Genomic DNA, 55743 nt, shown 5'->3' on the forward strand with positions numbered 1-55743 from the left:
ATTTCACCCGCTTCGTCTCGGACCGGCTGTTCGAGGAGAAGCAGACGAGCATCCTGCCCAATCTGGTGGGCATCCTGCTGCTGGTGACCCTAGTCGCCGGTGGTCTGGGCTTCCTGCTGCTGGCGACCCTGTTCGACCAGCCCTTCGCCTACCGGCTGCTGGTACTGGCCAACTTCGTCACCCTCTGCGACCTCTGGCTGGTGATCATCTTCCTGTCGGGGATGAAGGCCTACAACCGCATCCTGGTGGTGATGACCCTGGGCTACGCCATCATGATCGCCGCCGCCTTCATGCTGCGCTTTCTCGGCATGAACGGCCTGCTGATGGCGCTGCTGCTGGGCCACGCCGCGCTGCTGTTCATGTTTCTCTACGACATCATCCGCGAGTACCCGGCCGATCGCCTGGTGGCCTTCGACTTCCTCGACCGCAAGCAGATTTTCCTCAGCCTGCTGGTCACCGGGCTGTTCTACAACCTGGGCATCTGGGTCGACAAATTCGTCTTCTGGTTCAATCCGCTGACCTCCGACGCCGTCATCGGTCCCCTGCGCGCCTCCATCCTCTACGACCTGCCGATCTTTCTCGCCTACCTCGCCATCATCCCTGGCATGGCGGTGTTCCTGGTGCGCATCGAGACCGACTTCGCCGAATGGTACGAGCGGGTGTTCAACGCCGTGCGCGGCGGCGAGACCCTGCAGCACATCAGCCAGCTCAAGGAACAGATGATCCTGGCAATCCGTCAGGGCCTGCTGGAGATCTGCAAGGTCCAGGGCCTGACCCTGGTGCTGGTGTTCCTGCTGGCGCCGCAGCTGCTGGCCTGGCTCGGCATGTCGCACTACTACCTGCCGCTGTTCTACATCGACGTGGTGGGCGTGAGCATCCAGGTGGTGTTCATGGCCCTGCTCAACGTCTTCTTCTACCTGGACCGGCGCGACACCGTGCTGATGCTCTGCACCCTGTTTCTCGGCCTCAACCTGGCGCTGACCCTGCTCAGCATCGAGCTGGGTCCGAGTTTCTTCGGCTACGGCTTCACCGTCTCCCTGGCCTGCTGCGTGCTGCTGGGTCTGCACCGCCTGGACCGGGTGCTGGACGACCTGGAATACGACACCTTCATGCTCCGGCACTGACGGCCGCCGGCACCGGACGAACGGTGTGACCCGCCCACCCGGGAGGCGTCCAACACAGCTCAGCCCTGCAGGACCCTGCCATGAATACCGCCGCCTTGCGCCTCGTGATCCAGACCACCCAGGTGCGCGCTCGGGACAGTGGCGAGGCCAGCCGTACCTTTGCCGACCAGGCGGCGCGTACGACCAGCGCCGATGCCACCCGCGGCGCGGCCCTGGAGCGCTTCGCCAGCGCCTATGTCGACAAGGTGCCCGATGCCCTCGAAGCCCTGCTGCTGCAGGCGCGGGCGGTGGCCTTCGAGGCGCCCCTGGCCGGGGTGCTCGACCGCGCCCTGGCCGGTTTCGCCCCGGCGGCACTGGCCCAGGCGCCTTCCGCCAGCCTGGCGCTGCTGGCCGCGGCCTATCGTCTCCATCGTCTGCTCGAAGGCCTCCAGCAGCGCCTGGCCGCCTGGTGGGGCGCCACTGGCGAATCGACGGCGCCCAGCCTGGGCAATCTGATCGCCCACCAGGTGCTGGGGCAGCTCACCGTGGCGGCCCTGGAAGACGCTGTGGAAGGCTGGCTCGATGACCTGGACGCCAGCGTCGAGGCGCCGTTCACCCAGCAGTGCTTCCAGCCCCGGCAACGGCGCGGCGCCCTGGCCACGGCCCGCCCGGTCCTGACCTTGAGTCGCCAACGCCAGCGCAGCGTTCGATAAAACGCACGTTTCGACGCCCTTGGCGGCTAACTGTCAAATATATTGATAACCCTTCCGGGCCGGTTTAGGGTGGCTGCTCACCGCCATTAGCGAGGAGTCACCCATGAGCTTGCCCAGCCGCGCCGAGTGGGAGCAGCGCTTCCAAGGTCTCACCCTGGAAGGTCGCGCCTTCATCGACGGCGCCTATGTCGACGCCGCCGCCGGCGCCACCTTCGATTGCCTGAGTCCGGTGGACGGACGCTTCCTCGCCAAGGTCGCCAGCTGTGACGCCGCCGACGCCGACCTGGCCGTCGCCGCCGCCCGCGCCGCCTTCCAGAAGGGCACCTGGGCGCACCTGGCGCCGGCCCAGCGCAAGCGCGTGCTGATCCGCTTCGCCGACCTGCTGCTGGCCAACGCCGAAGAGCTGGCGCTGCTGGAAACCCTGGACATGGGCAAGCCCATTGGCGACTCCCTCAGGATCGACGTACCGGCATCGGCCAATGCCATCCGCTGGAGCGCCGAGGCCATCGACAAGCTCTACGACGAGGTCGCCCCCACGCCCCATGACCAGCTCGGCCTGGTCACCCGCGAGCCGGTTGGCGTGGTCGCCGCCGTGGTGCCCTGGAATTTCCCGCTGATGATGGCCTGCTGGAAACTCGGCCCGGCGCTGGCCACCGGTAACTCGGTGGTGCTCAAGCCCTCGGAGAAGTCGCCGCTGACCGCAATCCGCGTCGCCCAGCTGGCCCAGCAGGCGGGCATCCCCGCCGGCGTGTTCAACGTGCTGCCGGGCTACGGCCATGAGGTCGGCAAGGCCCTGGGCCTGCACCCGGACGTCGACACCATCGTCTTCACCGGCTCCACCCGGGTCGCCAAGCAGCTGCTGGCCTATTCCGGCGAATCCAACATGAAGCGCGTCTGGCTGGAAGCCGGCGGCAAGAGCCCCAACATCGTCTTCGCCGATGCCCCCGACCTCAAGGACGCCGCCGCGGCGGCCGCCAGCGGCATCGCCTTCAACCAGGGCGAGGTCTGCACCGCCGGCTCGCGCCTGCTGGTGGAGCGCTCCATCAAGGAGGAATTCCTGCCGCTGGTGGTCGAGGCCCTCAAGGGCTGGAAGCCCGGCCATGCGCTGGACCCCGAGACCAACGTCGGCGCCCTGGTGGACACCACCCAGCTGGAGACCGTGCTGCGCTACATCGAGGCCGGCCATGCCGAAGGCGCCACCCTGGTGGCCGGTGGCAAGCGCACCCTGGAAGAAACCGGCGGGGTCTATGTCGAGCCGACCATCTTCGACGGCGTGAGCAACGCCATGAAGATCGCCCGCGAAGAGATCTTCGGCCCGGTGCTTTCGGTGATCACCTTCGACACCGCCGAAGAAGCCGTGCAGATCGCCAACGACACCCAATACGGCCTGGCCGCCGCGGTCTGGACCCGCGACATCTCCAAGGCCCACAAGACCGCCCGCGCCCTGCGCGCCGGCAGCGTCTGGGTCAACCAGTACGACGGCGGCGACATGACCGCGCCCTTCGGCGGCTTCAAGCAGTCCGGCAACGGTCGCGACAAGTCCCTGCACGCCTTCGACAAGTACACCGAGCTCAAGGCCACCTGGATCAAGCTGTAAGCCCCATCAGGCTGATCCCGGCCGGGATCAGCCTGCAACCCTTCAGCGCTGCTGGATCGTCGCCTGGTTACCGAAGCCGCTCTGCGTGATGCGCGCCGTGGAACCGACCTGGTCGATCACCGCCGAATGGGCGTCGCCGGTCTGGCTGATGAAGGCACTGGCGCCGCTGAAGCTGTCGGGCACCGTGTCCTGGGTGATGGACGCCAGGTTGCCATTGCCCTGCTGCTGAATCTCCGCCTCCACCCGCACGCCGCTCTGGACGAAGCTCGCCTGGTTGGCATCGCCCGCGCTGGTGCCGGTGATCCGGGCTTCCAACCCGGTCTGGGTGGCGCTCAGCTCGTTGGCGTTACCCTGCTGGCTAAAGGTGATGTCGCTGAAGCCGGCACGCTGCGACAGCGTCGCCTGGTTCGCATTGCCCGTCTGCGTCAGCGCCAGGGCACTGCGATAACGACTGGTCAGCTGATCCGCCTGCACACTGTTGTCAGCGCCTTGCTGGCGCAAGGTGGCGCTGCCGCCGGCGAAGGACACGTTCTGCGTCAGCTGCACGGCGTTGCCGTTGCCGGTCTGCACCACCTCGGCCACCCCACCGCTGCGCTGCTCCACCGTCAGCCGGTTGCCATCGCCGGTAGTGGTCGCCCGCAGGTCGTTGCCGCCGAAACCCGCCTGGCGCACGCTATGGACGTTGAGATCGCCCGCCTGGCGCAGATAGGCGGAAGCCGCATTGCCGCGTTGCTCCAGCTCCAGGCTGTTGCCCGCGCCGCCGCCGATCTGGCTGAGGTCGGCGAAGTGGTTGCCGTCTTCCAGCTGGGTCACGGCGATCTGCTGATTACTGCCTTGCTGGACGATCTGCAGGCCGTTGCCGCTGGACGTCTGCTCGATCCGCGCCTGGGCACCGAAGGCCTGGCGCTGTTCCAGCGTCGTGCGATTGCCGTCGCCGCGCTGCAGCTGCTCGACGGTGTTGGCGCGCCCGTCGCTCTGATTCAGGGTGGCCTGGTTGTCATTACCGGTCTGAGTGAGGGTGATGCTCTGCTCGACGGCGAATGCTGGCGCTGCGAGGCTAGCGAGCAGCGCCGCCAGCAAGGTAGGGGTCTTCATGACGGCGTTCCGCTCCAGTGGAATCTACCAAGGGCAGGACGACTGACCGCGACCCCGGCCAGATGGCGGAATCGACCGTACTGCAAGGAGGGCGCCGCGCACGGACGGCCCGTGCTGAGTGTGATCAGCTAGGCATTCACTGCCATCCATCCAAAGAGCGGTTTTGACGAGCGTTGGCGGCGGACGGCCTGGGTACTCGACCAGCCGCCGCTTGGACGGCCAAGGCCGGGTTGCCATGACCCGGCCTTGGCGCAGGCCTAGCGATAGACGTGGTAGGTGGCGTATCGGCTCACCTCCACGCTGCCGCTCCAGCTGCTGACCACCCGCTTGGAATCCCAGTCGTACCAGTGCATCCCGGGTGGGTTGCCGATGCCGCGCGAACAACTGCCGGTGCGGACCCAGGCACCGCGGAACTTGCCGCTCTTCCAGCGCCGTTCCACCACCTGAATGGGTTGCGCCCGATAGCCCGGTTCTATCCTCACGCCCCAGGTGAAGGCGGTACTCATCGAGCGATCCTGCTTGTAGCTGCCATCGACGCCAAGGATGCTCAGGTACTTGCCGATGAAGGGCAGCTTCTCCCCGTTGAGCTTGACCCCTACCGACCAGCCGTAGCTAGAGGTCTTGGTCTCGCCCCAGGTATAGGTACAGTCGATGGTCCCGGTGCTCGAGCAGCGGAAGATCGGTCCACGCCAGATCCAGTCCTCCCAGGTCTTGGCGGCCTGCTGGGTGGAAAAGGCCCGGGAACCGTCACCCAGGATGACGGGCTCGGTGTGATCGGTGAAACACTCGCCCGCCTGCACCAGACCGGTCGAAAGAATGAAGCCGAGCGCCCCGACCAGGGTGGATTTCACGAAGGTGTTCATGGCTTTGGTCCCTCAAAGTCCGAAGACGTTTTCGATGGTGTTGCTCGCCTGGTCCTGCTTGTTGCTCTGGGCCTTGCTCGCGGACAGGGCATCGGCGCGCGCGGGCCGATCGACGGGGGTTATCAGCAGGCCAGTGTCCTTCTCCGGCTTCTTCACCATCAGGGCATCCGCCTCGACGGTCATGCCCAGCGCCAGGGCCGCGTTCTCACTGGCGAGGTGCTGACCGGGCTGATTGTCGAAGATCACGCGCTTGCCTTGATCGAGGGCGTTGTTGATCTCCTTCTTGACGTTGCCGTCGACCTGCACATTGGGCCCGACCACCAGATAGTCGTATTCACCACCCGTGACGATCTTGGTGTCTTCCGCCTTCAATCTATTGAGGACGAATCCGGTATTGCCCAGCACCTTGAGCCGCAAGTAAGGGCCCGTACTCAAAGACTCTGCTGCTTGGGCGGTAGTCCCCAACAGCGTTGCCAACATCAGCGTAGCCACAGGTTTAAAGTTCATGTCGAACGCTCCTATTACGACAGTCATGTCACAACTGAAAGTCCTATTGAAATATCGAAATCTCCCGCGAAACCCTCAACCACGCGGCTCCGGCAGCTTGCGCGGACAGCAGGAAGCCGTTTACCGAAGTCAGCTCCGATAATTGTTTTCCTGACAGTGCTCAGGCAGCCAGACAACCGCTAGCAGCAACGACCTTGATATCCAGGTGCCCGCCATCGGCACAAGGGCAACTTCGCTAGCCGTCCAGAAAAAGCCTAGCCAAAGTTTCTTTAAACAAATAGCAACGATTGGCGATCCAGCGAAAGAGATCAGCCACAAGTAGCAGGCTGTTGTTTTAGTCTTTTTATATAGGCATATAAAAAGCGGCCTTACATTCAAGTAGAGCCAGTGATCGTCAAAGGGTGGTCAATCTTGTTTGTGTAAAACCAGATAAATAACGCGACTGCCAAAACATCGACAGCCGTCGCCGGCCCGAGGCGACGCCCAGGAAAAATGTAACCAGATATTTCACTACTGAAGGACCAGTCGAATGCCCGGTCCGGAAGCCACCCGGTGCAGCCAGGCCCACGCCCTGAGGACGTGAGCCGTAATACGGGTATCAGCCCAGCAGATCCACCAGCAGGTCATCGTGGCGGCGCTGCTGGCGATCCAGGCGCAGCTGGCGGGTGCGGAAGATCGACTTGAGGTCTTCCAGGGCGCTGGCGAAATCGTCGTTGATGATCAGGTAGTCGTATTCGACATAGTGGCTCATCTCGCTCACCGCCTCGCGCATGCGGCGTTCGATGATTTCGGCGCTGTCCTGGCCGCGATTGTCCAGGCGCTGGCGCAGGGCGGCCTGGCTCGGCGGCAGGATGAAGATCGACTGGGCGTGGGGCAGCTTGCGGCGGACCTGCTGGGCGCCCTGCCAGTCGATTTCCAGGATCAGGTCGTGACCTTCGGCGAGGTCACGTTCCAGGGCAGCCTGGGAGGTACCGTAATAGTTGCCGAATACCTCGGCGTGTTCGAGGAAGTCGCCGTGCTCGAGCAGGTTGGTAAAGGTCGCGCAATCGACGAAGTGGTAGTTCACCCCGTCGGTTTCACCCGGGCGCATGGCGCGGGTGGTGTGGGAGACCGACAAGCGGATGTCGGGCAGGGCGTCCAGCAAGGCCTTGACCAGGCTGGTCTTGCCGGCGCCGGAGGGCGCGGAAACGATGTAGAGGGTGCCGGGAAGGGCTGTCATGAAGGTCCGCCTATTCGATGTTCTGCACTTGCTCACGCATCTGTTCGATGAGCACCTTGAGATTGATGGCCGCCTGAGAGGCACGGGCGTCGATGGCCTTGGAACCCAGGGTATTGGCCTCGCGATTGAGCTCCTGCATGAGGAAATCCAGCCGCCGTCCGGCCGCGCCGCTGCCCGCGAGGACCCGCCGCACCTCGGCCACATGGGTCTCCAGCCGATCCAGCTCCTCGGCCACGTCGCTCTTCTGCGCCAGCAGTACCAGCTCCTGCTCCAGCCGTGACGGTTCGAACTCGACGCCTGCCTCGGCGCAGCGCTCGAGGATACGGCGCCGCTGCAGGGCCAGCAGTTCGGGCAGCAGCGCGCGCAGCGTCGCCATCTCCGCCAGCACCTGGGCCAGGCGCTCCTCGATCAGTCGCGCCAGTTCGCGCCCCTCGCGCTGCCGGCCGTCGAGCAATTCATCCAGCGCCGCCTCGAACAGCGCCAGGGTCTGGGCCTTGAGTTCGGCGCCATCCACCTCGGCGCCCGCCAGCACCCCGGGCCAGGCCAGCACGGCCAGGGGGTCGAGCTTGGCCGGACGCGCGATCAGCGCGGCGATGTCTTCGGCAGCGGCCACCAGCTGCGCGGCCCGGCGGGCATCGATGCGCAAAGCCACGCTCTCGTCGCGTTCCTCGCGCAGCACGCACTCCAGCTTGCCCCGCGACAGGCGCCGGCGCAGCGCCTCGCGCACGCCGGATTCCAGATCGCGAAAGGTCTCCGGCAGCCGCAGGTGGGGCTCCAGGTAGCGATGATTGACCGAGCGCAACTCCCAGCTCAGGGTGCCCTGGGGTCCTGGCCGCTCGACCCGGGCGAACGCCGTCATGCTGTGCACCATGGCAGGATCCTCGTCTGACGATGCGCGGATCTGGGGCGATCCCGAGCGACCACGCATGTAAAACGCACGATTCTAGCGCACCTGATCGGAGCGACCCAATGCATCCGTGTCGCATGAGCAGGACGCTCTCTATACTATGGGTCTGATATCTACGCCTTACAGGAAGCCCGCAATGAAGCGTCCCAGTGGCCGCGCCGCCGATCAGCTGCGCCCCATCCGCATCACCCGTCAGTACACCAAGCACGCCGAGGGTTCGGTTCTGGTGGAGTTCGGCGATACCAAGGTGATCTGCACCGCCAGCGTCGAGGCCGGGGTGCCGCGCTTTCTCAAGGGCAAGGGCCAGGGCTGGCTCACCGCCGAATACGGCATGCTGCCGCGCGCGACCGGCGAGCGGAATCAGCGTGAAGCCGCCAAGGGCAAGCAGGGCGGTCGGACCCTGGAGATCCAGCGGCTGATCGGTCGGTCGCTGCGCGCCGCCGTCGACCTGTCCAAGCTGGGCGAGAACACCATCTACATCGACTGCGACGTCATCCAGGCCGACGGCGGTACCCGCACCGCCTCGGTGACCGGTGCCTGCGTGGCCCTGGTCGACGCCCTGGGCGCACTCAAGCGCCGTGGCAGCCTCAAGGGCAATCCGCTCAAGCAGATGGTGGCCGCCATCTCCGTGGGCATCTACCAGGGCACCCCGGTGCTCGACCTGGACTACCTGGAAGACTCCGCCGCCGAGACCGATCTCAACGTGATCATGACCGATGCCGGTGGCTTCATCGAGGTGCAGGGCACCGCCGAAGGCGCGCCCTTCCAGCCGGCCGAACTCAACGCCATGCTCGAACTGGCCCAGGGTGGCCTACGCGACCTGTTCGAGCTCCAGCAAGCCGCCCTGCGCGGCGAGTAAGGAAGCCCTCATGCACGATCTCGTCCCCGCCCCCAGCGCCGAAGCCCGGCGCTGGGCCATGCTCTGCCACTACGCCGCCTTCCTGGGCTTCGTGGTGCCCTTCATCGGTAACGTGATAGGTCCGCTGGTGGTCTGGCAGTTCAAGCGCGAGGACGACCCCTTCATCGACCGGCAGGGCAAGGAGGCGCTGAACTTCCAGCTCACCGTCACCCTGCTGCACATGATCTGCTGGCTGCTGGTGTGGGTGCTGATCGGTTTTCCGCTGATGCTGCTGGTGGCCTGCGTGGCCTTCGTGCTGACGGTGATCGCCGGCATCAAGGCCAACCAGGGCCGCGACTACCGCTACCCCCTGACCTGGCGGATGGTCAATTAGCGGGCTTTTTGTGGCCTGCTTCTGATATCCGCGTTGAGGATTTCCAGTCGGCCCGGCGTCGTTTGACAGGCGCCGGAAGCCCTCCGCTATCATCCCTTCGGCTTACTTCTCACGCCCTCGCCGCGACCGGCTTCGGTAGTCGCTGGCGGTAGCGTGCCCGCCTATGCGCTTTTGCGTCAGCAGTCCGTCGATAACGCCAAGGTGGCGTGCCCCGACGGTCCTCGCTTCTTACGTCAGGACTGGTGGCCTCCGGCGCCATCGGCATCAAGACAGGGATGATCATCATGTCGGTTGCAACCGCCACCCCCTCCCCCTTCCAGCGTGTGCTCGAATGGCGCTATTCCACCCTCATGGTGTGGACGGCCATCGGTCTGCTGGTGGTCGAGACCTTTTCCGGCTTTCTGCGCTATGCCCTGGACATGGTCGGCGCCTCGGCGTTGGTCTATCTGCCCAAGATCGCCTGTCTGGCGCTGTTCGCCCTGCAGGTGGCGACGGTCAAGCTGCCCCGGGTGATCTGGGTCGGCCTGTTCGCCGGGCTGGCCTATGCCGCCCTCGCCCTGCTGCATGGCGGGACCTTCAACAACGTGCTGTTCTCGCTGTTCGTCTACAGCCCGCTGCTGTTCGGTCTGGTCTGCGGCCGCGAATTGCTCAAGCAGCGCCGCCTGCTGGGCCGCGCCATGTTCCTGCTGCTGCTCGCCAGCCTGGTCGGCATCGCTCTGGACAAGTACACCTCGGTGCCCTGGAAAGGCTACAGCTACAACCTCGGCGGCAACGACATCGCCGGCAATACCCAGTGGGTCGCCGGTGAAGAGGACCGGATCGCCGGCTTCGCCCGGGTCTCCAACGTGCTGGCGGCGCTGATCGCGGTCTACTGCCTGTTCCTCGCGCAATTCGCCCGCTCCAGGACGCTCTGGCTGGTGGTCGCCCTGGTCGGCTTCTTCGGCATCCTGCTCACCACCAGCAAGGCGCCGGCAGCGGCCTTCGCCTTTACCCTGGCGCTGATGATGACCCGCCGCTTCCAGTGGCCGACCTATGCGCTGATCCTGCTGGCGGTGGTGGGTGGCATGCTGCTGCCGGTGCTGAGCCTGATCCGCGACTTCGATCCCCTGGTGGTGATGAGCGACAGCGGCCTGGCCTCCTTCTACGATCGCCTGGTCAACACCTGGCCGAATGTCGTCGCGGAAATGAGCCGCCATGGCTGGACCGTGGAAGGTGCCGGCTTCGGCCTGTTCGGCAGCTCCATGGCCGCCTTCCCCGTGCCGGGGATCGACCTCTTCGTCACCAGCGACAGCAGCGTGGTCTATCTCTGGTGCGTGTTCGGCGTGGTCGGCATCCTCGGCTATGCCATGCAGCTGCCGGTGTTCATCCGCCTGCACACCGCGCCCGACCGCCTCAGCCACACCCTGCTGGCCATCGCCTTCTGCCTCTGCCTGATCGGCTGGACCACCGACCTCTTCGATATCGGCGTCGGCAATCTCTTCGTCGGCATCATCCTCGGCTACGTGCTGATGCGTGATCCGGAAGACGAAAACCAGCCAAGCCTGCGACCGATCAGCGGCAGCGCCCTGACCGATTGAGCCGCGCAGCGCGGCAATGAAAAAGGGCCGACCCCGCGAGGGATCGGCCCTTTTTCATTGCCGCATAGATCAGGTCACCGGAGCCGGATTGAACAGCGCCAGGTCGTTGTGCAGACGATGGCGCTCGGCCCAGGTCTGGCGGCGGCCGCTGGCCACGTCCAGATAGCACTGGAAGATCTCCCAGCCCATCTCCTCCAGCGACAGCCGCCCACTCACCACTCGACCGGCATCGATATCGATCAGGTCCGGCCAGCGCTCGGCCAGCTGGGTGCGGGTCGAGACCTTGATCACCGGCACCATGGACAGCCCGTAGGGGGTGCCGCGACCGGTGGTGAAGATGTGCAGGTTCATGCCCGCGGCCAGTTGCAGGGTGCCGCAGATGAAGTCACTGGCCGGGGTGGCAGCGAAGTACAGGCCCTTGCCGCGGATCTTCTCGCCGGGTGCGATGACCCCGGCGATGGGGCTGGTACCCGACTTGGCGATCGACCCCATGGCCTTTTCGACGATATTGTTCAGCCCGCCCTTCTTGTTACCAGGGGTGGTATTGGCACTGCGATCGGCCATGCCCCGTTCCAGGTAGCGGTCGTACCAGTCCATCTCGCGGATCAGGGCATCGGCCACCTCGGGGGTGGCGGCGCGCGGGGTCAGCAGGTGGATGCCGTCGCGCACCTCGGTGTTCTCGGAAAACATCACGGTGGCGCCGGCGCGCACCAGCAGATCGGCGGCCACGCCCAGGGCCGGGTTGGCGGTGATGCCGGAGAAGGCGTCGCTGCCGCCGCACTGCATGCCCACCACCAGCTCGGAAGCCGGCACCGTCTCGCGGCGGCGCCCATTGAGCACCTCCAGACGCGCCTCGATCAGCCCCAGGATCTGCTCGACCATGCCGGCGAAGCCGTTGGCCGAATCCTGCAGGCGGAACAGCCACTCCTCTTCGTTCTGCCCGGCGGTGAGCTCATCGCCCGGCATCAGCTGGCTGGCCTGCAGCTTCTCGCAGCCCAGGCCGATGACCAGCGCCTGGCCGCCGAAGTTGGGGTTGCGGCTGATGTTGTGCAGGGTGCGGATGGGGATCACCGCATCCGGGGCGTTGATGGCCACCCCGCAGCCATAGCTGTGGGACAGCGGCACCACGTCGTCGACGTTGGGGTAGCGCGGCAGGAGCTCCTTGCGTACCCGCTCCACGCAGTGGTCCAGCACCCCTACCACGCACTGTACGGTGGTGGTCACCGCCAGGATGTTGCGGGTGCCGACGCTGCCGTCCGGATTGCGGAAACCCTCGAAGGTGTAGCCTTCCAGGGGTTCGCCGACCTGGCCGGGCGCGGTGGCCTTGGGCAGGTTGTCCAGCGCCGGTGGCTCCGGCATGCGCAGCAGGGCTTCGGTGATCCAGCTGCCGGAGGGAACGTCCTGCAGGGCGTAGCCGATGACCTCGCCGTAGCGCACCACCTCGGCGCCCTCCGCAAGATCCACCAGGGAGACCTTGTGGCTCTGGGGAATGGCCTCGACGGTGGTCAGGCCATCGGCGAAGGCGGTGCCGGCGGCCACGCCGGGTTCGTTGACCACCACCCCGACGTTGTCCTGGGGGTGGAGCTTGATGTAGCGCGGCGAATCACGGTGATCGATCAGGTTCATATTCTTATCCTCTGCCGGGGCTCAGGCCCGGGCCGGGTCAGGCTGGGTCGCGCCCAGGATCTCGCCGTCGGCGGTCCGCAGCTCGACGCGCTGGATGCGACCGACGATGAACAGGTAGCTGAACACGGCCACCAGGGCATTGGCCCCGACATAGACCAGCGCCCACTTGAAGGAGCCGGTGGCGGCGATGAGGTAGCCGATGACGATGGGGGTGGTGATGGAAGCCAGGTTGCCGAAGGTATTGAACAGGCCACCGGAGAGCCCGGCGATCTGCTTGGGCGAGGTATCCGCCACCACCGCCCAGCCCAAGGCGCCGATGCCCTTGCCGAAGAAGGCCAGGGTCATGAAGCCCACCACCATCCAGTCGGCGTCGACATAGTTGCAGAAGATCATGCTGGTGGAGAGCAGCAGGCCGCAGACGATGGGCAGCTTGCGGGCGAAGGTCAGGGAGTGGCCGCGGCGTAGCAGGTAGTCGGAGATCACCCCGCCGAGCACCCCGCCGATGAAGCCGCAGATCGCCGGCAGCGAGGCGATGAAACCGGCCTTGAGGATGGTCATGCCGCGCTCCTGCACCAGGTACACCGGGAACCAGGTCAGGAAGAAATAGGTGATGGCGTTGATGCAGTACTGGCCGAGGTAGACGCCCAGCATCATGCGGTTGGTCAGCAACTGGGTGATGTAGTGCCACTTGGGCCCGCCATCGCGCTGGCGGGCGCTGTTGTCCATGTCCACCAGGCCGCCGTTGTCGCGGATGTGCGCCAGCTCCGCGGCGTTGATGCGCGGATGCTCCTTGGGATTGTGGATGTACTTCAGCCAGACCCCGGAGAAGAGGATGCCCAGGACGCCCATGATGACGAAGACGTGCTCCCAGCCGAAGTGAAAGACGATGCCGCCCATGATCGGCGCGAACAGCGCGGTGGCGAAATACTGCGCCGAGTTGAAGATCGCCGAGGCGGTACCGCGCTCGGCGGTGGGGAACCAGGCGGCGACGATGCGCGCGTTGCCCGGGAAGGACGGCGCCTCGGCCAGCCCGACCAGGAATCTCAGCATGAACAGGGTGGTGACCGCCCAGGCCACCGGCAGGCCGCCGACCAGCCCCTGCAACAGGGTGAAGAACGACCAGAAGAAGATGCTGCCGGCATAGACCTTCTTCGAACCGAAGCGATCCAGCAGCCAGCCGCCGGGAATCTGCCCGGCCACATAGGCCCAGCCGAAGGCGGAGAAGATATAGCCGAGGGTCACGGCGCTGATGCCGAGGTCTTTCTGCAGGCTGGAGCCGGCGATGGCGATGGTGGCGCGATCGGCGTAGTTGATGGTGGTCACGACGAACAGCATCAACAGGATCAGGTAGCGCACCCGGGTCGGTCTTGTGGCATCCATGGGGATCCCTCTTGCGTGATTGTTTTTATTGAAGGCGCGGACCCTAGGATGATTGCGCAATCATATCTTGATGCGACAATCGGTCTCAGTCCTTGCGTTTGCCCAAGACTAAGCCATGATTGCGCAACCATACAAGTACGACGTCTAACAAGATCAGGACCGGCGGTCAGGTCGTGGCGCGGTCGATGATATGGAAACCGGTGTCGATGCGCACTGCCTCCCGGCCCTGGTCGCCCTCGTTGAAACGCTGCAGCAGTGCCTCGGCCGCCAGGGTGCCCATGCGATCGCCCTCGACACTCACCGACGACAGCGCCGGGTGCATCTGGGCGGCGCTGGAAAGATTGCCGAAGCCCAGCACCGCCAGGTCCTTGGGCAGGCGCAGCCCGCGACTGGCGGCTTCCGCCATGACGCCCTGGGCGACGGTATCCGAACTGCAGACCACCACGTCGAAGGCCTCGTCACGGGCCAGCAACTGGCGCAGGCCAGCCCGCCCGGACTCCACCAGCGCGGGAGCTGGCAGGATCTCCAGCGGCGGTTCCGCCACGCCCAGCTCGGCCAGCCGTGCCACCAGGCTGCGACAGCGGCGCAGGGCGCGGGGGTCATCCACCGAGACCACGGCGAAGCGCCGATAGCCGCGGGCGTGCAGATGCTCGGCCTGGGCCCGACCAACGGCTTCATGGGAAAAGCCCACCTGCATGTCCAGCGGGTCTTCGCCCAGGTCCCAGGACTCCACCACCGGGATGCCGGCCTGGGCCAGGCGCTGGCGACTGGCGGCGGTATGCAGGGTACCGGTCAAGACGATGCCATCGGGCTTGCGCCCCAGCACCGCGGCCAGCAGCTGCTCTTCCTGTTCGGCGCTGTAGCCGGTCAGGCCCAGCAGGGTCTGGTAACCGGCCTGGGACAGCCGCGCCATCAGCGCCTGGACGGTCTCGGCGAAGATGGAGTGGACGATGGTCGGCACGAACAGCGCCACCAGGCGACTGCGATTGGAGGCCAGACCGCCGGCCAGCAGATTGGGCACGTAGCCGGTAGCCTGCACCGCCGCCAGCACCTTCTCGCGCGCCGCCTCGCTGACGATCTCCGGTCGATTCAGCGCCCGCGAGACGGTGATCGGCGACACCCCGGCGACCCGGGCCACGTCGATCAGCGTGGGGGCGGCGGGATTGACCGAGGCAGTAAGGACTTTGCTGGACTTCTTGGCCATGGATCGCTGGAGACGGGAAAGAGATCGGCCATGGTAACGGTTGGGGCGGGCGGCGTCCCCGGAGAACACCGTAGCGTGGAAAACCGCGCAGCGTTTTCCACCGCGAGCCGCCGTAGGTTGGGTTGAGCGCAGCGAAGCCCAACATGACTTCGGGGAGCCGCCCATGTCGGGCTTCGACGATAGCGCCGTCTCAACCCAACCTACGGCAAGTAGCGTGGAAAACGGCGTAGCCTTTTCCACTGGAACAGGGTGGCGAGGGACACCCTCACCCCAGCCCTCTCCCAGGGGGAGAGGGCGTCAGCCGAGCAGGCGTTCAGCGCCATCCGCCCTGGCCAGAGCGCGATCGATCGTCGGGCCCGTCCCATCGGCGCACCGCCACGGCTGCGACAATCCCCGTGCCAGAGCTGATCGCGGCCGTGGCGGTCCGCCGATGCGGCCGCTCCTACAGGCTATCTGGCTGCTGTAGGAGCGGCCGCGATACGCCCTACCCGCCCATCGCCGTCCGAATATCCGCCGCCAGCTCAAGCACCCGAGCTTCCTCGGTGTCCCAGGAGCACATGAAACGCGCCCCGCCGCTGCCGATGAAGGTGTAGAAGCGCCAACCGCGGTTGCGCAGGAATTCCAGCGCCGGTTCCGAGAGCTGCAGGAATACCGAGTTGGCTTCCACCGGGAACATGAAGTCCACGCCGGGCACGTCGCGCACGCGCTCGGCGAGCAGCTGGGCCATGGCGTTGGCATGGCGGGCGTGGCGCAGCCAGGTGTCGTTTTCCAGCACGCCGAGCCAGGGCGCGGAGAGAAATCTCATCTTGGACGCCAGCTGGCCAGCCTGCTTGCAGCGGTACTCGAAGTCCTCGGCCAGGTCGCGATTGAAGAAGAGGATGGCCTCGCCCACCGCCATGCCGCTCTTGGTACCGCCAAAGCAGAGCACGTCGACGCCGGCCTTCCAGGTCACCTCGGCCGGCGTACAGCCCAGGCCGGCCACGGCGTTGGAAAAGCGCGAGCCGTCCATGTGCAGGTGCAGGCCGAGGTCGTGGCAGGTGGCGCTGATGGCCTGCAGTTCGTTGAGGCCATAGAGGGTGCCCACCTCGGTGGCCTGGGTAACGGTCACCGCGCGCGGCTTGGGAAAGTGGATGTCGGCGCGCTTGGTGGCGATCTGCTGGATAGCGCCCGGCGTCAGCTTGCCCTGATGGGCCGGCGCCAGCAGCAGCTTGGAGCCGTTGGAAAAGAACTCCGGCGCGCCGCATTCGTCGGTCTCGACGTGGGCGGTGTCGGAGCAGATCACGCTGTGGTAGCTCTGGCACAGCGCCGCCAGGGCCAGGGAGTTGGCCGCGGTGCCGTTGAAGGCGAAGAACACCTCGCAGTCGGTCTCGAACAGCTGGCGAAAGCGATCGGCGGCGCGCGCCGTCCAGGTGTCGTTGCCGTAGGCGGTCTCGTGGCCGACGTTGGCCGCGGCCATGGCGGCCCAGGCTTCCGGGCAGATGCCGGAATAGTTGTCACTGGCGAATTGCTGGGCGTTGCTGCTCATCGGGCAGTCCTCGCGACGGGTTCGGTACGGGCCAGCAGCCAGTCGCGCGCGGCGCCCTCGACCAGCGGCAGCACGCGACGGCGGACCTCGGCGTGATAGCCATCCAGCCAGTCCAGCTCGTCGCTGCGCAGCAGCGCCAGATCCAGGCAGCGGGTGTCCAGCGGACAGAGGGTCAGGGTCTCGAAGGCCAGGAAATCGCCGAATTCGGTGGTTTCCGCGCGGGTGCACAGCAGCAGGTTTTCCAGCCGCACGCCCCACTGGCCGGGCCGATAGATGCCCGGTTCGTTGGAGGTGATCATGCCCTCGCGCAGGACATGGTGCGGGGTGACCGTGGCATAGAAGGAAATCGACTGCGGCCCCTCGTGCACATTGAGGAAATAGCCCACGCCATGCCCGGTGCCGTGGCCGTAGTCGATGCCGGCGGCCCAGATCGGCTCGCGCGCCAGGGCATCGAGCATGGGTGCGGCGACGCCGGCCGGGAAGCGCGCTCGCGACAGCGCCAGCATGCCCTTGAGCACCAGGGTGAAGTCGCGGCGCTGGGCGGCGCTGGGGGTGCCGATGGGCACCACCCGGGTGATGTCGGTGGTGCCGCCCAGGTACTGGCCGCCGCTGTCGATCAGCAGCAGGCCGTCGCCCTGGAGCTCGGCATGGGCCTCCTCGGTGGCGCGGTAATGCGGCAGGGCGCCGCCGGCATTGAAGCCGGCGATGGTGGCGAAGCTCAGGGAGACGAAATTCGGCCGGGCGGCGCGGGCTTCGCTCAGCCAGTCGTCCACGGTCAGCTCGGTGAGGCGCTCGCCGCGGGCCAGGGCCGCCTCGAAGCGGGCAAAGAAGACGCACAGCGCCGCGCCATCCTCTTCCATGGCGGTCCGCACCTGGGCCACTTCCGCGGCGGTCTTGCAGGCCTTGAGCAGGGTCGAGGGATTGATCTGCTCGCGCCGCTCGACGCCCTGGGGCGCGGCCTCGGCCAGCCCCAGGGTAACCCGCGCCGGGTCCACCAGCAGGCGACTACCAGCCGGCAGGCTGGCCAGCTCGGTGGCGGCCTGGTGGTAGTCGGCCAGGGTCACGCCGTCCGCCTCCAGGGCCGCGCGGAGCTCGGCCGGCACCTTGGCCGGATCGATGAACAGCTGGCAGCTGTCCTGACTCAGCAGCAGATGGGCGAGGAACACCGGGTTGTAGGGCACATCCGCGCCGCGCAGGTTGAGCAGCCAGGCGATGTCGTCCAGCGAAGAGATGAAATGCCAGGCGGTGTCGGCCTCGACCATTGCTTGGCGCACCTGGGCGAGCTTGGCGCTGCGCGGCTGGGGCGCATGGGGCGCCGCATGGGCGTAGATAGGCGCGGCCGGCAGCGCGGGGCGCCCGGTCCAGATCGTCGCCAGGGGATCGAGGTCGGTCCGCAGCTGGATACCCTTGGGTTCCAGTGCCCGGCGCAGGGCCGCCGCGGCGCCGAGCGACAGCACCTGGCCGTCCACCAGTACCGTGCCACCCGCGGGCACCTGCTCGGCCAGCCACTGCAGGTGGGCCTGGGGCTGGCTGGCGACCTGCTTCATAAGGTCGATGCCACTGTCCGCCAACTCCTGGGTGGCCTGCTCCCAGTAGCGGCTGTCGGTCCAGACGCCAGCGGCCTGGTGCGTCACCAGCAGCAGCCCGGCGGAGCCGGTGAAACCGGACAGCCAGGCACGGCCCTGCCAGTGTTCCGGCAGGTATTCGGACAGATGGGGATCGGCGCTGGGGATCAGGCAGGCATCGGCGCCCTGTTCGGCCAGGAAGGCCCGCAGGTCGGCAAGTCGTTGAGCGGAAATGGCGGTCATGAGCACCTCGACAAGGTCAGGGGCTCAGTGTGCCGCAGATATAAAAAAGCCGCACCCGAAGGGTGCGGCGGAGAAAGACCAAAGGAGCAAAGAGGGGTGGTCTTTCGAAAACGGAGCGGCTCAGCGACGCGCGTCGGCGGCGGGAGCGGCTTGATCACTGTAGTGCTGCATGGCGGCATGATTCTGATCGACCAGCTTGTATCTCAGGCTGGGATTGTCGTCGGCAGCGGCGAACTGGGCGGCGGTCAGGGTGGCAAGGGTCAGCACCAGGGCGGACAGAGAACGTTTCATGGCGAACTCCTAAAAGGTCGTGTTCATCGGGGTACAGGACCATTCTAGGTAAAGAACGCAGCCTAATAAATAGCATGCTAACTAAATCACTGTTACAAAACCTGCAACAAGCTCGGCCCTAGTCCTTGGCCCAGTAGCGCTGATCTTCCAGCACCCGGTTCTCCAGCTGCAGGCGCTCGGGCAATTCTTCCTTGAGGAAGTCGATCCAGGTCTTGATCTTGGCATCGAGAAAGCGCCGCGAGGGATAGAGCGCATGGATATTGCGCTCGCGCAGGCGGAAGTTGGGCAGCAGCCGTACCAGACTGCCATCGCGCAGGTAGTTGACCGCGATGTAGCTGGGCAGCAGGCAGATGCCCATGCCCTGGCGGGCCACGCTGGCCAGGGCCTCGGCGACGTTGACCTGGAAGACATAGCGCGGCGCGACCTGCTGCTCGCCGTCTTCGCCGGCGAAGACCCAGCGTTCGGAGAAGTTCGGATCCATCAGGCGCAGGCAGTCGTGCTCGGCGAGATCGGCGGGCACCTTGGGTGCCGGACGCTGCGCCAGGTAGCTGGGCGCCGCGCAGACCACGCTGTAGACACCGCCGAGACGCTGGGCGACGAAATCCGAATCGGCCAGTTCGGTGTCCAGGGTGATGGCGATGTCATGCCCATCCTCCAGCAGCGCCGGATGGTTCTGCGAGAGCGTCATGACGATCTCGACATGGGGATAGCGCGCGCAGAAGCGTGACACCAGGGGCGCCAGCAGTTGAGTGCCGAGGCCGGTCATGGAATGCAGGCGCAGATGGCCATGGGGCTTGAGATGGGCGCCGCTGGCTTCGGCCTCGGCCTCGCCGACATCCTGCAGGATGCGTCGGCAGCGTTCGAGGTAGCGTTCACCCGCCTCGGTCAGCGCCAGGCGCCGGGTGGTGCGGTGCAGCAGGCGGGTCTGCAGGTGGCTTTCCAGTTCCGCCAGCAGGCGCGACACCTGGGCGGTAGACAGAGCGAGGGTGTGAGCGGCAGCCGTGAGACTGCCCAGATCCACCACCCGGACGAAGATGCGCATGCCTTGGAAAATATCCATTATTGCCTTTTTCGCAATGGAGTTTCGTCAAGCCGTCACTTTATTGAAAAAGTCGCACGCACGATAGTGGTGCGGTGAGCCGCTGTGGATTCGACATTCTGACCGCGCGAATCCTTCCCTCCGGCAGTGGCTCCTTGGATAGCTCCTTGCGGCCTTCTGGCAGATGTCTCCTCTGGAGACCTCCGCCAGAGGGCCGTTTTTTTTTGCCCTACCGTTTCGCTCATCGTTCCTCACGCCCCGGCTCGCGAATGCGATAGCTGGCGATGTACAGCGCCGGCAGGAACAGCAGCGTCAACAGGGTCGCCGCGACGATGCCGCCGATCATGGCGTAGGCCATCGGCCCCCAGAACACCTCGCGGGCGATGGGAATCATGCCCAGGCTGGCCGCCGCGGCGGTCAGCAGGATCGGCCGGCGCCGGTGCCGGGTGGCTTCCACCACGGCGTCCCAGGGCGAGCGACCGTCACGCTCGAAGGCGTCGATCTGGGTCACCAGGATCACCGAGTTGCGGATGATGATGCCGATCAGCGCCAGTACCCCGAGGATGGCGACGAAGCCCAGCGGCTGGCCGAAGGGGATCAAGCCCAGCACCACGCCGATCAGCCCGAGGGGCGCCACGCTCGCCACCAGGAACAGCTTGCGGATACTGTGCAGCTGGATCATCAGGAAGGTGGCCATGAGGAACAGCATCAGCGGCACCACCTCGGCGATCGGGCCCTGGGCCTTGCTGCTCTCCTCCACCGTGCCGCCTACCGCCACCTGATAACGCGGCGGCAGCTTGGCGATGAAGGCATCCACGTCCGGCTGCAGCTGCTTGACCAGATCCGGCGCCTGGATCTCGCTGAGGATCGAGGCCTTGAGGGTGATGGTGGGCAGCCGATCGCGGCGCCATACCAGCGGCTGCTCCAGGGCGTAGTCGATACGGGCGAAGGCCTTGAGCGGCACCGCGACGCCCTGGGGCGTCATGATCTGCAGATTCTCCAGGGTTTCCACCGAGCGCCGCTCGGCCTCACTGGCCCGCGCCACCACGTTGACCAGGTAGATGTCGTCGCGTACCTGGGTCACCGGGGTACCGGTCACCACGCCATTGAGGATCTGCGCCACGTCCTGGGACGAGAAGCCCAGCTGCCGCGCCTTGTCCTGGTTGACCTCGACCTTGAGCATCCGCGCCGGCTCGTTCCAGTCGTAGAGGAAGTCCCCCAGCTGGGGACTCTTGCCCAGCACGCTGGCCAGCGCCAGGGCCTGGCGGCGTACCTCGGCGACGTCGGGGCCACTGATGCGGTACTGGATCGGCCGGCCCACCGGCGGACCCATCTCCAGCGGCTGGACGTAGCCGGACAGGCCGACGAAGTCCTGGCGCAGCCGCTGCTTGAGCTTGGGCAGCAGGCGATTGCGCGCCTCCAGGTCCTTGGCCACCAGGATCACCTGGCCATAGAAGGGATTCTCCAGCTGCTGGTCCAGCGGCAGATAGAAGCGCACCGCGCCCTGGCCGACATAGGAACTCCAGTGGGCCACGTCCGGATCGTCGGCCAGGGTCTTCTCGAATCTGTCCATCTGCGCGCGAGTGGCGTCGAGGGAGGCGTTCTGCGGCAGGTTGAAGTCGATCAGCAGTTCGGGTCGATCCGAGGACGGGAAGAACTGGTTCTGCACGAACTTCATCGAGAACAGCGCCGCGGCGAACAGCAGCACCGTGAGGAGGATGGTCAGCCAGCGGTGGCGCATGGCGCCCAGCAGCAGACCGTCGGACCAGCGTGCCAGGCGGCCGGGCTGGTCGTGGTCCTTCTGCTTCACCTTCTTCGGCAGGATGTGCACGCCGATCACCGGCGAAAAGAACACCGCGACGATCCAGGACAGGAGCAGCGCCACCGCGATCACCGCGAACAGAGTGAAGGTGTACTGGCCGGCGCTGCTGGAATTGAGCCCGATGGGCACGAAGCCGGCTACCGTCACCAGGGTGCCGGTGAGCATGGGAAAGGCGGTCGACTCGTAGGCGAAGGTCGCCGAGCGGTGCAGCGACTCGCCCTCCTCGCGCTTGGTCACCATCATCTCCACGGTGATCATGGCGTCGTCCACCAGCAGACCGAGGGCGATGATCAGGGCGCCCAGGGAGATTCGCTGCATGGTGATGCCGCTGTACTCCATGAAGACGAACACCAACGCCAGGGTCAGGGGGATCGACAGCGCCACCACCAGGCCGGCGCGCACGCCGAGACTGATGAAGCTCACCACCAGTACGATGATGACCGCCTCGAACAGCGCCCGGGTAAAGCCGCCGACGGCCTTTTCCACCACCTGCGCCTGGTTGGAGACCACGTGCACGCCGATGCCCACCGGCAGGTCGGCCGTCAGCTCCTGCATCTTCTCGGTAAGCGCCTTGCCAAAGGTCTGGATATTGCCGCCGCTGCTCATGGCGATGGCCAGGCCGATGGCCGGCTGGCCGTTGTAGCGAAACAGCGAACTGGGCGGATCGGCGTAGCCGCTGCGGATGTCGGCCAGGTCGGTGAGCCGATAGAAGCGGTCGTCGATGCGCAGATTGACGGCGGCCAGATCGGCGGTGGAGCGGAATTCGCCACTGGTGCGCACGCTGATGCGCTCGGCGCCGGATTCGATGGTGCCCGAGGGGGTCACCGCATTCTGCTGTTGCAGACTCTGCATCACCTGGCGCTGATCGATGCCCAGGGCCGCCAGCTTGCGGGTGGAGAAGTCCAGGTAGATGACCTCGTTCTCCGCGCCGATCAGCTGCACCTTGCCGATGCCGGGCACGCTGCGAATCTCGCGGCGCACCTGCTCCACCTGGTCGCGCAGCTGGCGCATGCTGAAGCCGTCGCCGGTGAAGGCATAGATGCTGCCGAAGACGTCGCCGAATTCGTCGTTGAAGGCCGGTCCCTGGATGCCCTGGGGGAATTCGCCCTGGATGTCCGAGACCTTCTTGCGCACCTGGTACCAGATGTCGGGAATCGCCTTGGCCGGCGTGGTGTCGCGCAGATAGACGAACACCGTGGACTGCCCCGGCCGGGTAAAGCTCTTGGTGTAGTCGAGGGAATCCAGCTCTTCGAGCTTCTTTTCCACCCGCTCGGTGACCTGGCGCAGGGTCTCTTCGGTGGTCGCCCCCGGCCAGCGGGTCTGGATGACCATGGTCTTGATGGCAAAGGACGGATCTTCCTCGCGCCCCAGCTTCATGTAGGAGAAGACGCCCATCAGCAGGGCGACGAACATCAGGTACCAGACAAAGGATTGGTGGCGCAGCGCCCAGTCCGACAGGTTGAAGCCTTTCATGGCCGAGCGCCCTCCTGATCCTTCACCCGCTGTCCCTCCTCGAGACTGTTCACTCCTGCCGTCACCACCCGCTCACCTACCTTCAGGCCCTTGCCGATCCACGCCAGACCAGCGGCCTCGCGCAGCACCTCGACCGGACGCTGGCGTACCTGCGCCTGCTCGCCCTGGCCTTCCACCACCCACACCGAGGCCCGGCCATCCTGACGCCGCAGCGCCTGGGTCGGCAGCGGCAGGCCCGCGGCCGGTGGCGACTCCAGCTCGCCCTGCACCAGGCTGCCGATGCGCAGCGCGGCCGGCGGCTCGTCCAGGGTCAGGCGTACCCGCCGGGTGCGGGTGGTGGCATCGGCCTGGGGCTCGATCTCGCGCACCCGGCCCTGCACCGCCACCTCGGGATCCAGGGCCATGCGCACGGTCAGGACACGTCCCGGGGTCAGCTGGCCGATGGCCTGGGCCGGCAGATCCAGGACCGCCTCGCGAACATCCGGCCGGGCGACCCGCACCACCGGCTGACCGGCGGAGACCACCTGGCCGACCTCGGCCTGCCAGGCGGTGATCACCCCGTCGAAATCACTCTGGAGTTCGGCATAGTTGCGCTGGTCGCGGGCCTGGCGCTCGGCACTCTGGGCCTGCTCGCGGGAGGCTTCCAGGGTGTGCAGCCGGGTCAGCGCCTGGTCCAGCTGGGAGCGCGAGCCGACCCCCTGGTCGAACAGCTGCTGCTGGCGCCGCGCATCGTTGCGCGCATCACGCCACTGGGCTTCGGCATCGGCGGTCTGGCCCTGGCGACTGCGCAGGGCGTTGTCCTGATCGGTGGGATCCAGCGCCGCCAGCAACTGGCCACGCCGCACCGGCTGACCCACGTCCAGCAGCCGGCGGGTCATGCGGCCGCCGACGCGAAAGCCCAGCACGCTCTCGTAGCGCGCCTGGATGCTGCCGGCGAAGACCTCGCGCCCGGGCGGCGGGGCACTGAGGGTCAGGGTCGCCACCGGCCGGATCGGCGGCGGCGGGGCCTCGTCGTCGGAACAGCCGGCCAGGACCAGCAGCAGGCAGAGCGGCAGCAACGGCTTCATGGCCGCACCTCGTTGAAGGCGGAGCGCTCGGCAAGCTCGACCTTCTGCCCGGGACTGAGCGCCTGGCCACCGGCGACCACGATGCGGTCACCGGCCTTGAGCCCGTCGCTGACGATGATGCTGTCACGGGTATAGCGCTCGATGCGCAGCGGCTGCAGGCTGACCCGGCCATCGTCATTGAGGCGCCAGGCGGCGGGTTGATCGGTGGTGCCATTCAGCGCCGTCCAGGGCAGGGCGAAGCCCTGCTCGGCCACGCCCTCCAGCTGGGCGTTGACCACCGCGCCCAGGGTCATGGCCGCTGGCGGTCGATCGAGTTGCACCTTGATGCGCACCGTGCCGCTACTGGCCACCGTCGGCGCGATCTCGCGCAGGATGCCCTGGGTCGTGATCGCCGGTTGCGCCTGCAGGACGACGGGCAGGGTCTGACCGACCTTGAGTTCGCGGGCCAGGGATTCGTAGAGATCGAAGACGGCGTCGAGCTCGCCACTCACTGCCAGATCGAAGATCGCCGCCCCGGCCTGGACGACCTGCCCGGCTTCGGCATGGCGGGCGGTCAGTACTCCGGCGGCACTGGCGCGCAGCTCGGTATAGCCGAGCTGCTTGCGCGCATCGTCGCGCTGGGCCATGGCGGTCTGCAGGGCGCTGCGCGCACCGTCGAGGGTGGCCTGGGCCTGGTCGTACTGGCTGCGACTGGTGTAGCCCTTGGGCAGCAGCGCGGCCTGGCGCTCGAAATCGACGCGGGCCAGGCGCGTGCGGGCTTCCTGGGCCTCCACCTGGGCCTGGGCGGCGGCCAGGTTGTTGCGCAGATCCTGGGGGTCCAGCCGGGCCAGCACCTGGCCCTCGCGCACGCGATCACCGACGTCCGCCAGCCGCTCGCTGATCTTGCCACTCACCCGAAAACCGAGCGGCGCCTGGACGCGCGCCTGGATGTCTCCGGTAAAGGGGATGCGCTGGCTGTCCCGTATCGGACTCAGCTGCGCCACCACCACCCGTGCCCGTTCCTCGGTGGGAGGTTGCTCCTGGGAGCAGCCCGGTAACAGCGTTACCAGGGTCAGAGCAGCCGTTACCTGGCAGAGGCGAGCAAGGCGGAGAGCCCTCATGATTGTCCTTGTTGGTGGAAGAGGCGCGATCTGCGAACTGACCACGCGCGTCGCAGTGGGTTCGTCTGACGAATTGTCAGGTGCCTGAGGCCACTTGGGAAGCGCTACACCGAGGGTCAGGTGCAAACGCCCGCTGCCGGAGCGGCCACTCGCCCACAAATGTTCACAAATGCCCTGGAACCCGGCATTCCGGGCGGCAGTCAACTGATATGTGCGCTGTGGACCTGTCCGTCTGCAGCTGATGCCCGACGCCCTTGCGGTGCGGGCCCTATCAGATTCACAGGTTCATTTCGACGAGGCCGAACTCATGAAAAAGCTGCTGATCACCTCTACCGCTGCTGTGATGCTGTCGATGGCCACGGGTGTCTTCGCGGCCGATGCTTCCAAGAGCGCCACGGCCGTCAATGGCGCCGCCACCACCGAGGTGCCGGGCAAGACTACCGTCAAGGGGGGTGCCGACGGCGCTGCCGAGGTGCCCTTCAAGAGCGACAAGCCCAACAAGGTCGACGCCCGCAACCAGAACAACATGCAGTAACCGCCCACCCCGGCGGTAACGAAAAGCCCCGGCATGCCGGGGCTTTTTGCTGTTTGCCGTACAGACGGCGGACAAAACAAACCCCGCCGGAGCGGGGTCTGTGGAAACTGTGCAGCGGCCGGGCTTAGCGCCAGAACGGCTTGTGCATTTCCTGGTAGCGCTGGGCCTCGGTGATACCGGCGTCAGCCAGCATACGGGTATCCAGACGGGCCAGTTCATTGCGGCTGGCGATGCGACGCTGCCAGGTGGACAGGGTGGAGATAACGCGCAGGGCAGCGGGAACACGGGTGCTGGGCTTGGCGTTGTACAGCGAGGAACTGAAGGTGCGTTCCATGGTGGCTTTCCTTCCCGCTTGTGACGGGTACTGGTCATCGAATGGCGCCATTGTCTCGCCGGACGAGTGCTACCACCAGTAACAGTACAGGGAAAGGTTCGCGGATCACCTCGCACACAATTGCAACTGTACTGCTGCAATTTGGGTCATTCTGTAACGTATTGCACCATTGCAGTGCAAAATTTGGTTACCAGAGGGAACATCGCGGGAATCTGAGCTGTACAGTTGGCCTTTAGCCAACAAAACAGGAGTGCTGTTCTACCTGTTACCGCGCCCGCTGTCCAGCCTGAAAAAGCCTCAGTGCTCCAGAAAGGAGCGCTCCCGACGCCTGGCGACGTCGGAAGCCTCTCGCGATCAACGTGCGGCAGCAGCCAGGCTCGGCGTGGCAGGCTGGCGACGGCCGACCCAGGTGCCGATGGCCACGACCACCAGTGCCAGCAGACCGGTCGCCAGGATCTCGAAGCGATGGGCTTCGCTGAACAGCATCACGGTCAGGGCGCCGACGATGAAGACGATCACCGCCCAGGTCAGCCATGGGAACAGCCACATGCGGAATTCCAGCTGCTCGCCACGGGCCATCAGCTTGCGTCTCAGGCGCAGCTGGGTCACGGCAATGACCAGGTAAACCAGCAGGGCGACGGCACCGGAGGTGGACAGCAGGAAGCTGAACACCGCCTCGGGCATGGTGTAGTTGGCAATGGTGGTGAGGAAGCCCACGGCGGTACTGGCCAGCACCGCAGCTCGCGGTACACCGCTGCTGGAGGCCCGACCCAGCTTGGCCGGGGCATCGCCACGGCGAGCCAGCGAATAGAGCATGCGCGACGCGGTATAGAGCGCCGAGTTCAGGCAGCTGGCCACGGCGACCAGCACCACGCAGTCGACGATCAGCTTGGCGTTGGGGATCGACAGGATCTCCAGGGCACGCTGATAGGAACCCACCAGCGGCAGCTGGGCATCGTTCCAGGGCACCATGGACACCACCAGGAAGATGGAGACCAGATAGAACAGCGCGATCCGCCAGATCACCGAGTTGGTGGCCCTGCTGATCTGCCGCGACGGGTCTTTGGACTCGGCGGCGGCGATGGTGACGATCTCGGTCCCCATGAAGCTGAACATGGTGGTCAGCAGGGCACCCAGCACCGCGCCGAAGCCATTGGGCATGAAGCCGCCGGTATGGGCCATCAGGTTGCTCAGGCCACTGACCTCGCGACCCGGCAGGGCCCCGACCAGGGCCGCCGCGCCCAGGGCGATGAAGGCGACGATGGCGATGACCTTGAGCAGGGCGAACCAGAATTCGAACTCGCCGTACTTGGCGACGCTGAACAGGTTGGTCACGGTCAGGATGCCGGTGATGATCAGGGCGAACTGCCAGGTGGCGATCGCCGGGAACCAGGCACTGAGGATGGCCGCGGCGGCCACCGCCTCCAGCGGAATCACCAGCACCCAGAACCACCAGTACAGCCAGCCGATGGTGAAGCCGGCCCAGCGACCGATGCCCTGCTGCGCATAAGAGGAAAAGGAACCGGTATCGGGCGAGGCGACGGCCATTTCACCCAGCATGCGCATGACCAGCACCACCAGGGTACCGGCCAGGGCATAGGCCAGCAGTACGGCCGGGCCGGCCGCGGCGATGGCATGACCGGAGCCGACGAACAGGCCGGCACCGATCACCCCGGCGATGGACAACATGGTCACATGGCGCGGTTTGAGCGCCGGAGAGAGGCTGCATTCTACGTTGGACATAAGGTGTTACCTGACAACGGAAAGCCTCCCAAGTGCAACTTGCGCGCCATCCCTGCTGAAATCGGCACAAATCGAACTCAAAGAGTGCAATGCCTCGCGGAAAGCGGCGAAAAAGCGGCGCTCCAGCGAGCTATCGCGCTAACCATCTGATGTGCAAAGTGATTTCTTTTAAGTGCACAAGACCGTTTGGCTTGCTTCGTTAGGTATCACCTTGTGCAACTTGCACCCTTATGGTGCTTGCAAAGGTGGAACCTTAGGTAACTCAGGCAAGATCTGAGCGCCAGCAACCTGGTCCACGCGGTCGGAAATGCCACCCACGACGGCGAGATCGCCATGCCTGGAGCGTCGCGACCGGTTCTCGCCACACCAAGCTCACCCGAGGCCGCGCCCCAGGCGCTTTTCCCTTCGCGACGGGAGCGAGGGAACTTGCCGGGCCGCGTGGCCTCTGCACAGCTGCGACAAAATGTAACCGCGGCCGGTAGATGTTGATAATATTCCAACATATTAGCTAGCTAACCATAAGCCCTGAGTTTTCACGTCGGGCACCTGATGAGACCCTGACCATGTCCGCAGACGATTCCGTCCCGGCCCGCCGCGACTTCCTGCGCAAGTCCCTGAGCCTGATTCCCGTGGTCGCCCTGGCGGGCGGTGCTCCCTCGGGCCTGGCTCTCGCCGCGCCCACTCCGGAAAGCAAGCCGGGCAGCAGTCCGCGCGCCGACCACTATCAACCGGTGTTCTTCAACGCCGAGGAATGGGCCTTCGTGCGGGCCGCGGTGGCCCGGCTGATTCCGGCGGACGAACTCGGCCCGGGCGCGCTGGAAGCCGGTGCGCCGGAATTCATCGACCGACAGATGCAGACCGCCTATGCCCGCGGCGGCCTCTGGTACATGCAGGGTCCCTTCGCCGTCGATGCCGCACCGGAGATGGGCTACCAGAGTCGCCTGGTACCCCAGGACCTCTATCGCCTGGGCATCGCCGCGGTGGATCGCTGGACCCGTCAGCAGCACGGCAAGGTCTTCGCCGAGCTGGCACCCGCCGACCAGGACGTGGCCCTCAAGGCCCTGGAAAGCGATGACGCCGCGCTCGAGGGCGTGCCGGCCAAGCTGTTCTTCGCCCAGCTGCTGCAGAACACCAAGGAAGGCTTCTATTGCGATCCGCTGCATGGCGGCAACAAGCAGCTGGTCGGCTGGAAGCTGGTGAATTTCCCCGGCGCCCGCGCCGACTTCATGGACTGGGTGGAGCGCGACGAGCGCTATCCGCTGCCGCCGGTCTCCATTCGCGGGGAGCGCGGTTGATGGCCAAGGTATTGCCCAGCAAGCATGTAGTGATCGTCGGCTTCGGCTGGACCGGCGCCATCATGGCCAAGGAACTGACCGAGGCCGGTCTGGACGTGGTAGCCCTGGAACGCGGCAGCTACCGCGACACCTATCCCGACGGCTCCTACCCCCAGGTGATCGACGAACTCACCTACAGCATCCGCAAGAAGCTGTTCGTCGATGTCTCCAAGGAAACCGTCACCATCCGCCACAGCGTCAATGATGTCGCCCTGCCCAACCGCCAGCTCGGTGTCTTCCTGCCCGGCGATGGCGTGGGCGGCGCCGGCCTGCACTGGTCGGGGGTGCACTTCCGCGTCGATCCGGTGGAACTGCGCCTGCGCAGTCACTATGAAGAGCGCTACGGCAAGAAATTCATCCCCGACGGCATGACCATCCAGGACTTCGGCGTCAGCTACGGCGAGCTGGAGCCCTACTTCGACTTCGCCGAAAAGGTCTTTGGCACCTCGGGCACCGCCTGGAGCGTCAAGGGCCAGGTCGTAGGCGACGGCAAGGGCGGTAACCCCTATGCCGCGGATCGCTCCAGCGACTTCCCGCTGCCGGCGCAAAAGAACACCGTCTCGGCGCAACTGTTCGAGAAGGCCGCGCGGGACGTGGGTTATCACCCCTACAACCTGCCCTCGGCCAACACCTCGGGGCCCTACACCAACCCCTATGGGTGTCAGATGGGCCCCTGCAACTTCTGCGGCTACTGCAGCGGCTACGTCTGCTACATGTATTCCAAGGCCTCGCCGAATCTCAACATCCTGCCGGCGCTCAAGCAGGAGCCGCGCTTCGAATTGCGCAGCCAGGCCCATGTGCTGCGGGTGAACCTGGACAGCACCGGCAAGAAGGCCACCGGGGTGACCTACCTGGACGCCCAGGGCCAGGAGCTGGAACAGCCGGCCGACATCGTCATCCTCGCCGCCTTCCAGTTCAACAACGTGCGCCTCATGCTGCTGTCGGGCATTGGCCAGCCCTATGATCCCAGGACCGGCGAGGGCGTGGTCGGGCGCAATTTCGCCTACCAGAACATGGCCACCATCAAGGCCTTCTTCCGCCAGGACCAGCACCACACCAATCCCTTCATCGGCGCCGGCGGCAATGGCGTGGCGGTGGACGACTTCAACGCCGACAACTTCGACCACGGCCCCCACGGCTTCGTCGGCGGCTCGCCGATGTGGGTCAACCAGGCCGGCACCCGGCCCATCGCCGGGGCAGCCAATCCGCCCGGCACGCCGCAGTGGGGCAGTGCCTGGAAAAAGGCCCAGGCCGGTTACTACAACCATCAGCTTTCGATGGACGCCCACGGTGCGCACCAGTCCTATCGCGACAACTACCTGGACCTGGACCCCACCTACCGTGACGCCTATGGCCAGCCGCTGCTGCGCATGACCTTCGACTGGAAGGACAACGACATCCGCATGACCCGCTTCATGGCGGCCAAGATGAAGAAGATCGCCGAGGCCATGAGCCCCGAGCACATCAGCGTCTCGGTCAAGGAGTTCGGCGGGCACTTCAACACCGCCAGCTACCAGACCACCCACCTCAACGGCGGCGCCATCATGGGTACCGATCCCAAGACCAGCGCGGTCAATCGCTACCTGCAGAGCTGGGACGTGCACAACGTCTTCGTGCCGGGCGCCTCGGCCTTTCCCCAGGGTCTGGGCTACAACCCCACCGGCCTGGTGGCGGCCCTGACCTACTGGTCGGCGCGGGCCATCCGCGAGCAGTACCTGAAGAATCCCGGCCCCCTGGTGCAGGCATGAGAGGCGCGCCCATGATCCTCCGTACCCTAGCGACCCTGCTGCTGGGCGCCGGTCTGGCCATGACGGCCCAGGCCGCCGAAGATCCTGACCCGGCGCTGGTCAAGAAAGGCGAATACCTGGCCCGGGCTGGCGACTGCGTGGCCTGCCACACGGCGCCGGGCGGCCAGCCCTTCGCCGGTGGTCTGCCCATGCAGACGCCCATCGGCACCCTCTATTCCACCAACATCACCCCGGATCGGCAGACCGGCATCGGCGCCTACAGCTATGCCGACTTCGATGCAGCCATTCGCGAGGGTATAGCCAAGGAGGGTCATACCCTCTATCCGGCCATGCCCTACCCCTCCTATGCCCGGGTCAGCGAGGGCGACATGCGCGCCCTCTATGCCTACTTCATGCACGGCGTGACGCCGGTCGAGCAGGCCAATCGCGATAGCGACATCCCCTGGCCGCTGTCCATGCGCTGGCCCCTGGCGATCTGGCGCCAGCTGTTCGCGCCCGAGGTGGTGCAATTCCAGCCCGCGCCGGACCAGGATCCGGTGGTGGCGCGTGGTGCCTATCTGGTGGAAGGCCTCGGCCACTGTGGCGCCTGCCACACGCCACGCGCCTTCACCATGCAGGAAAAGGCCCTCTCCCCTGCCGATGGCAAGGATTTCCTGGCCGGCAGCGCACCCCTGGAAGGCTGGATCGCCAAGAATCTGCGCGGCGACCAGCGCGACGGCCTGGGTCGCTGGAGCGAAGCGCAGCTGGTGCAATTCCTCAAGACCGGGCGCTCCGCCGACAGCGCCGTGTTCGGCGGCATGACCGAGGTGGTGCAGCACAGCCTGCAGTACCTGAGCGACGCCGACCTGCAGGCCATCGCCCGGTACCTCAAGACCTTGCCAGCCAGGGATCCGCACGATGCGCCCTTTCAGGCCGACGGGCGTGCCGCCGCGGCGCTCTGGCGCGGCGATGACAGTGCCCGGGGCGCCCAGGTCTATGTGGACAACTGCGCCGCCTGCCACCGCACCGATGGCCAGGGTTACGACCGGGTATTCCCGGCGCTGGCCGGCAATCCGGTGCTGCGTACGGCCGATGCCAGTTCGCTGATCAACATCGTGCTCAAGGGCGGCACCCTGCCCGGCCTGCACACCGCGCCCTCGATGATCGTCATGCCGCCCTTCGGCTGGCGCCTGAACGATGCCCAGGTGGCCGACGTGGTCAGCTTCATCCGCGCCAGCTGGGGCAACGACGCCGCCCCGGTCAGCGCCGCCGAGGTCGCCAAGTGGCGTACCGACGATACGCGCACCACCTCCGGGGACGATCTCGGCCAGGCCTTCGGTCATGGTCAGCCAGAGCCGCGCGAAGCGGGTAAATAGCGTTCGCTTCAGCGGCGCAGCCAGGCCGGATCCACGGCGGCGAACACCTCCTGCAGCCACTCGACCCAGGCGCGTACCCGCGGCGAGGTCTGGCTGGCCAGGGGGTAGACCGCCGCCAGCGGCAAGTCCGGCGGTGGCTGGTCGGGCAGGACTTCGCACAGCCGGCCGGCCGCCAGATCCGCCGCCACGTGATAGCGCGGCGCCTGGATCAGGCCCAGCCCGGCCAGGGCGGCACCGACATAGACGTCGGCGCCGCTGAGGGTCAGGCGTCCGGGCTGATCCAGGCAGTGCAGCTCACCCTCGTGCCGGAATTCGAAGGGCAGCCGACGACCGCTGCGCTGGGAGCGGTAGTGCACCAGCTGGTGCTGGGCGAGATCCGCCAGGCTGTCCGGCCGGCCCTGGTGCGCCAGGTAGTCCGGACTGGCACAGGTCACCTGCACCAACTCGCCGAGCGCCTGGTCGGCCAGGCCTTCGTCGAGCAGGGGTCCGCTGCGCAGCACGCAGTCGATGCCCTCGCCGATCACGTCCACCGGTCGATCGTCGGCGCTGACGACCAGCTCCAGTTCGGGATAGCGGCGACAGAAGTCCGGCAGCGCCGGTATCACCAGCGCCCGCCCCAGGGCCCCGGGCAGATCGACGCGCAGCCGACCGCGTGGCTGACGCCGCCGCTGGCTGAAGGCGCCTTCGATGTCATCCAGCTCGGCCAGCCAGCCGACGCAGCGCTCGTAGTAGGCGGCGCCGTCCAGGGTCGGACTGACCCGCCGGGTGGTGCGATGCAGCAGCGTCACGCCCAGATGGGCTTCCAGCTGCTGCACCAGCAGGGTCGCCATTGCGGGTGACAGGCCAAGATCGGCGGCCGCCCGGCTGAAGGAGCGGCGCTCGACGATCCGCACGAAGCCGCGCATGGCTGCCAATCGGTCCAAGATTCTTCAATCCCATCGAATACTGCCTGTCTCGATAGCAGCTTTGTTGACGCCCTTTCAATAGCGAGACTGAGCCGGTCTTTCACGAACGGAGCGTACGTCATGCTGCAACGACAACTGGGCCGCGATGGCCCGCAGGTATCCGCAATGGGGCTGGGCTGCATGGGCATGAGCGAGTTCTATGGCGCCACCGACGAGAGCGAGGCCCTGGCCACCCTGGACCTGGCCCTGGAACGCGGCGTGACCCTGCTGGATACCGCCGATGCCTATGGCCCTCATCACAACGAGGAATTGCTGGGCCGAGCCCTGCGCGGACGCCGCGAGCAGGTATTCCTGGCCAGCAAGTTCGGTCTGGTGCGCAGCGAAGATCCTGATACCCGTGGGGTGAATGGCCGGCCCGACTACGTGCGTCAGGCGGTGGAGGGCAGTCTGCGCCGGCTGGGCATCGAGCATCTCGATCTCTACTACCAGCACCGGGTCGATCCCGAGGTGCCGATCGAAGACACGGTGGGCGCCATGGCCGAGCTGGTGCAGGCCGGCAAGGTGCGCTACCTGGGGCTGAGCGAGGCCTCCAGCGCGACCCTGATCCGCGCCCAGCAGGTCCATCCCATCGCGGCCCTGCAGAGCGAGTTTTCGCTCTGGTCACGCGATCCCCAGGAACACGGCGTGCTCGCCACCTGCCGCGAACTGGGAGTCGCCCTGGTGGCCTACAGCCCGCTCGGCCGCGGTTTTCTCACCGGCGCCCTGAAATCACCGGAGGATTTCGCCGCGGATGACTATCGCCGCCTGAGTCCGCGCTTCCAGGGCGAGAATTTCCAGCGCAATCTGGCGTTGGTGGAACAGGTACGCGCCCTGGCCGGCGCCAAGGGCGTCACGCCCGGCCAGCTGGCCCTGGCCTGGGTGCTGGCCCAGGGCGAGGACATCATCCCTATCCCCGGCACGCGCCAGCGGCGTTATCTGCAGGAGAATCTTGCCGCGCTCGACGTGCAGTTGAGCGCAGCCGAGGGCGCCGAATTGGCTCGGCTGTTTACCCCGGAACAGGTGGCCGGTACGCGCTATCCCGCCGCCTGGATGCAGCTCGTCGAGCGCTAGTGACCATCAAGCCCGTCGCCGACCGACGGGCTTGCACGGCTGGCATCGATCCTGCTAGCTTGATCGGGTTAGTACCAAGCTGACCCCAATCGCTGGACGCCTTTCCGCTCGTTGTAGCAGCGTGAAACAAGCGTCACCCAGATCAAACCGATCCCTCGATTGCTCAGGATCTGCCGCCCTGGCCTCTGAATCTCGTGCCCGGCCGGTTGCCTGCCTTCCCAAGTACTTACCTGCATGCCTGGGCATCTTGCCCACACGCTGCCTTCCTCCAGCCAGAGATTCAGCCGTCGGCCGTTATGGGTACGAGGTTGCTGGAGTTATTTCACCGCGCCGACTGAGCGTGGGTCCCAAGGATAGACAGATGAACATTCAAAATCAGGCCATCGCGGCCATGCAACACCTTCAAGCGGCCTTTGCACCGTTCCAATGCATCACCACCCCGGCTTCGCGCAAGGGCGGTTTCAGCTTTACCGTGGTCGACGAGCGCGGTGTCGCCTGTCGCAGCGAGCGTCTCTATCCCGAGCAGTACAACGCTGCGGCCGGGCTGGAACGCGTCATCGAACGTACCCGTCGCGCCCTGGTGGCCTGAAGCGCCACACGAGTGCCGGACGCATCACGGTTTCCGTGATGCCCATGCCGGCAGCCTCCATCTGCGGTATGTTTGGCACAGCTTCGCGTAGGCGTGAGCCAAACAATGAATCCCAAGATGGAGGTCGCATGTCGCAAGTCGTATTCATCCGCCATGGCCAGTCGGCGTGGAACCTGGAAAACCGCTTCAGTGGCTGGGCGGATGTGGATCTGACCGAACAGGGGATCCGCGAGGCCCACGAAGGCGGCCAGGCGCTCAAGGACGCCGGCTTCCTCTTTGACGTGGCCCATGTCTCGGTGCTCAAGCGCGCCGTGCGGACCCTCTGGCACGTGCAGGAAGGCATGGACCAGATGTGGCTGCCGGTGGTGAGCGACTGGCGCCTCAATGAGCGTCACTATGGTGGCCTGACCGGCCTCAACAAGTCAGAGACCGCGGCCAAGTACGGCGAAGAGCAGGTACTGGTCTGGCGCCGCAGCTACGACGTGCCGCCGCCCGAGCAGAGCGTCGAGGAGCAGCAGGCCCTGGCCGCCGATCCGCGCTATGCCGGTCTGTCGCTGGATCAGGTGCCGCGCACCGAATGCCTCAAGGATTGCGTCGAGCGCGTGCTGCCCTACTGGAACGAAGTCCTGGCCCCGGCCATCCGCAGTGGCCAGCGCGTGCTGGTGGTCGCCCATGGCAACTCCATGCGTGCCCTGATCAAGTACCTGGACAATATCTCCGACAGCGACATCGTCAGCCTCAACATCCCCAACGGCGTGCCGCTGGTGTACGAGTTCGACGAGAATCTCAAGCCCACCAAGCACTACTACCTGGCCGACCCGGACGAGGTCGCTGCCAAAATGGCCGCGGTGGCCAATCAGGGCAAGGCGAAGTAAGGCGTTTTCGTCCTGCTTCGATCGCGGCCATGGCCGCGATAGTCCGAAAACCCAGACCCGTAGCGTGGAAAATCGCTTGGCGTTTTCCACAAGCAGGGTCGCTGGTGAACGGTGGACAAGGCTGGCGCCGATATCCACCGTACCTCAGGTGCGACCGTTCGGTCGTTGCACCACCCGGGCTTCACCCAGGACGCCTTCATGCTGGGCGCCCTCGTCCTGCCCCGCCTGAATCTCTTCGTCGGCTTCCACGCCCCCATCGCCTGGCGTCTTCTCGCCCTTTTCCTTGCCGTCGTCGCTGTGGTGTTCGATCACCGCATTGATCTCCGCGCCGAACAGCAGCACCGCTGAAGACAGATAGAAGTACAGCAACAGCACGATGATGGCGCCGATGCTGCCGTAGGTGGCGTTGTAGTTGGCGAAGTTCTGCACATAGTAGCCAAAGCCCAGGGATGCCAGGATCCAGACCACCACCGCCAGCACCGAGCCGGGGGTGATGAAGCGGAAGCTCTGCTTCACGTCCGGGGTGACGTAGTAGAGCGCCGCCACGGCGATCATCAGCAGGGCCACCGCCAGTGGCCAGCGGATCAGCGCCCAGAGGGTCACCATGTAGTCCTCCAGCCCCACGTAGGCAGCCAGCCAGTTCATCACCTGGGGCCCGAGCACCATCAACGCCGCAGCGCTGAGCAGGATTCCGGCGAGGCCGATGGTGTGCAGCACCGACAGCGGAATGCGCTTCCAGGCCGGACGGCTTTCCACCACGTCATAGGCGCTGTTCATGGCGGTCATCAGCGAGCGGAAGCCACCGGACGCGGACCAGAGCGCGACAATGATACTGAAGGACAGCAGGCCGCCCTTCTGCGTCTGCAACTGGTCGATGATGGGATTGACCGTATCCAGGGCGGTGGGCGGCAGCAGGTAGGCGGCCTGTTCGCGCAGGAAGGTGAAGAAGTCCGGCAGGTGCAGGAAGCCGATCAGGGCGATCAGGAACAGCAGGAAGGGAAACAGCGAAAACAGCATCTGGTAGGCCAGTGCCGCTGCATAGGTGGGCATGTCGTCGGCCACGAATTCCTGGACGGCACGCTTGATGAGGGTGAACGGCGAAACGCCGCGCAGGCTGAAGGCAAACAAGGACATGACGGCTCCTGACGAACGTTCCTCACGAAGGATTCCTGGGGCGGACCTGCCCGGCCCGCACCCGGCGGCTTTGCAGGTCCGCCCTACCTTCAGAGTGGCAGCAGCCGGGTTGGTTGCGCCCTGACGTCAGAAGCCGGAACCCGAGGCATCCCGGCAGGCGGCGATCTCGGCGGCCGTGGGCATCCTGAGTTCCTCTATCCCGCGGCTTTCATCGAAACGGATGAAGCCGGCGGCGGCGAATTCGCGTAGCCAGCCATCCATGGGCCACAGCCCCCAGCGCGCCTGGAAGCGCCGGGCGTTCTCCAGGATGCTGGCGAAATGATTGAGCGGTGGGTGATAGGTCGGATGGTACTGATGGAAAGCGCGCGCCTCGACCTGATAGACGGGCACCCCCGCCTCGCGGGCGCGAAAGGCGAAGTCGGTGTCCTCGCCGCCATAGCCGCGATAACCCTCGTCGAAGCCGCCGATGCGACCGAAGGTGGCGCGGGTACAGGCGAAGTTGAGCGACCAGAACAGCGGATGGGGAATCGCCTCGCCCGGTGGACGCTCCCGGTGCAGGGGATGGACGACACCGCTGGCGAGCAGCTCCTCCGGCGTCCAGTCGCCTTCCGCGATTCCAGCCGGCAGGTAGTGGACGAAGCCCTGGTGCAGGGCCTCGGGGCGCGTGGTCAGCGCCTGGCGATAGGCATCGAGCAATCCGGGCGCGGGGATGCAGTCCACGTCGAGAAACACCAGGTCCTCGCCTGGTGCGGCGGCTACGGCGGCATTGCGCGCGGCGGCCAGGGGCAGGATGCCGTCGCCTGCCACGCCAAGCACCTGAATTGGAAAGCCTGGGCTGTGCAGCGCACGCGGCGGCTCGTTCATCTGCACCACCACCAGGGCCGCCGGAGGCGTCGGCGCCAATTCCAGCCCACGGATGAGATTGGCCAGTTGCCGCTCGCGACCTTTGACCAGGGTCAGGACGATCATGCCAGCACCTCCTGGGCGACCTGCCGAATACAGGCAGCGGCGCGCTGGGCACCCGCGCCGTCGCTTACTGCCATCCAGCCCTCGGGATCGAGCCCGCGGGTCCTGGCCAGCAGTTCCGGCCAGGCGTCGTCGGCGGGCCAGCTTTCGCAGGTGATCGCCAGGCCCTGCGCGGCCAGCAGGCGCCCGGTGGACAGTTGCTCGTCGAAGGGCCGGGCATCCGGCAGACAGAGGAAACGACAGCGCAGGTCGGCCAGTTCCGCCACCAGGCTGTCACCCGCCGAGCCGACCACCAGCTCGGCGCGGGTCAGCCAGGGTGCGGGATCGGCGACGCTGCCCAGGAAGCTCAGATTGGCCGGCGCCTCGGTCGCGTCGTCCAGCACCGGACCCAGTACCGTCCAGCGCCAGTCGGGACAGGCCCGGGCCGCCGCGACCAGCCGCGCGCGACCGAAAGCGGTGCCGCCATGGCCGGCGATGACGGTGACCGTGCCGGGCTCGCGGAGGCGGTCGGGTTGCGGCCCGGCATAGCGCGACAGGCTGCCGGCATAGCAGGTCTTGGCCCGCCAGGAAGCCGGGGTGGCAGGCTCTTCCAGGCATTGCGGATAGGGCGCCAGCAGGCGACTGGCACTGGCGTAGGCCAGTTCGTGGGCGGCATCGAAGCGACTGCCGCGCTGGCGCAGGTAGATTGTCGGCACGCCGCACAGCCGGGCCAGCAGGGCCACCTCCACCGAGACGTCGACCACCAGCAGGCAGGGCCAGGCGCGGCGGAACCAGTCCACCAGCAGGCCCATGCGCTCGCGCAACCCTGCCACGCCGAGTGGCGCATAGTGCAGGCAGGCGAAGGCTTCGCCTTCGACGCCAGGGGCCACGTCGGGCGGCAGCGGACAGAGCCGGACGTTGGGCAGCGCCACCTGCTCGGGCAGGCGACTGCCGAACAGGGTCAAAGGGCCGTCGAAAGCAGCGGCGATGGCCAGGGCGCGGGTCACGTGGCCGGCGCCATGATGGTGGGCGTAGTAACCGATGTTCAGCTCAGTCACGGGCGGTCTAGCCACGGGCCACCCGGCCGGCGGCGACATCGGCGAGCAGGCGCTCGTAGCGGTCGATCATCAGCCGGTGGCTCCACTGCGCCTCGGCCCGCGCCCGGCAGGCGTCACGGGACAGCGACAGGGCTTCGCGCAGGGCCGCCGCCAGGGCCGGCACATCGCCCGGCGGGGCCAGGGCACCGGTCTCGGCGGTGAGCAGTTCCGGCAGGGCACCGCGGGCAAAGGCGGCGACCGGCGTGCCGCAGGCCAGGGCCTCGGCGACGATCAGGCCGAAGGGTTCGTCCCAGCAGGGCGTGACCAGGCACGCACGGGCCTGGGCGACTTCGACCGCCAGGGCGGTACGGTCCAGGTGCCCGAGGTAGACGGCCTGCTCGCCCAGGCGCGGCGCGATCTCCTGGCGGAAATAGCGCTCGTCGGTGGCCTGGCCGGCCAGGCGCAGGGGTACGCCGGCCTCGCGCGCGGAATCCAGCGCCAGGTGCGGCCCCTTGTCCGGCACCAGGCGGCCGAACCAGAGGGCATGGTCGCCGATCGGCGTAGCGCGCGGGCGCCAGGCGTCGAGGTCGATGCCGTTGGGAATCACGTGGCAGGCCGGCGCCAGATGCGCCCAGTTGTCGGCATTGGCCTGGGAGACGGTGCAGTAGTGGCCGCCACCGCGCTTGTGCAATTCGCCGATGGCGTTGATCAGTTCGAAGAACGGCGGGGTGTGCAGCACCGTGAGCATGGGCGTGCGGATCAGCCCTGACATGGTCACCGGGACATAGTGCAGGGCATTGTTGAAGATGACGTCGAAGCCATGGCCATCGATGCGCTGCAGGCAGTCGAGATAGCCGTGGTGCTCGTCGAGGTACTCGGAGCTGAGCACGTTGCGCTTGCGCCGGCAGCCGTCCGTGCCGTAGTTGCCGTCGTCGAGGATGGGCACCACCTCCAGCTCTGGCGCCGAGGCCGAACTGGCGAACAGCGTCACCGCGTGGCCACGCTCGCGCAGTTGCAGGGTGATGTCGTAGGTGAAGGCTTCGAGACCACCGGCGAAGGGCTGGCGTACCGGGTGTTTCACGTGGGTGAGAATGCCTATGCGCATGGAACCGTCCGCCTGCTGTTGCCTGTCATCCCACCGTCCTTATCGCGAGCCGCTGGTTGATAGGAGTCTCAGCGACGGGAATTGGTTGTGCGCTTCGTCGTGAAAGCCGCGCGGCGGGCAAACCTCCGAAGCGGACCAGGGGTCAGCTCTCCTGGACCCGTATTCCCAGCAGACGACGGAGGTTTCCATGCGTTATGAATTGCACTACTGGCCCAGCATCCAGGGCCGCGGCGAATTCGTCCGCCTGGCGCTCGAAGAGGCCGGCGCACGCTATCTGGATGTCGGCAATGCCCCGGAGGACGAAGGTCTGGGCATACCCGCCATGGAGGACTACCTGCAAGGCCAGAAGACCCGTCGGCCGCCCTTCGCCCCACCCTTTCTCAAGGCCGGCGACGAGGTCGTCTCCCATGTCGCCAACATCCTCCAGTTCCTCGGGCCACGGCTGGACCTGGTACCGGCCGATGAAGAATCCCGTTTCTGGGTCCACGGCCTGCAGCTGACCATCACTGACCTCACCGCCGAGGCCCACGACGTCCATCATCCGGTGGCCATCTCCCTGACCTATGAAGAGCAGCAGGACGAAGCCCGGCGGCGGGCCAAGGCCTTTGCCGGCGAGCGGATCCGTACCTACCTGAGCTATTTCGAGCGGGTGCTGGGCTTCAACCCGGCAGGCGACAGCTGGCTGGTGGGCGAGCGTCGCTCCTATGTCGACCTGTCGCTGTTCCAGGTGGTGGCCGGCCTGACCTACGCCTTCCCCAACGCCATGCGGCGGCTGGCGCCGGAGATACCGCGGGTGCTGGCCGTGGCCGAGCGGGTGGCCGCGCTACCCAACATCGCCGCCTACCTGGCCTCGCCACGCCGCCTGGCCTTCAGCGAGAACGGCATCTTCCGCCATTATCCAGAGCTGGATCCGGCCTGACGGGCAAAAGAAAAGGCCGCCCTGGGGCGGCCTTTTCCGTACAGCCTGGGCTCAGGCGCGGTCGATGGTGTTCTTGACCGCTTCCTTGCCCTTGCCGACGTTCTTTTGCAGTTTGCCTTCGGCTTCCTGGGCACGACCCTCGCCTTTCATGCGCGAGTTGTCGGTGGCATCGCCGACGCCTTGCTTGACCTTGCCGGCCACTTCTTTGGCGGTACCCTTGATCTTGTCGCTGGTGCTGCTCATATCAGTCTCCTTGGGATCGCACAGGCAGTGCGCTTGTAAAATCCGACTGCGGCTCTAACCGGGAGGTTTCGACCATTCGTCGCACAGCGCAGCGGCCAAAAGCATCAGGAAGCTTTGGGCAGCGGTTCCGGAAGCCTTTAGACTTCCTGCCCTTTTTCGTGAGCGACCACCCAGGCGCCTTTCCCGCCGGGAACGTTGCGCGGGGCCGCCTCTCCAATTTCCACACCCCTTCACCGGAGACTTCTGATGTCGCTGAGCCAATTCGACAACCTGCCGGGCGTGACCGCCCAGCCCGACGCCGCCACCCGCGAGTTCGTCTTCAACCACACCATGCTGCGGGTCAAGAACCTGGAGACCTCGCTGGACTTCTACACCCGCGTGCTGGGTTTCACCGTAGTCGATCACAAGGACTTCCCGGACGCCAAGTTCAGCCTGACCTTTCTTGCCCTGGTCGATCGCAACCAGGTACCGGAAGATCCGCAGGCCCGCCAGCACTGGCGCAAGTCCACCCCGGGCATTCTCGAACTGACCCACAACCACGGTACCGAAGACGATGCCGGCTTCAGCTACCACAATGGCAACAGCGATCCGCGCGGCTTCGGCCACACCTGCGTGGCGGTCCCGGACATCCGCGCCGCCTGCGAGCGCTTCGAGCAACTGGGCGTGGCCTTCCAGAAGCGCCTGACCGACGGCAGCATGAAGGAAATCGCCTTCATCAAGGACCCCGATGGTTACTGGGTCGAAGTCATCCAGTTCACCCCGCTGTCCTGATCCCTCCGGGCCCGGCGTCCGTCGGGCCCACCCTGCCTGTCCTTCTGAAGACATCCGACGACTTTTCGGCGCTTAACTGATACCGACTGGCTCCAGGCCATCGACGCCTGCTCATGCCTTTGGCGTACTGCTGGCGAAAAGCCTCACCAAAGTCGTATTGCGCACCCCAGCCAGCGACGTCGTCAGAGAGCCCAACATGAACAAAACAACAAGAATTCGTACCGGGATGTACAGCGTGCTCAGCCTGTTCGTCGCCTGCCTGCTGCTGGCTTGCCTGTATGGGTGGCTCAACGCCCGGACCAGTGCCCAGCAGATCCGCGATCTGGATAGTCTGACCATGGAGCAACTGGATCGGGTCAACAACGCCGCCACCTGGATCAGCCGCGCCAGTGCCAACTCCCATACCGCCATGCTCGACCGGGTCAACGGCGATGCGGCCAAGGCCGAGAAAGGCGTGAAGCTGGCGCTGGAGCGGCTGGACATCGCCCGCAAGCTGATCACCGACATGCAGGCCAACGTCGACGATCCCAAGCTGAGCGGCCAGATCGAAGCCATGCTCAGGGCCTTCGACGCCTACAAGGTCATCGTCGAAGGACAGATCGCCGCCTGCCGCGCCGGCGACCTGCCCGGCTACATCCGTATCAGCGATGGGGCCAAGGGGGCCAGCACGGCCTTCGCTGACACCCGCCAGGTCTTCACCGACGAGATCACCGGCCGTATCGACGCCACCCTGGCCGCCTCTGAAAGTCGCGTCTTGCAAGCCGAGATACGCACCCTGCTACTGGTCGGTCTGACCCTGCTGCTGGCGGTACTCTCCGGCTGGTTCATCGCCCGCCGGGTACTGGCCCCGCTTAACGAAGCCGGCGAGCACTTCGCCGCCATGAGCGAAGGCGATCTGACCCGCCGTATCGAGGTGCGCAGCCATGACGAGATCGGCCAGCTGTTCGCCGGCCTCGCCACCCTGCAGAGCCGCCAGCGCGACACCCTGGCCCAGCTCAATCGCACCGCCGAGCAACTCGACAGCGCCGCCCAGGAACTGGGCGAGGTGACGGCCCAGAGCAACCGCACCCTGAATCAGCAACAGCAGGAACTGGAACAGGCCGTGACGGCAGTGACCGAGATGACCACCGCCGTGGAAGAGGTGGCCCGCAATGCCGCCTCCACCTCGGATACCGCCCGCGAATCCGATCGCCTGGCCACTGGCAGTCGCGGTCAGGTAGCCCAGGTGCTCAGTGAATTGCAGAGCATGCAGACCACGGTCAACGAAAGCGAAACCGTGATCGCCAGCCTGGCGCAGCAGGCCAACCAGATCGGCAAGGTGCTGGACGTGATCCGCGCGGTCTCCGAGCAGACCAACCTGCTGGCGCTCAATGCCGCCATCGAGGCCGCGCGCGCCGGCGACGCCGGCCGTGGCTTCGCCGTGGTGGCCGACGAGGTGCGCAGCCTGGCCCAGCGCACCCGCCAGTCGACCCTGGAGATCGAGCAGATGATCGGCAACATCCAGGCCGGCACCGGTCAGGCGGTGACCGCCATCCAGCGCAGCAACACCCTGGCCGGCACCACCCTGGAAACCACCGAGCGGACCGGCCAGAGCCTGGAGCACATCTTCGTCGCCATCGGCGACATCAACGAGCGCAACCTGGTCATCGCCAGCGCCGCCGAGGAACAGGCTCAGGTGGCGCGGGAGGTGGATCGCAACCTGATCAACATCCGCGAACTGGCGGGCGTGTCCAAGCGCGGCGCCGACCAGATCGAGACCTCCAGTCGCCAGCTGGTCGCACTGACCCGCGAGATCCACGGCCTCGCGGCGCGCTTCCGCGTCTGACCCGCCAGGCGACTACCCGGGAACAGGCGTCCCGGGGTAGCCGCGGCTTTACCCAACTTTACGTTTTCTTGGCATGACGTCGCCGCCGCTACAGGAGAAAATTGGCCCGGGCGCCAGGCGTGGCGCCCGTTCTCGCCACGGAGCTGCCTGACGTCATGACGACCTGCCCTACCCCGCGCGGCCCTCGCCTGAGGTGCCTGCTGCTGTCCTTTCTCGCCTCGCCCCTGGGTCTGCTGGTGGTGCTGACCGGCGTGCTGCAACTGCTCGGCCCCGGCTAGGGCCGCAGCGTCCGGCCACCGAAGCGGCCGGAACCGCCTGGCTCACAGGCGGAAGCGCGTGACCAGGCCATTGAGGTCCACGGCCAGGCGCGACAGCTCGGCGCTGGCGGCGCTGGACTGCTCGGCACCCGCGGCGGTCTGGACCGACAACTCGCGGATGTTCACCAGGTTGCGATCCACTTCGCGGGCCACCTGGGCCTGCTCTTCCGCCGCGCTGGCGATCACCAGATTGCGCTCGTTGATGCCGCCGATGGCGCCATGGATGCGCTCCAGGGCATGGCCTGCGCCGCGCGCCACCTCCAGGGTCGACTGGGCCCGCTCGGTGCTGCTGCGCATGGCCGCCACCGCCTGCTCGGTGCCCTGCTGGATGGTGCCGATGGAGGTCTCGATCTCGCGGGTCGACTCCTGGGTGCGATGGGCCAGGGCCCGCACCTCGTCGGCCACCACGGCGAAGCCGCGACCCGCTTCACCGGCGCGCGCCGCCTCGATGGCGGCATTGAGCGCCAGCAGATTGGTCTGTTCGGCGACGCTGCGGATCACGTCGAGCACCTTGCCGATGTCGTTGACCTGTACCGCCAGATCGCCCACCAGGGTGGCACCGTGCTGGACGTCGTCGCTCATGGTGGCGATGGCGCCCACGGTTTCCTGCACCAGGTCGCGGCCGTCACGGGCCACGCCGGCCGATTCCTGGGAGGCCTGGGAGGTATTGACGGCATTGCGCGCCACCTCGTCCACCGCCGACGACATCTGGTTCACCGCGGTGGCGGCCTGTTCGATCTCGGCGTTCTGGCGTTGCAGGCCGCGACTGGATTCATCGGTCACGGCATTGAGTTCTTCCGCCGCCGAAGCGAGCTGGGTGGCCGAGCCAAGGATGCCCTGCAGGGTCTGGCGCAGCTGGCCCTGCATGGTTTTCATGGCCTGCAGCAGGCGCGCGGCCTCGTCGCGGCCTTCGCTGTGGATCTCCTGGCTGAGGTCGCCGGTGGCGATCACCTCGGCGGCCTGCACGGCGCGGGCGATGGGCTGGGTGATGCTGCGGATCAGCAGCCAGGCGAAGACCACGGTCAGCAGCGCAGTGGCCGCCAGCAGCAGCACCAGCCACTGGATGGCATGGCTATAGTCGGCAGCGGACTGGGCGTTGGCCGCGGCGGTCTGCTGATCCACCAGGTCGGTGAGTTGCTTGAGCACGCCATTGACCGCATCGGAGTTGGCCAGCAGGTCTTCGTTGAGCAGGCGGCGCAGGGGCTCCAGCTGATCGGCGGCGGAAAATGCCAGCATGCGCTGCTGCAGACCGTCGTACTGGGCGATCAACTGACCGTAGCGGCTGTAGGCGGTGCGCTCTTCGTCAGACTGGATCAGCGCCTCGTAGCGCTGCTGGGCGGCGCGCATCTGGCCGTTGCGCTGCTGGAACAGCGCCTGGGTCTTGGCGATGATCTCCGGCTCGCGATTGAGCAGCAAGCGATAGGAAAGTACCCGCAGGCGCAGGGTCAGGGCGGTCAGCTCGTCGAGCGCGGCCACGCGCGGCATGGCGCGGTCTTCGATGGCCAGGCCCGAGGCGCGGATGTCGTTCATCTTGACCAGGGCGGTGCCGCCGAGCAGCAGCAGGAGCAGACCGATAAAGGCGAAACCAAGGGTGGCACGCCGCGCGATAGAGAGATTGCGAAAGGACATGGAGAGTTTCCGTTGAGCCTGGAAAGCACCCGCTATCGACCGCACCGTGCAAATCCTGAGGTCCGTTGTCGGACCGGATTTCTCCACCCCTGTCGAGCAAAGGCCGCAAACCCTTGTCCTATAGGGCATCGGAGCTATTGAAAGGCTGGCGAAAGGTCTAGGCTGCGGCACTGTGCCGCAGATCACAGGCCGGAGGCAAAGTGGGCGAAAGACGCTCGATTTCCCCCAGCGGCATTGCGTTCACATTTTTGCACATCTCTCGCAAGCCCCTGATCGCCAAGGAAATCTGTTCGGCTATCGCGATTCACGTTTTCTTCACGGGGAAAAGCGCGATTCGGCGCCTATATTCCGGCTTCGTGCCGATAAAAGGTCTAAAAGCGCTGATCGTGCAGCGATAATGGCTGGATGATCTCAGTATAAGTTTGAAATATCTTCTGCGTTGTCCGTCACGAGCTATTGTTTCAGCGTGGATTAAGGTTGAGGTCACCAAGATGACCTGCCGGGTGCCAGGACGCTGCCCGGATACGCGATGGACCGCCAGACAATGAAGCCACCGGCACCCCAGAGGGCCGGGGCGTATCGAGGCGATGCCAGGGGGCGTCTAGCCACTAACCAGCGCTTGCCGCTGCCATTGCGTACTTGAGAAGAGGTCAGAAACAGATGAGCGACAACACGGATACCTTCGGCGCACCCGACGAGGCCCTCCTGCAGCTGGTCGATGGTTTCAAGCGTTTCCGCCAGGATGTCTTTCCCGAACAGGAAGCGCTGTTCAAGAAACTCGCCAGTGCGCAGTCGCCCAAGGCCATGTTCATCACCTGCGCCGACTCGCGCATCGTCCCGGAACTGATCACCCAGAGTTCGCCAGGCGATCTGTTCGTAACCCGTAACGTCGGCAACGTGGTACCCCCCTATGGCCAGATGAACGGCGGCGTGTCCACTGCCATCGAGTACGCGGTCGTGGCCCTGGGCGTGAAGCACATCATCATCTGCGGCCACTCCGACTGCGGCGCCATGAAAGCCGTACTCAATCCCGATCCGCTGGAAAAGATGCCGACGGTAAAGGTCTGGCTGCGCCATGCCGAGGTCGCCCGTACCGTGGTCGAAGACCATGGCCATTGCGACTGCGGCCACGGCGGCACCCTGGGCTTCCTCACCGAGGAAAACGTGGTGGCCCAGCTGGTCCACCTGCGCACCCACCCCTCGGTAGCGTCGCGTCTGGCCAGCGGTCAGCTGCAGATTCACGGCTGGGTCTATTCCATCGAGACCAGCGAGATCAAGGCATACGACGCCCAGCAGGAGCGCTTCCTGCCCCTGGATGGCGAAAACATGCCGGTCGCCACCCCGCGTCCGCGCCTGCAACCGGCCTGATCCACCACGGCCAGCCGGTTCGCCGGCTGGCCGCCCCGAGACGGGTCGCTCGGCCCGTCTCCATAACAGCGCACTGCGCCGGACGATCCCACCTTGGGGCTCCATGGGGATCGCCCACCCTAGCCGCTAGCCGCCTGAATCCCGAACCGTGTCATATGACGTGATATGACGCGCGGGCACCCTTTTTCCTAGTCGCTGGAGGACCAGGACCATGCTTGGCAATCAACAGACCCCGGGGCGCAACCTGTCGCGCGACGCCCTGGCCTCACTGGTAGTGTTTCTGGTCGCCCTGCCGCTGTGCATGGGGATCGCCATCGCCTCCGGCATGCCGCCGGCCAAGGGCATCATCACCGGCATCATCGGTGGCCTGGTGGTCGGCTTTCTCGCCGGCTCGCCGCTGCAGGTCAGCGGTCCGGCCGCCGGCCTGGTGGTGCTGGTGTTCGACCTGATCAACCGCCATGGCATCGAGGCGCTGGGCCCGGTACTGCTGCTCGCCGGCCTGCTGCAACTCATCGCCGGCTTCACCCGGCTGGGCGCCTGGTTCCGCGTCACTTCACCGGCGGTGGTCTACGGCATGCTCGCCGGCATCGGCATCCTCATCGTGCTCTCGCAGCTGCATGTGATGCTGGACGCCAAACCGGCGGCCTCGGGTCTTTCCAACCTGCTGGCCTTCCCGGGCGCCGCCCTCACCGCGGCGGGCCAGTGGAACGGCAGTGGCAGCGGCGCCCAGGCGGCGCTGATCGGGCTACTGACCATCGCCAGCATGTGGCTGTGGGAGAAATTCCGCCCACAGACGCTGCGCTTCCTGCCCGGCGCCCTGATCGGCGTGACCCTGGCGACCCTGGCCAGTCTCTGGCTGGCGCTGGACATCCGCCGGGTGGAAGTGCCCAACAACCTGGCCGACGCCATCGACTGGGTGACCTTCGCCGACCTCGGCATGCTGGCCAACGCCGAACTGGTGGTGGCCGCCCTGGCCCTGGCCTTCATTGCCAGCGCCGAGACCCTGCTCTCGGCCGCCGCGGTGGACCGCATGCACAACGGACCGCGCTCGCACTTCGACCGCGAACTGGGTGCCCAGGGGATCGGTAATCTGCTCTGCGGCGCCGTCGGCGCGCTGCCCATGACCGGGGTCATCGTGCGCAGCTCGGCCAATGTCCAGGCCGGCGCCACCAGTCGCGCCTCCGCCATCCTGCATGGCCTCTGGCTACTGGCCTTCGTCGCCGCCCTGCCCTTCGTGCTCAAGCTGGTGCCGGTGGCGAGCCTGGCCGGCGTGCTGGTGTTCACCGGCGTCAAGCTGGCCGATCCCAAGTCGCTGACCGGACTCAAGCGCTATGGCCGGACGCCCATGGTCATCTATGCCCTGACCGCCCTGATGATCGTCGCCACCGATCTGCTGACCGGGGTGCTGGTGGGCTTTGGCCTGTCGATCGCCTTCCTGGCGGTCAAGGCGGCCCAGCTCAAGGTCAGCCTGACCTATCGCGAAGACCAGCCGGACCAGGCCGATCTGCGCCTGGTGGGCGCCGCGACCTTCCTGCGCGTGCCCCAGCTGACCAAGGTGCTGGAGCAGGTCAAGCCGGGCACTACCCTGCACGTGCCCCTGGAGCGCGTCTCCTATATCGATCACGCCTGCATGGAGCTGCTGGAAGACTGGGGACGGACCCAGGCCAGCAATGGCATGCGCCTGGTGATCGAGCCCAAGGCACTGGAGCGGCGCCTGGAAGGCCAGGCACCGGCGGGTCAACCGGTCATGCCGACCCAGGCACCGGCCTGATCCGGGTGGCGGAGCAGCCAGGCGGCGCTCCGCCACGCTTCATCCAGCGCCAGGGTCCGCCGACGGAGGGCCGGACCGCCAGCGCGATCGTTGATCGCGATACTGGCTTGCCAGAGCCTCGCAGCGTCCCAGTGACATGCAAAGGCCACTCCATAAAGTGGACATTCTGTCCACAAAAAGCGCCTGAATTGACTGATAAATGCCCAAGTTGGCGTCGGTCATCCTACCAACGGCTAATAGTCTGCTAATTAACTTTCGCTCTTCTCGGGTTTGCCTTATAACGCTATCTGGTTCGACTTTTGTCGCACCAACGATCTTTGTGTCGGGCCACCCTCTATCTCGGGGGTAATCGCTTTGCCAGGAAAGCCATGCGACGCCCACACGGCTAAAAATGACCCCATGAGAGGTAGCTATGCGCAAGCCTGAATTGGCGACGGTGATCGCTGAAAAAGTCGGACTTCCAAAGGAACAGGCCAACGTCGTGCTCAACACGCTGTTGGACGAGATCGCGAATGCGCTGCACCGCAAGGACAGCGTTACCCTGGTCGGCTTCGGCACCTTCCTGCCGCGTCACCGCGGTGCCCGCATGGGGAAGAATCCCCAGACTGGCGAGCCGGTCAAGATTCGTGCGAGCAACACGGTGGCGTTCAAGCCCGGCAAGGCGCTGAAGGACAGCATCGAAGGCTGAACATGAGGCGGCACGGATCGCCGCTGCAGCCAAAAGGCATCGCCTCTGCGATGCCTTTTTTGTGTCCGCGTGGAGGACGCGGAGCGGGGTGATCAGCCGATGGCGATCATCTCGAAGTCGCCCTTGCCCACGCCGCAATCCGGGCATAGCCAATCCTCGGGCACATCCTCCCAGCGCGTCCCCGGCGCGATGCCGTCGTCCGGCCAGCCCAGGGCTTCGTCATAGATATAGCCGCACACGATGCACTGCCATTTCCGCATGTTCTGTTATCTCCCAACCGGCTTCAGGTAGCGCGAACGCTACGCGAAAGCCTGGCAAAGGCCAACCGTGCCGGAGCCCGACTGATACCCGGAGCGCCATGATTCCGCCTGGCGACTGTCCACCCCCTGTCTCCATCAGCTAGGCTGCGCCCATGAATTCCTCATCAGCGCCCATGCCCTGGGCCATCTATTTCGCCGTGCTGGGCAGCGTCATCAGCGTCGGCCTGGCCATCGGCCTGTCGATGCCGCTGGTCTCGCTGCGGCTGGAGGGCTGGGGCTATGGCAGCTTCGCCATCGGCGTCATGGCCGCCTCGCCGGCCCTCGGCATCCTCACCGGCGCCAGCCTGGCCGGACGCCTGGCCGCGCGAGTCGGCACACCGCGGCTGATGCAGCTGTGCCTGGTGACGGGCGCCGCCTCGCTGATCCTGCTGTCGCTGCTGCCCAGCTATCTGCTGTGGCTGCTGCTGCGCCTGGCCCTGGGCGCCATCCTCACGCTGATCTTCGTGTTCGGTGAAAGCTGGATGAACCAGGTCATCACCGATCGCTGGCGCGGCCGCCTGGTGGCCCTCTATGGCAGCAGCTATGCCCTGAGCCAGCTGGCCGGCCCGCTGCTGCTGGGGGTGCTGGGTACCGAAGGCGACCAGGGCTTCTGGCTCGGTGCCCTGCTCATGCTCGGCGGCGCCACCCTGCTGCTCGGTCGCCGGGGTGCGCCGGCGGCCGGCGGCCATACCGCGGCCTGGCGGGCGCTGCTGGACTTCTGCCGCGGCGCTCCGGCCATCGCCTGGGCGGTGGCGCTGTTCGCCTGCTTCGAGGCGATGATCCTTACCCTGCTGCCGGTCTATGCCCTCAACCAGGGCTTCGGCCAGCAGCTGGCCTTGTACATGGTCAGCGCCGTGGTAGTGGGCGATGCCCTGCTGCAACTGCCGCTGGGGCTGCTCGCCGACCGCCTCTCACGCCAGGGGCTGTTCCTGGGCTGCACCCTGGGCCTGCTGGCGGTCAGCCTGGCCCTGCCACTGCTGCTGCACACCCCGGGCGTCTGGCCGCTGCTGGTGCTGTTCGGCGCCACCGCCGGCGGTCTCTTCACCCTGGCGCTGATCCTGGTCGGCGAGCGCTATCGCGATGCCGAACTGGTCAGCGCCAATGCCTGCATCGCCCAGCTCTGGGGAATCGGCTGCCTGGTCGGTCCGCTGGTCACCGGCGCCGCCAGCCAGTGGCTCACCGGCCATGCCGTGCCGCTGCTGATGGCCATCGGCGCCGCCGTGCTGCTGGTGATCGTCAGCCGCCGAGGCAGCGTGCCGGTTACCGCTAAAACGGCAATTTAATGCCTAATTTTATTCCTGAGAACCGTTGCTACAGCACTATATTGCCGATATTACGTCAAGAGCTGATACTCACCGGCAGTATATTGCCGGAGGTCGTCCGTGAGTACGCTGGTGGTTCAAACCTATCTGACCGGGCATTGGCATGATGCCTTGCGCCTGGTTTTCGATGATCCCAGGCAAGGTCCCCAACAAGGCGCCTGCACCCTCAGCTATCTGGCTGCCTACCTGAGCGATCATCTCGACGATTTCGGCACGCCTACGGCTGCCGCAGTGAGCGCTAACCTGCCTTTGAGCTGGGAGGTCGAGCGCCTGCCCCATTGGCCGGCGTTTCTCCATGACATTCTCCCGGCCGGCGCCGCTCGCCGTTTTCTGCTCCCTCGCCTTGGACTGAGCACAGAGGAAGCTGCTCAGACCGACTTTCAGCTGTTATCCCGCTGCACGCCAGCGCCCATCGGCCATCTGCGAATTCGTGAGTCGCTAGATGAGCCTGCGCAGACACTCTCCGTGGGCTTTACCCGTGAACAGGTCGTCGCTCGCGATCAGGGCTTTCTGGAATATGCCTATGAGCAAGGTGCTGCCATCGGCGGTGCAACCGGTGCAGGTGGCGATGCACCCAAGCTGCTGCTGGCGGAAGATCCTCAGGGCTTGCTCCATCCGGATGCCACTCTGCCCGATGACCTGGCCCGCCGACATTGGCTGGTGAAATTCCCACGCAACAGAGCCAGCGCCACCGACCAGGACATCCTGCGCAGCGAGCACTGCTACTATCAAGCCCTGAACGCCCTAGGACTGGAGACTGTTTCCGCCAGCGGACTCGCCCTGGAAGAAGGCCGACGTCCCAGCCTCTGGATGCCACGCTTCGACCGCTGCACCAGCCCCCGAGGGGTGGAGCGTCTGGCCGTTGAATCCCTCTATTCCCTGACTCACACTCTGGTACCCGGTAGCTATCTGAATCATCTTGACGCCATCGGTGCCCTGACCAGGGTTTGGCGCGCAGCCAATCAGGACCAGGGGATACCGGCGCTGCTGGATGATTACCTGCGGCGTGACCTGCTCAATCAACTGCTGGGCAACAGTGACAACCACGGTCGCAATACCGCCATCCTGCGCGATGAGCGTGGTGTTCGTCTGGCCCCCCTGTACGACCTCGCCCCCATGGTTATGGACGAACAAGGCATCACCCGAACCAGCAAATGGCCCATGCCCGTCGAACAGGCCGGCGTTGTCGATTGGCATGCAGCCTGTCGGCTACTGGCCGAGTGGGACGATCCGGAACGGCTGTGGGATGCCCTCAAGAAGAGCGCCGAGGTGCTCCGTGCCCTGCCGGACCTACTGCAACCGGTATTGCCGCAGACTACCTGGGAGCATCCGCAAATTCCGCTGCGGCGCCTGGATAGCCATCTGCGCGAGGCAGGGCTGCTATGAGTCTTGACGATCAAGAGCGGCGGCAACGTACGCTGGATGATATCCGTGAGGGATTACAGAGTGGACGCCTGAGCCTGGGCGCCGGTGTCCGGCGCCTGCGCCGCGAGATCACCGGCCTTACCCAGACCGACTTCGCGCGCATGGCCCGTATCTCGCTGCGCACCCTACGACAATTGGAGCAGGACGAAGGCAATCCCACCCTGGCGACGCTGCAGGCGGTCTTTCGGCCCTTTGGTCTGGGAATGGGCGTCATACCTCTGAAACGCCGCTGAGCCCCATGAAAAACGCCGGCACTGGGCCGGCGTTTTTCATGTCAGGCAGCGTCAGGCGGCGCTCAGAACGCCGGCACCACGGCACCCTTGTACTTCTCTTCGATGAACTGCTTCACCGCCGGAGTGTTCAGCGCCTTGGCCAGCTTCTGCACGGCGTCGCTGTCCTTGTTGTCCGGGCGGGCGACCAGGATGTTGGCGTAGGGTGATTCCTTGCCTTCCAGCAGCAGGGCGTCCTGGGTCGGATTGAGCTTGGCTTCCAGGGCGTAGTTGGTGTTGATCAGCGCCAGGTCGACCTGATTCAGCACGCGCGGCAGGGTCGCGGCTTCCAGCTCCTTGAACTTGAGCTGCTTGGGATTCTCGGCGATGTCCTTGGGCGTGGCGAGGATGTTGGCGCTGTCCTTGAGCTTGATCAGCCCGGCCTTCTCCAGCAGCAGCAGGGCGCGGCCGCCATTGGTGGCATCGCTGGGGATGGCCACGACGGCGCCTTCGCGGACTTCGTCGAGCTTCTTGATCTTCTGCGAGTAGATGCCGAAGGGCTCGACGTGCACCTGGGCGACGGTTACCAGGTCGGTGCCACGGCTCTTGTTGAATTCGTCCAGGTAGGGCTGGTGCTGGAAGAAATTGGCGTCCAGGCGCTTCTGGGCGACCTGCAGGTTGGGCTGCACGTAGTCGGTGAAGACCTTGATCTGCAGGTCCACCCCTTCCTTGGCCAGCTGGGGTTTGACGAATTCGAGGATCTCGGCGTGGGGCACCGGGGTGGCGGCGACGCTGAGGGTCTCGGCGGCGTGGGCGGTCAGGCTGGCGGCCAGCAGGGCGGCGGTGGCGAGCAATTTCTTCATGGCAGTTTCCTAAAGCGGGGTGGAACCGTCGGCGCCTCTGCGGGCGTCGACGGCGGTGGAGCTGAGGCTCAGAAGGCGGGAACGACGGCGCCCTGGTACTTCTTCTCGATGAATTGCTTCACCTCGGGGGTGGTCAGGGCCTTGGCCAGCTTCTGGATGGCCGGGTCATTGGCCTTGTCGGCGCGGGTATAGAGCAGGTTGGCGTAGGGCGACTCGCCGCTCTCGATGAAGAGGGCGTCCTTGGTCGGCACCAGCTTGGCTTCCAGGGCGTAGTTGGCGTTGATTAGCGCCAGGTCGACCTGGTTCAGCACCCGGGGCAGGGTCGCGGCTTCCAGTTCCTTGAACTTGAGGTGCTTGGGATTCTCGACGACATCACGCGGGGTGGCGGTGACGTTGCTCGGATCCTTCAGGGTGATCAGGCCCTGCTTGGCGATCAGCAGCAGCGCGCGACCGGAGTTGCTCGGATCGTTGGGGATGGCCACGGTGGCGCCGTCCTTGAGTTCCTTGATGTCCTTGATCTTCTGCGAGTAGGCACCGAAGGGCTCGACGTGCACCGCCACCACCGGCACCTGGTCGCTGCTCGGGTTGCTCTTCTGGTAGCTGGCGTAATAGGGCTTGGTCTGGAAGTAGTTGGCATCCACCTGCTTCTGATCGGTCTGGCGATCGGGCTGGATGTAGTCGGTGAAGACCTTGATCTTGAGGTCCACGCCTTCCTTGGCCAGCTGCGGCTTGATGAATTCCAGGATCTCCGCATGGGGAACCGGATTGACCGCGACGGTCAGGGTCTCGGCGGCCTGGGCGGCGGTGGCGACACCCAGGCCGAAGGCCAGGGACAGCAGGGTACGTTTCAGCGACATCGGGGATTTTCCTTGTGCAAAACCTTCGAGTGGATGAGGCCTGAATCAACGACGACTGAAATGGGCGACGAGGCGATCGCCGACCATCTGCAGTACCTGGACCAGCACCAGCAGCAAGAGCACCGTGACCACCATGACGTCGGTCTGGAAGCGCTGGTAGCCGAAACGGATGGCCAGATCGCCGAGGCCGCCGCCGCCGATCACCCCGGCCATGGCGGTGTAGGACACCAGAGCGATGGCGGTGACGGTGGTGGCCGCGATCAGCCCGGGCAGGGCCTCGGGCAACAGGGTGCGGGTGACGATCTGCCAGAGACTGGCGCCCATGGCCTGGGTCGCCTCGATGATGCCGCGGTCGACCTCGCGCAGGGCGGTCTCCACCAGCCGGGCAAAGAAGGGCGCGGCGCCCACCACCAGCGGCGGAATGGCGCCCTCGACGCCCAGGGATGTACCGATCAGCCAGACCGTGATGGGGATCATCAGGATCAGCAGGATGATGAAGGGCACCGAGCGCAGCACGTTGACCACGAAGGAGAGGATGCCGTAGACCAGCGGCTGCTCCAGCAGCTGGCGGCGGCTGGTAAGGAACAGCAGCACGCCCAGCGGCAGGCCGAGGATCAGGGTGAAGAGCATGGACCAGCCAAGCATGGCCAGGGTGTCCTGGGTCGCCTGCCAGATCTCGGCCCAGTCGATGTTGCTGAAGAGTTCGTCCATCAGCGCAGGACCTCCACGGTGACGTCGGCGGCCTGGAAGCGAGCCAGGGCGGCGTCCAGGTCACCGCCCACCAGGGCGATGGTGAGCTGGCCATAGGGCTCGTCCCGGATGCGGTCGATGCGCCCGCCGAGAATGCTGTAGTCGACACCGGTCTCCCGGGCTACATGGCCCAGCAGCGGTGCATAGGTGGCTTCGCCGCGGAAGGTCAGTCGCAGGATGCGGCCTTCGACATGGGCATAGGCGTCGGCCAGTTCGGTCTCGTCCTGATGCTCGGCCTCGAACACGAAGCGGCGGGTGGTGGGGTGCTGCGGGTGCAGGAAGACATCGGCGACGGTGCCCTGCTCCACCACGGCGCCGCCATCGAGCACGGCGACGCGATCGCAGACGCGGCGGATCACGTCCATCTCGTGGGTGATCAGCACGATGGTCAGACCCAGCTCGCGATTGAGTTCGGCAAGCAGTTGCAGCACCTGGGCGGTGGTCTGGGGATCGAGGGCGCTGGTGGCCTCGTCGCAGAGCAGGATCTTCGGCTCGGTGGCCAGGGCGCGGGCGATGCCGACGCGCTGCTTCTGACCGCCGGAGAGTTGCGCCGGGTACTTGCGCGCCTGGTCGGACAGGCCGACCCGCGC

General features: G+C 66.0%; 52 protein-coding genes and 1 pseudogene (2 of these 53 only partly in view). 23 read left to right on the forward strand and 30 right to left on the reverse strand.

The annotated features are described in order from the left end of the window. The 3 genes from pelG to PVZ72_RS17340 form a co-directional block, all read left to right on the forward strand. A protein-coding gene (gene pelG, locus PVZ72_RS17330; protein WP_273862571.1) for an exopolysaccharide Pel transporter PelG crosses the window boundary here: on the forward strand, nt 1-1124 show its 3' portion. It extends 247 nt beyond the left edge of the window; only the last 1124 of its 1371 coding nucleotides appear in the window; its start codon lies off the left edge, out of view; its stop codon occupies nt 1122-1124. A gap of 80 nt (nt 1125-1204) precedes the next feature. Further along, a complete protein-coding gene (locus PVZ72_RS17335) occupies nt 1205-1816 on the forward strand; it encodes a hypothetical protein (RefSeq protein WP_273862572.1) in 612 nt (203 codons plus the stop codon). A gap of 103 nt (nt 1817-1919) precedes the next feature. Next, nucleotides 1920-3413 (forward strand): aldehyde dehydrogenase, encoded by a 1494-nt coding sequence (locus PVZ72_RS17340; protein WP_187980877.1) that lies wholly within the window; start codon nt 1920-1922, stop codon nt 3411-3413. 42 nt (nt 3414-3455) lie between these two features. Here the strand turns inward: PVZ72_RS17340 and PVZ72_RS17345 are convergent, their stop codons facing one another. The 5 genes from PVZ72_RS17345 to PVZ72_RS17365 form a co-directional block, all read right to left on the reverse strand. Then, a complete protein-coding gene (locus tag PVZ72_RS17345; protein WP_273862573.1) occupies nt 3456-4508 on the reverse strand; it encodes a hypothetical protein in 1053 nt (350 codons plus the stop codon). Between the two features lie 257 nt (nt 4509-4765). Further along, nucleotides 4766-5371 (reverse strand): hypothetical protein, encoded by a 606-nt coding sequence (locus PVZ72_RS17350; RefSeq protein WP_273862574.1) that lies wholly within the window; start codon nt 5369-5371, stop codon nt 4766-4768. Between the two features lie 12 nt (nt 5372-5383). Next, nucleotides 5384-5878 (reverse strand): hypothetical protein, encoded by a 495-nt coding sequence (locus PVZ72_RS17355; RefSeq protein ID WP_273862575.1) that lies wholly within the window; start codon nt 5876-5878, stop codon nt 5384-5386. A gap of 598 nt (nt 5879-6476) precedes the next feature. After that, a complete protein-coding gene (gene gmk / locus PVZ72_RS17360; protein ID WP_133860406.1) occupies nt 6477-7097 on the reverse strand; it encodes a guanylate kinase in 621 nt (206 codons plus the stop codon). A gap of 10 nt (nt 7098-7107) precedes the next feature. After that, a complete protein-coding gene (locus PVZ72_RS17365; RefSeq protein WP_273862577.1) occupies nt 7108-7968 on the reverse strand; it encodes a YicC/YloC family endoribonuclease in 861 nt (286 codons plus the stop codon). Nucleotides 7969-8140: 172 nt separating this feature from the next. On the opposite strand from PVZ72_RS17365, the gene rph reads away from it, so the two are divergent. The 3 genes from rph to PVZ72_RS17380 all read left to right on the forward strand — a co-directional run bounded on the left by rph (nt 8141) and on the right by PVZ72_RS17380 (nt 10813). Beyond that, the gene (rph, locus tag PVZ72_RS17370; protein WP_158889688.1) at nt 8141-8863 is read left to right on the forward strand and encodes a ribonuclease PH; all 723 of its coding nucleotides are present in this window, start codon (nt 8141-8143) and stop codon (nt 8861-8863) included. Nucleotides 8864-8873: 10 nt separating this feature from the next. After that, a complete protein-coding gene (locus PVZ72_RS17375; protein WP_017639343.1) occupies nt 8874-9236 on the forward strand; it encodes a DUF4870 domain-containing protein in 363 nt (120 codons plus the stop codon). A gap of 284 nt (nt 9237-9520) precedes the next feature. Beyond that, the gene (locus PVZ72_RS17380; RefSeq protein WP_273862578.1) at nt 9521-10813 is read left to right on the forward strand and encodes a hypothetical protein; all 1293 of its coding nucleotides are present in this window, start codon (nt 9521-9523) and stop codon (nt 10811-10813) included. Nucleotides 10814-10882: 69 nt separating this feature from the next. Here the strand turns inward: PVZ72_RS17380 and garD are convergent, their stop codons facing one another. The 10 genes from garD to PVZ72_RS17430 all read right to left on the reverse strand — a co-directional run bounded on the left by garD (nt 10883) and on the right by PVZ72_RS17430 (nt 25148). Next, nucleotides 10883-12439: a galactarate dehydratase gene (gene garD, locus PVZ72_RS17385; protein WP_273862579.1), complete on the reverse strand. Its 1557-nt coding sequence runs from the start codon at nt 12437-12439 to the stop codon at nt 10883-10885. A 21-nt stretch (nt 12440-12460) separates the two neighbouring features. Continuing rightward, nucleotides 12461-13819, reverse strand: a complete 1359-nt coding sequence (locus PVZ72_RS17390) for an MFS transporter (protein WP_187980870.1) — start codon at nt 13817-13819, stop codon at nt 12461-12463. 166 nt (nt 13820-13985) lie between these two features. Next, a complete protein-coding gene (locus tag PVZ72_RS17395; protein WP_273862580.1) occupies nt 13986-15023 on the reverse strand; it encodes a LacI family DNA-binding transcriptional regulator in 1038 nt (345 codons plus the stop codon). Between the two features lie 484 nt (nt 15024-15507). Further along, nucleotides 15508-16548 carry a threonine aldolase family protein gene (locus tag PVZ72_RS17400; protein WP_187980869.1) on the reverse strand — a complete coding sequence of 347 codons (1041 nt, stop codon included), beginning with the start codon at nt 16546-16548 and terminating at the stop codon, nt 15508-15510. Beyond that, nucleotides 16545-18356 carry an aminopeptidase P family protein gene (locus PVZ72_RS17405; RefSeq protein ID WP_273862581.1) on the reverse strand — a complete coding sequence of 604 codons (1812 nt, stop codon included), beginning with the start codon at nt 18354-18356 and terminating at the stop codon, nt 16545-16547. The genes PVZ72_RS17400 and PVZ72_RS17405 overlap by 4 nt, the downstream gene beginning before the upstream one ends. A 120-nt stretch (nt 18357-18476) precedes the next feature. Continuing rightward, entirely contained in the window at nt 18477-18647 is a 171-nt protein-coding gene (locus PVZ72_RS17410) for a hypothetical protein (protein ID WP_166655881.1), read from the reverse strand. Nucleotides 18648-18765: 118 nt separating this feature from the next. Continuing rightward, complete coding sequence (locus tag PVZ72_RS17415; RefSeq protein WP_218568699.1) at nt 18766-19707, reverse strand: LysR family transcriptional regulator; 942 nt, start codon at nt 19705-19707, stop codon at nt 18766-18768. Nucleotides 19708-19927: 220 nt separating this feature from the next. Further along, nucleotides 19928-22981, reverse strand: a complete 3054-nt coding sequence (locus PVZ72_RS17420) for an efflux RND transporter permease subunit (RefSeq protein ID WP_133860397.1) — start codon at nt 22979-22981, stop codon at nt 19928-19930. Next, nucleotides 22978-24048: an efflux RND transporter periplasmic adaptor subunit gene (locus PVZ72_RS17425; protein ID WP_133860396.1), complete on the reverse strand. Its 1071-nt coding sequence runs from the start codon at nt 24046-24048 to the stop codon at nt 22978-22980. The genes PVZ72_RS17420 and PVZ72_RS17425 overlap by 4 nt, the downstream gene beginning before the upstream one ends. Then, the gene (locus tag PVZ72_RS17430) at nt 24045-25148 is read right to left on the reverse strand and encodes an efflux RND transporter periplasmic adaptor subunit (protein ID WP_273862582.1); all 1104 of its coding nucleotides are present in this window, start codon (nt 25146-25148) and stop codon (nt 24045-24047) included. The genes PVZ72_RS17425 and PVZ72_RS17430 overlap by 4 nt, the downstream gene beginning before the upstream one ends. 307 nt (nt 25149-25455) lie before the next feature. Between PVZ72_RS17430 and PVZ72_RS17435 the strand changes: the two genes are divergently transcribed. Next, nucleotides 25456-25683, forward strand: coding sequence for a hypothetical protein (locus tag PVZ72_RS17435; protein ID WP_133860394.1), 228 nt, complete (start codon nt 25456-25458; stop codon nt 25681-25683). Nucleotides 25684-25807: 124 nt separating this feature from the next. Here PVZ72_RS17435 and PVZ72_RS17440 read toward each other — a convergent pair whose 3' ends face one another. Together PVZ72_RS17440 and gabP are read right to left on the reverse strand one after the other, a co-directional pair. Then, nucleotides 25808-26017 carry a DUF1127 domain-containing protein gene (locus PVZ72_RS17440; protein ID WP_133860393.1) on the reverse strand — a complete coding sequence of 70 codons (210 nt, stop codon included), beginning with the start codon at nt 26015-26017 and terminating at the stop codon, nt 25808-25810. A gap of 354 nt (nt 26018-26371) precedes the next feature. Further along, nucleotides 26372-27760: a GABA permease gene (gene gabP / locus PVZ72_RS17445; RefSeq protein ID WP_133860392.1), complete on the reverse strand. Its 1389-nt coding sequence runs from the start codon at nt 27758-27760 to the stop codon at nt 26372-26374. 563 nt (nt 27761-28323) lie between these two features. Between gabP and PVZ72_RS17450 the strand changes: the two genes are divergently transcribed. From PVZ72_RS17450 to PVZ72_RS17460, 3 genes are read left to right on the forward strand one after another with little or no spacing between them, the layout of a single operon-like run. Next, nucleotides 28324-29055: a gluconate 2-dehydrogenase subunit 3 family protein gene (locus PVZ72_RS17450; RefSeq protein ID WP_273862583.1), complete on the forward strand. Its 732-nt coding sequence runs from the start codon at nt 28324-28326 to the stop codon at nt 29053-29055. After that, entirely contained in the window at nt 29055-30842 is a 1788-nt protein-coding gene (locus PVZ72_RS17455; protein ID WP_273862584.1) for a GMC family oxidoreductase, read from the forward strand. The genes PVZ72_RS17450 and PVZ72_RS17455 overlap by 1 nt, the downstream gene beginning before the upstream one ends. A gap of 11 nt (nt 30843-30853) precedes the next feature. After that, a complete protein-coding gene (locus PVZ72_RS17460; protein WP_273862585.1) occupies nt 30854-32197 on the forward strand; it encodes a c-type cytochrome in 1344 nt (447 codons plus the stop codon). Nucleotides 32198-32205: 8 nt separating this feature from the next. Here PVZ72_RS17460 and PVZ72_RS17465 read toward each other — a convergent pair whose 3' ends face one another. Beyond that, on the reverse strand, nt 32206-33120 hold the full coding sequence (locus tag PVZ72_RS17465; protein WP_273862586.1) for a LysR family transcriptional regulator: 915 nt from the start codon (nt 33118-33120) through the stop codon (nt 32206-32208). A gap of 102 nt (nt 33121-33222) precedes the next feature. Between PVZ72_RS17465 and PVZ72_RS17470 the strand changes: the two genes are divergently transcribed. From PVZ72_RS17470 to gpmA, 3 genes are all read left to right on the forward strand, one after another. Further along, the gene (locus PVZ72_RS17470; protein ID WP_273862587.1) at nt 33223-34212 is read left to right on the forward strand and encodes an aldo/keto reductase; all 990 of its coding nucleotides are present in this window, start codon (nt 33223-33225) and stop codon (nt 34210-34212) included. Nucleotides 34213-34573: 361 nt separating this feature from the next. Continuing rightward, a complete protein-coding gene (locus tag PVZ72_RS17475) occupies nt 34574-34801 on the forward strand; it encodes a hypothetical protein (RefSeq protein ID WP_059316634.1) in 228 nt (75 codons plus the stop codon). A gap of 128 nt (nt 34802-34929) precedes the next feature. Further along, a complete protein-coding gene (gene gpmA / locus PVZ72_RS17480; RefSeq protein ID WP_044341142.1) occupies nt 34930-35676 on the forward strand; it encodes a 2,3-diphosphoglycerate-dependent phosphoglycerate mutase in 747 nt (248 codons plus the stop codon). Nucleotides 35677-35820: 144 nt separating this feature from the next. On the opposite strand, the gene PVZ72_RS17485 is transcribed toward gpmA, so the two are convergent. The 4 genes from PVZ72_RS17485 to PVZ72_RS17500 all read right to left on the reverse strand — a co-directional run bounded on the left by PVZ72_RS17485 (nt 35821) and on the right by PVZ72_RS17500 (nt 39897). Beyond that, a complete protein-coding gene (locus PVZ72_RS17485; RefSeq protein ID WP_273862588.1) occupies nt 35821-36810 on the reverse strand; it encodes a YihY/virulence factor BrkB family protein in 990 nt (329 codons plus the stop codon). Nucleotides 36811-36936: 126 nt separating this feature from the next. Then, nucleotides 36937-37779: a glycosyltransferase family 2 protein gene (locus PVZ72_RS17490; RefSeq protein ID WP_273862589.1), complete on the reverse strand. Its 843-nt coding sequence runs from the start codon at nt 37777-37779 to the stop codon at nt 36937-36939. Further along, entirely contained in the window at nt 37776-38813 is a 1038-nt protein-coding gene (locus tag PVZ72_RS17495) for a hypothetical protein (protein WP_273862590.1), read from the reverse strand. The genes PVZ72_RS17490 and PVZ72_RS17495 overlap by 4 nt, the downstream gene beginning before the upstream one ends. A gap of 7 nt (nt 38814-38820) precedes the next feature. Continuing rightward, a complete protein-coding gene (locus tag PVZ72_RS17500; RefSeq protein ID WP_273862591.1) occupies nt 38821-39897 on the reverse strand; it encodes a glycosyltransferase in 1077 nt (358 codons plus the stop codon). A gap of 187 nt (nt 39898-40084) precedes the next feature. Between PVZ72_RS17500 and PVZ72_RS17505 the strand changes: the two genes are divergently transcribed. Beyond that, nucleotides 40085-40816, forward strand: a complete 732-nt coding sequence (locus PVZ72_RS17505) for a glutathione S-transferase (RefSeq protein ID WP_273862592.1) — start codon at nt 40085-40087, stop codon at nt 40814-40816. Nucleotides 40817-40867: 51 nt separating this feature from the next. Here PVZ72_RS17505 and PVZ72_RS17510 read toward each other — a convergent pair whose 3' ends face one another. Further along, nucleotides 40868-41059, reverse strand: a complete 192-nt coding sequence (locus tag PVZ72_RS17510; protein ID WP_026083651.1) for a CsbD family protein — start codon at nt 41057-41059, stop codon at nt 40868-40870. Between the two features lie 246 nt (nt 41060-41305). Here PVZ72_RS17510 and gloA point away from each other — a divergent pair, with 246 nt between their 5' ends. From gloA to PVZ72_RS17525, 3 genes are all read left to right on the forward strand, one after another. Continuing rightward, a complete protein-coding gene (gene gloA, locus PVZ72_RS17515; protein WP_133860381.1) occupies nt 41306-41830 on the forward strand; it encodes a lactoylglutathione lyase in 525 nt (174 codons plus the stop codon). Nucleotides 41831-42026: 196 nt separating this feature from the next. Next, complete coding sequence (locus tag PVZ72_RS17520) at nt 42027-43655, forward strand: methyl-accepting chemotaxis protein (protein WP_187980856.1); 1629 nt, start codon at nt 42027-42029, stop codon at nt 43653-43655. A gap of 155 nt (nt 43656-43810) precedes the next feature. After that, complete coding sequence (locus PVZ72_RS17525; RefSeq protein WP_007161451.1) at nt 43811-43933, forward strand: hypothetical protein; 123 nt, start codon at nt 43811-43813, stop codon at nt 43931-43933. A gap of 42 nt (nt 43934-43975) precedes the next feature. Here PVZ72_RS17525 and PVZ72_RS24295 read toward each other — a convergent pair whose 3' ends face one another. Beyond that, nucleotides 43976-44848 (reverse strand): methyl-accepting chemotaxis protein, encoded by an 873-nt coding sequence (locus PVZ72_RS24295; protein WP_423814999.1) that lies wholly within the window; start codon nt 44846-44848, stop codon nt 43976-43978. Beyond that, nucleotides 44831-45730, reverse strand: a pseudogene (locus PVZ72_RS24300) (MCP four helix bundle domain-containing protein); the annotation flags it as partial. The gene PVZ72_RS24295 and the pseudogene PVZ72_RS24300, both read right to left, overlap by 18 nt. Nucleotides 45731-46261: 531 nt before the next feature. Between PVZ72_RS24300 and PVZ72_RS17535 the strand changes: the two are divergent. The 3 genes from PVZ72_RS17535 (at nt 46262) to PVZ72_RS17545 (ending at nt 49428) form a co-directional block, all read left to right on the forward strand. Then, the gene (locus PVZ72_RS17535) at nt 46262-46969 is read left to right on the forward strand and encodes a carbonic anhydrase (protein ID WP_133860378.1); all 708 of its coding nucleotides are present in this window, start codon (nt 46262-46264) and stop codon (nt 46967-46969) included. A 211-nt stretch (nt 46970-47180) separates the two neighbouring features. Then, entirely contained in the window at nt 47181-48740 is a 1560-nt protein-coding gene (locus PVZ72_RS17540; protein WP_273862593.1) for a SulP family inorganic anion transporter, read from the forward strand. 412 nt (nt 48741-49152) lie between these two features. Beyond that, nucleotides 49153-49428 (forward strand): HU family DNA-binding protein, encoded by a 276-nt coding sequence (locus PVZ72_RS17545; protein ID WP_017639309.1) that lies wholly within the window; start codon nt 49153-49155, stop codon nt 49426-49428. Nucleotides 49429-49520: 92 nt separating this feature from the next. Here the strand turns inward: PVZ72_RS17545 and PVZ72_RS17550 are convergent, their stop codons facing one another. Beyond that, on the reverse strand, nt 49521-49688 hold the full coding sequence (locus PVZ72_RS17550) for a rubredoxin (protein ID WP_007161456.1): 168 nt from the start codon (nt 49686-49688) through the stop codon (nt 49521-49523). A gap of 173 nt (nt 49689-49861) precedes the next feature. Here PVZ72_RS17550 and PVZ72_RS17555 point away from each other — a divergent pair, with 173 nt between their 5' ends. The 3 genes from PVZ72_RS17555 to PVZ72_RS17565 all read left to right on the forward strand — a co-directional run bounded on the left by PVZ72_RS17555 (nt 49862) and on the right by PVZ72_RS17565 (nt 52707). Beyond that, nucleotides 49862-51010 (forward strand): MFS transporter, encoded by a 1149-nt coding sequence (locus tag PVZ72_RS17555; protein WP_273862603.1) that lies wholly within the window; start codon nt 49862-49864, stop codon nt 51008-51010. A 99-nt stretch (nt 51011-51109) separates the two neighbouring features. Beyond that, nucleotides 51110-52435, forward strand: a complete 1326-nt coding sequence (locus tag PVZ72_RS17560; RefSeq protein ID WP_273862594.1) for a type II toxin-antitoxin system HipA family toxin — start codon at nt 51110-51112, stop codon at nt 52433-52435. After that, a complete protein-coding gene (locus PVZ72_RS17565) occupies nt 52432-52707 on the forward strand; it encodes a helix-turn-helix domain-containing protein (protein ID WP_187980853.1) in 276 nt (91 codons plus the stop codon). Before PVZ72_RS17560 ends, PVZ72_RS17565 begins: the two co-directional genes overlap by 4 nt. 62 nt (nt 52708-52769) lie before the next feature. Here PVZ72_RS17565 and PVZ72_RS17570 read toward each other — a convergent pair whose 3' ends face one another. The 4 genes from PVZ72_RS17570 to PVZ72_RS17585 form a co-directional block, all read right to left on the reverse strand. Further along, on the reverse strand, nt 52770-53546 hold the full coding sequence (locus tag PVZ72_RS17570; protein WP_068384577.1) for a MetQ/NlpA family ABC transporter substrate-binding protein: 777 nt from the start codon (nt 53544-53546) through the stop codon (nt 52770-52772). 68 nt (nt 53547-53614) lie between these two features. Next, entirely contained in the window at nt 53615-54397 is a 783-nt protein-coding gene (locus PVZ72_RS17575; protein ID WP_371913873.1) for a MetQ/NlpA family ABC transporter substrate-binding protein, read from the reverse strand. A 51-nt stretch (nt 54398-54448) separates the two neighbouring features. Next, on the reverse strand, nt 54449-55114 hold the full coding sequence (locus PVZ72_RS17580) for a methionine ABC transporter permease (protein WP_017639302.1): 666 nt from the start codon (nt 55112-55114) through the stop codon (nt 54449-54451). Further along, nucleotides 55114-55743 carry the 3' portion of a methionine ABC transporter ATP-binding protein gene (locus PVZ72_RS17585; protein ID WP_133860376.1) on the reverse strand. It continues 378 nt past the right edge of the window, so 630 of the gene's 1008 nt are visible here — the last part of the coding sequence; its start codon lies off the right edge, out of view; its stop codon occupies nt 55114-55116. Before PVZ72_RS17585 ends, PVZ72_RS17580 begins: the two co-directional genes overlap by 1 nt.

Origin of the sequence: Pseudomonas sp. LA5 (assembly GCF_028640825.1) — a bacterium.
Taxonomy (GTDB): domain Bacteria; phylum Pseudomonadota; class Gammaproteobacteria; order Pseudomonadales; family Pseudomonadaceae; genus Chryseomonas; species Chryseomonas aestiva.

Bases quoted from the DNA above. Each gene is read 5' to 3' on its own strand.
- PVZ72_RS17340 (WP_187980877.1), top strand. From the start codon at position 1,920: ATGAGCTTGCCCAGCCGCGCCGAGTGGGAGCAGCGCTTCCAAGGTCTC.
- gloA (WP_133860381.1), top strand. From the start codon at position 41,306: ATGTCGCTGAGCCAATTCGACAACCTGCCGGGCGTGACCGCCCAGCCC.
- PVZ72_RS17430 (WP_273862582.1), bottom strand. From the start codon at position 25,148: ATGAGGGCTCTCCGCCTTGCTCGCCTCTGCCAGGTAACGGCTGCTCTG.
- PVZ72_RS17380 (WP_273862578.1), top strand. From the start codon at position 9,521: ATGTCGGTTGCAACCGCCACCCCCTCCCCCTTCCAGCGTGTGCTCGAA.
- garD (WP_273862579.1), bottom strand. From the start codon at position 12,439: ATGAACCTGATCGATCACCGTGATTCGCCGCGCTACATCAAGCTCCAC.
- PVZ72_RS17525 (WP_007161451.1), top strand. From the start codon at position 43,811: ATGACGACCTGCCCTACCCCGCGCGGCCCTCGCCTGAGGTGCCTGCTG.
- PVZ72_RS17565 (WP_187980853.1), top strand. From the start codon at position 52,432: ATGAGTCTTGACGATCAAGAGCGGCGGCAACGTACGCTGGATGATATC.
- PVZ72_RS17520 (WP_187980856.1), top strand. From the start codon at position 42,027: ATGAACAAAACAACAAGAATTCGTACCGGGATGTACAGCGTGCTCAGC.
- PVZ72_RS17435 (WP_133860394.1), top strand. From the start codon at position 25,456: ATGAAAAAGCTGCTGATCACCTCTACCGCTGCTGTGATGCTGTCGATG.
- PVZ72_RS17535 (WP_133860378.1), top strand. From the start codon at position 46,262: ATGAGCGACAACACGGATACCTTCGGCGCACCCGACGAGGCCCTCCTG.
- PVZ72_RS17365 (WP_273862577.1), bottom strand. From the start codon at position 7,968: ATGGTGCACAGCATGACGGCGTTCGCCCGGGTCGAGCGGCCAGGACCC.
- PVZ72_RS17510 (WP_026083651.1), bottom strand. From the start codon at position 41,059: ATGAGCAGCACCAGCGACAAGATCAAGGGTACCGCCAAAGAAGTGGCC.
- PVZ72_RS17485 (WP_273862588.1), bottom strand. From the start codon at position 36,810: ATGTCCTTGTTTGCCTTCAGCCTGCGCGGCGTTTCGCCGTTCACCCTC.
- PVZ72_RS17455 (WP_273862584.1), top strand. From the start codon at position 29,055: ATGGCCAAGGTATTGCCCAGCAAGCATGTAGTGATCGTCGGCTTCGGC.
- PVZ72_RS17335 (WP_273862572.1), top strand. From the start codon at position 1,205: ATGAATACCGCCGCCTTGCGCCTCGTGATCCAGACCACCCAGGTGCGC.
- PVZ72_RS17500 (WP_273862591.1), bottom strand. From the start codon at position 39,897: ATGCGCATAGGCATTCTCACCCACGTGAAACACCCGGTACGCCAGCCC.
- PVZ72_RS17355 (WP_273862575.1), bottom strand. From the start codon at position 5,878: ATGAACTTTAAACCTGTGGCTACGCTGATGTTGGCAACGCTGTTGGGG.
- rph (WP_158889688.1), top strand. From the start codon at position 8,141: ATGAAGCGTCCCAGTGGCCGCGCCGCCGATCAGCTGCGCCCCATCCGC.
- PVZ72_RS17350 (WP_273862574.1), bottom strand. From the start codon at position 5,371: ATGAACACCTTCGTGAAATCCACCCTGGTCGGGGCGCTCGGCTTCATT.
- PVZ72_RS17415 (WP_218568699.1), bottom strand. From the start codon at position 19,707: ATGGATATTTTCCAAGGCATGCGCATCTTCGTCCGGGTGGTGGATCTG.
- PVZ72_RS17410 (WP_166655881.1), bottom strand. From the start codon at position 18,647: ATGAAACGTTCTCTGTCCGCCCTGGTGCTGACCCTTGCCACCCTGACC.
- PVZ72_RS17375 (WP_017639343.1), top strand. From the start codon at position 8,874: ATGCACGATCTCGTCCCCGCCCCCAGCGCCGAAGCCCGGCGCTGGGCC.
- PVZ72_RS17345 (WP_273862573.1), bottom strand. From the start codon at position 4,508: ATGAAGACCCCTACCTTGCTGGCGGCGCTGCTCGCTAGCCTCGCAGCG.
- PVZ72_RS24295 (WP_423814999.1), bottom strand. From the start codon at position 44,848: ATGAAAACCATGCAGGGCCAGCTGCGCCAGACCCTGCAGGGCATCCTT.
- PVZ72_RS17555 (WP_273862603.1), top strand. From the start codon at position 49,862: ATGCCCTGGGCCATCTATTTCGCCGTGCTGGGCAGCGTCATCAGCGTC.
- PVZ72_RS17460 (WP_273862585.1), top strand. From the start codon at position 30,854: ATGATCCTCCGTACCCTAGCGACCCTGCTGCTGGGCGCCGGTCTGGCC.
- PVZ72_RS17440 (WP_133860393.1), bottom strand. From the start codon at position 26,017: ATGGAACGCACCTTCAGTTCCTCGCTGTACAACGCCAAGCCCAGCACC.
- PVZ72_RS17490 (WP_273862589.1), bottom strand. From the start codon at position 37,779: ATGATCGTCCTGACCCTGGTCAAAGGTCGCGAGCGGCAACTGGCCAAT.
- PVZ72_RS17450 (WP_273862583.1), top strand. From the start codon at position 28,324: ATGTCCGCAGACGATTCCGTCCCGGCCCGCCGCGACTTCCTGCGCAAG.
- PVZ72_RS17570 (WP_068384577.1), bottom strand. From the start codon at position 53,546: ATGAAGAAATTGCTCGCCACCGCCGCCCTGCTGGCCGCCAGCCTGACC.
- PVZ72_RS17395 (WP_273862580.1), bottom strand. From the start codon at position 15,023: ATGGCCAAGAAGTCCAGCAAAGTCCTTACTGCCTCGGTCAATCCCGCC.
- PVZ72_RS17470 (WP_273862587.1), top strand. From the start codon at position 33,223: ATGCTGCAACGACAACTGGGCCGCGATGGCCCGCAGGTATCCGCAATG.
- PVZ72_RS17400 (WP_187980869.1), bottom strand. From the start codon at position 16,548: ATGAGCAGCAACGCCCAGCAATTCGCCAGTGACAACTATTCCGGCATC.
- PVZ72_RS17405 (WP_273862581.1), bottom strand. From the start codon at position 18,356: ATGACCGCCATTTCCGCTCAACGACTTGCCGACCTGCGGGCCTTCCTG.
- PVZ72_RS17390 (WP_187980870.1), bottom strand. From the start codon at position 13,819: ATGGATGCCACAAGACCGACCCGGGTGCGCTACCTGATCCTGTTGATG.
- PVZ72_RS17505 (WP_273862592.1), top strand. From the start codon at position 40,085: ATGCGTTATGAATTGCACTACTGGCCCAGCATCCAGGGCCGCGGCGAA.
- PVZ72_RS17425 (WP_133860396.1), bottom strand. From the start codon at position 24,048: ATGAAGCCGTTGCTGCCGCTCTGCCTGCTGCTGGTCCTGGCCGGCTGT.
- gabP (WP_133860392.1), bottom strand. From the start codon at position 27,760: ATGTCCAACGTAGAATGCAGCCTCTCTCCGGCGCTCAAACCGCGCCAT.
- PVZ72_RS17550 (WP_007161456.1), bottom strand. From the start codon at position 49,688: ATGCGGAAATGGCAGTGCATCGTGTGCGGCTATATCTATGACGAAGCC.
- PVZ72_RS17420 (WP_133860397.1), bottom strand. From the start codon at position 22,981: ATGAAAGGCTTCAACCTGTCGGACTGGGCGCTGCGCCACCAATCCTTT.
- PVZ72_RS17540 (WP_273862593.1), top strand. From the start codon at position 47,181: ATGCTTGGCAATCAACAGACCCCGGGGCGCAACCTGTCGCGCGACGCC.
- PVZ72_RS17580 (WP_017639302.1), bottom strand. From the start codon at position 55,114: ATGGACGAACTCTTCAGCAACATCGACTGGGCCGAGATCTGGCAGGCG.
- gmk (WP_133860406.1), bottom strand. From the start codon at position 7,097: ATGACAGCCCTTCCCGGCACCCTCTACATCGTTTCCGCGCCCTCCGGC.
- gpmA (WP_044341142.1), top strand. From the start codon at position 34,930: ATGTCGCAAGTCGTATTCATCCGCCATGGCCAGTCGGCGTGGAACCTG.
- PVZ72_RS17475 (WP_059316634.1), top strand. From the start codon at position 34,574: ATGAACATTCAAAATCAGGCCATCGCGGCCATGCAACACCTTCAAGCG.
- PVZ72_RS17545 (WP_017639309.1), top strand. From the start codon at position 49,153: ATGCGCAAGCCTGAATTGGCGACGGTGATCGCTGAAAAAGTCGGACTT.